The 57,671-nt window shown below is 45.0% G+C and carries 38 protein-coding genes, 1 tRNA gene and 10 pseudogenes (1 of these 49 running past the window's edge); 34 read left to right on the top strand and 15 right to left on the bottom strand.

The window, feature by feature from the left end; all coding sequences use genetic code 11:
- The 3 genes in view from AC0IYG_RS30920 to AC0IYG_RS30910 are tightly spaced (at most 59 nt apart) and all read right to left on the bottom strand, a layout consistent with a single transcriptional unit that may run on beyond the window.
- On the bottom strand, window positions 1-302 hold the beginning of the coding sequence (locus tag AC0IYG_RS30920) for a T9SS type B sorting domain-containing protein (protein ID WP_471714852.1). Its footprint begins 781 nt before the window's first position; 302 of the gene's 1,083 nt are visible here — the first part of the coding sequence; the start codon lies at window positions 300-302; the stop codon falls past the left edge of the window.
- The gene (locus tag AC0IYG_RS30915) at window positions 250-1,116 is read right to left on the bottom strand and encodes a hypothetical protein (protein WP_471714851.1); all 867 of its coding nucleotides are present in this window, start codon (window positions 1,114-1,116) and stop codon (window positions 250-252) included. Before AC0IYG_RS30915 ends, AC0IYG_RS30920 begins: the two co-directional genes overlap by 53 nt.
- A gap of 59 nt (window positions 1,117-1,175) precedes the next feature.
- Window positions 1,176-1,427: a hypothetical protein gene (locus AC0IYG_RS30910; RefSeq protein WP_471714850.1), complete on the bottom strand. Its 252-nt coding sequence runs from the start codon at window positions 1,425-1,427 to the stop codon at window positions 1,176-1,178.
- Window positions 1,428-1,489: 62 nt separating this feature from the next.
- On the opposite strand from AC0IYG_RS30910, the gene rlmD reads away from it, so the two are divergent.
- Complete coding sequence (gene rlmD / locus AC0IYG_RS30905; RefSeq protein WP_471714849.1) at window positions 1,490-2,890, top strand: 23S rRNA (uracil(1939)-C(5))-methyltransferase RlmD; 1,401 nt, start codon at window positions 1,490-1,492, stop codon at window positions 2,888-2,890.
- On the opposite strand, the pseudogene dnaB reads toward rlmD, so the two are convergent.
- Window positions 2,887-4,503: pseudogene (dnaB, locus tag AC0IYG_RS30900) on the bottom strand (replicative DNA helicase). The gene rlmD and the pseudogene dnaB overlap by 4 nt on opposite strands.
- A 246-nt stretch (window positions 4,504-4,749) precedes the next feature.
- Between dnaB and AC0IYG_RS30895 the strand changes: the two are divergent.
- Genes AC0IYG_RS30895 through AC0IYG_RS30885 form a run of 3 tightly spaced genes read left to right on the top strand, consistent with a single transcriptional unit; the run spans window position 4,750 to window position 8,746 of the window.
- The gene (locus tag AC0IYG_RS30895) at window positions 4,750-5,697 is read left to right on the top strand and encodes a PhoH family protein (protein WP_471714848.1); all 948 of its coding nucleotides are present in this window, start codon (window positions 4,750-4,752) and stop codon (window positions 5,695-5,697) included.
- A complete protein-coding gene (locus AC0IYG_RS30890) occupies window positions 5,678-6,964 on the top strand; it encodes a M43 family zinc metalloprotease (RefSeq protein WP_471714847.1) in 1,287 nt (428 codons plus the stop codon). Before AC0IYG_RS30895 ends, AC0IYG_RS30890 begins: the two co-directional genes overlap by 20 nt.
- A gap of 3 nt (window positions 6,965-6,967) precedes the next feature.
- Window positions 6,968-8,746, top strand: coding sequence for a ComEC/Rec2 family competence protein (locus tag AC0IYG_RS30885; protein WP_471714846.1), 1,779 nt, complete (start codon window positions 6,968-6,970; stop codon window positions 8,744-8,746).
- Here AC0IYG_RS30885 and AC0IYG_RS30880 read toward each other — a convergent pair.
- Genes AC0IYG_RS30880 through AC0IYG_RS30870 form a run of 3 tightly spaced genes read right to left on the bottom strand, consistent with a single transcriptional unit; the run spans window position 8,695 to window position 9,828 of the window.
- On the bottom strand, window positions 8,695-8,979 hold the full coding sequence (locus tag AC0IYG_RS30880; protein WP_471714886.1) for a hypothetical protein: 285 nt from the start codon (window positions 8,977-8,979) through the stop codon (window positions 8,695-8,697). The two genes, AC0IYG_RS30885 and AC0IYG_RS30880, sit on opposite strands and share 52 nt — an antisense overlap.
- 23 nt (window positions 8,980-9,002) lie before the next feature.
- The gene (locus AC0IYG_RS30875; RefSeq protein ID WP_471714845.1) at window positions 9,003-9,620 is read right to left on the bottom strand and encodes a hypothetical protein; all 618 of its coding nucleotides are present in this window, start codon (window positions 9,618-9,620) and stop codon (window positions 9,003-9,005) included.
- The gene (locus AC0IYG_RS30870) at window positions 9,607-9,828 is read right to left on the bottom strand and encodes a hypothetical protein (RefSeq protein ID WP_471714844.1); all 222 of its coding nucleotides are present in this window, start codon (window positions 9,826-9,828) and stop codon (window positions 9,607-9,609) included. The genes AC0IYG_RS30875 and AC0IYG_RS30870 overlap by 14 nt, the downstream gene beginning before the upstream one ends.
- Window positions 9,829-9,898: 70 nt before the next feature.
- On the opposite strand from AC0IYG_RS30870, the pseudogene AC0IYG_RS30865 reads away from it, so the two are divergent.
- Window positions 9,899-10,379 (top strand): annotated as a pseudogene (locus AC0IYG_RS30865) (deoxycytidylate deaminase).
- A 60-nt stretch (window positions 10,380-10,439) separates the two neighbouring features.
- Here AC0IYG_RS30865 and AC0IYG_RS30860 read toward each other — a convergent pair.
- Entirely contained in the window at window positions 10,440-10,955 is a 516-nt protein-coding gene (locus AC0IYG_RS30860; protein WP_471714843.1) for an FKBP-type peptidyl-prolyl cis-trans isomerase, read from the bottom strand.
- Window positions 10,956-11,053: 98 nt separating this feature from the next.
- Between AC0IYG_RS30860 and AC0IYG_RS30855 the strand changes: the two genes are divergently transcribed.
- Genes AC0IYG_RS30855 through AC0IYG_RS30845 form a run of 3 tightly spaced genes read left to right on the top strand, consistent with a single transcriptional unit; the run spans window position 11,054 to window position 13,667 of the window.
- On the top strand, window positions 11,054-11,719 hold the full coding sequence (locus AC0IYG_RS30855; RefSeq protein ID WP_471714842.1) for an acyl carrier protein phosphodiesterase: 666 nt from the start codon (window positions 11,054-11,056) through the stop codon (window positions 11,717-11,719).
- The gene (gene holA / locus AC0IYG_RS30850) at window positions 11,676-12,695 is read left to right on the top strand and encodes a DNA polymerase III subunit delta (protein WP_471714841.1); all 1,020 of its coding nucleotides are present in this window, start codon (window positions 11,676-11,678) and stop codon (window positions 12,693-12,695) included. The genes AC0IYG_RS30855 and holA overlap by 44 nt, the downstream gene beginning before the upstream one ends.
- 60 nt (window positions 12,696-12,755) lie before the next feature.
- Window positions 12,756-13,667, top strand: coding sequence for a DNA-3-methyladenine glycosylase family protein (locus AC0IYG_RS30845; protein WP_471714840.1), 912 nt, complete (start codon window positions 12,756-12,758; stop codon window positions 13,665-13,667).
- Here the strand turns inward: AC0IYG_RS30845 and AC0IYG_RS30840 are convergent.
- The 4 genes and pseudogenes from AC0IYG_RS30840 to AC0IYG_RS30825 form a co-directional block, all read right to left on the bottom strand.
- Window positions 13,632-13,778, bottom strand: coding sequence for a hypothetical protein (locus AC0IYG_RS30840; protein WP_471714885.1), 147 nt, complete (start codon window positions 13,776-13,778; stop codon window positions 13,632-13,634). The two genes, AC0IYG_RS30845 and AC0IYG_RS30840, sit on opposite strands and share 36 nt — an antisense overlap.
- A 154-nt stretch (window positions 13,779-13,932) precedes the next feature.
- Window positions 13,933-14,634, bottom strand: coding sequence for a 2OG-Fe(II) oxygenase (locus AC0IYG_RS30835; protein WP_471714839.1), 702 nt, complete (start codon window positions 14,632-14,634; stop codon window positions 13,933-13,935).
- 87 nt (window positions 14,635-14,721) lie between these two features.
- Window positions 14,722-16,498: pseudogene (locus AC0IYG_RS30830) on the bottom strand (ABC transporter ATP-binding protein).
- A gap of 128 nt (window positions 16,499-16,626) precedes the next feature.
- A tRNA-Met gene (locus AC0IYG_RS30825) sits at window positions 16,627-16,703 on the bottom strand.
- Window positions 16,704-16,904: 201 nt separating this feature from the next.
- On the opposite strand from AC0IYG_RS30825, the gene AC0IYG_RS30820 reads away from it, so the two are divergent.
- The 6 genes and pseudogenes from AC0IYG_RS30820 to menD all read left to right on the top strand — a co-directional run bounded on the left by AC0IYG_RS30820 (window position 16,905) and on the right by menD (window position 24,153).
- Window positions 16,905-17,297 carry an START-like domain-containing protein gene (locus tag AC0IYG_RS30820; protein ID WP_471714838.1) on the top strand — a complete coding sequence of 131 codons (393 nt, stop codon included), beginning with the start codon at window positions 16,905-16,907 and terminating at the stop codon, window positions 17,295-17,297.
- Entirely contained in the window at window positions 17,297-18,796 is a 1,500-nt protein-coding gene (locus tag AC0IYG_RS30815) for an LptF/LptG family permease (RefSeq protein ID WP_471714837.1), read from the top strand. The genes AC0IYG_RS30820 and AC0IYG_RS30815 overlap by 1 nt, the downstream gene beginning before the upstream one ends.
- 103 nt (window positions 18,797-18,899) lie before the next feature.
- Complete coding sequence (rpsO, locus tag AC0IYG_RS30810) at window positions 18,900-19,175, top strand: 30S ribosomal protein S15 (RefSeq protein ID WP_234604919.1); 276 nt, start codon at window positions 18,900-18,902, stop codon at window positions 19,173-19,175.
- A 110-nt stretch (window positions 19,176-19,285) separates the two neighbouring features.
- Window positions 19,286-21,425, top strand: a pseudogene (gene pnp, locus AC0IYG_RS30805) (polyribonucleotide nucleotidyltransferase).
- A 64-nt stretch (window positions 21,426-21,489) separates the two neighbouring features.
- A pseudogene (locus AC0IYG_RS30800) lies at window positions 21,490-22,354 on the top strand (sigma-70 family RNA polymerase sigma factor).
- Window positions 22,355-22,440: 86 nt separating this feature from the next.
- Window positions 22,441-24,153, top strand: coding sequence for a 2-succinyl-5-enolpyruvyl-6-hydroxy-3-cyclohexene-1-carboxylic-acid synthase (menD, locus tag AC0IYG_RS30795; protein WP_471714836.1), 1,713 nt, complete (start codon window positions 22,441-22,443; stop codon window positions 24,151-24,153).
- A 4-nt stretch (window positions 24,154-24,157) separates the two neighbouring features.
- On the opposite strand, the gene AC0IYG_RS30790 is transcribed toward menD, so the two are convergent.
- A complete protein-coding gene (locus AC0IYG_RS30790; protein WP_471714835.1) occupies window positions 24,158-25,150 on the bottom strand; it encodes a tetratricopeptide repeat protein in 993 nt (330 codons plus the stop codon).
- A gap of 64 nt (window positions 25,151-25,214) precedes the next feature.
- On the opposite strand from AC0IYG_RS30790, the gene AC0IYG_RS30785 reads away from it, so the two are divergent.
- The 7 genes from AC0IYG_RS30785 to trmB all read left to right on the top strand — a co-directional run bounded on the left by AC0IYG_RS30785 (window position 25,215) and on the right by trmB (window position 34,506).
- Window positions 25,215-25,466 carry a hypothetical protein gene (locus AC0IYG_RS30785; RefSeq protein ID WP_471714834.1) on the top strand — a complete coding sequence of 84 codons (252 nt, stop codon included), beginning with the start codon at window positions 25,215-25,217 and terminating at the stop codon, window positions 25,464-25,466.
- Between the two features lie 158 nt (window positions 25,467-25,624).
- Complete coding sequence (locus tag AC0IYG_RS30780) at window positions 25,625-28,636, top strand: tetratricopeptide repeat protein (RefSeq protein ID WP_471714833.1); 3,012 nt, start codon at window positions 25,625-25,627, stop codon at window positions 28,634-28,636.
- Between the two features lie 41 nt (window positions 28,637-28,677).
- Window positions 28,678-30,348, top strand: coding sequence for a TonB-dependent receptor (locus tag AC0IYG_RS30775; protein ID WP_471714832.1), 1,671 nt, complete (start codon window positions 28,678-28,680; stop codon window positions 30,346-30,348).
- A gap of 28 nt (window positions 30,349-30,376) precedes the next feature.
- Entirely contained in the window at window positions 30,377-31,489 is a 1,113-nt protein-coding gene (locus AC0IYG_RS30770) for an HU domain-containing protein (RefSeq protein ID WP_471714831.1), read from the top strand.
- A 105-nt stretch (window positions 31,490-31,594) separates the two neighbouring features.
- Window positions 31,595-32,521: a hypothetical protein gene (locus tag AC0IYG_RS30765; protein ID WP_471714830.1), complete on the top strand. Its 927-nt coding sequence runs from the start codon at window positions 31,595-31,597 to the stop codon at window positions 32,519-32,521.
- Window positions 32,522-32,528: 7 nt separating this feature from the next.
- Window positions 32,529-33,830, top strand: coding sequence for a bifunctional folylpolyglutamate synthase/dihydrofolate synthase (locus AC0IYG_RS30760; RefSeq protein WP_471714829.1), 1,302 nt, complete (start codon window positions 32,529-32,531; stop codon window positions 33,828-33,830).
- Window positions 33,831-33,846: 16 nt separating this feature from the next.
- On the top strand, window positions 33,847-34,506 hold the full coding sequence (trmB, locus tag AC0IYG_RS30755) for a tRNA (guanosine(46)-N7)-methyltransferase TrmB (RefSeq protein WP_471714828.1): 660 nt from the start codon (window positions 33,847-33,849) through the stop codon (window positions 34,504-34,506).
- A 55-nt stretch (window positions 34,507-34,561) separates the two neighbouring features.
- On the opposite strand, the gene gap is transcribed toward trmB, so the two are convergent.
- On the bottom strand, window positions 34,562-35,578 hold the full coding sequence (gap, locus tag AC0IYG_RS30750) for a type I glyceraldehyde-3-phosphate dehydrogenase (protein ID WP_471714827.1): 1,017 nt from the start codon (window positions 35,576-35,578) through the stop codon (window positions 34,562-34,564).
- Between the two features lie 413 nt (window positions 35,579-35,991).
- Here gap and AC0IYG_RS30745 point away from each other — a divergent pair.
- Together AC0IYG_RS30745 and AC0IYG_RS30740 are read left to right on the top strand one after the other, a co-directional pair.
- Window positions 35,992-36,808, top strand: a pseudogene (locus AC0IYG_RS30745) (2,3,4,5-tetrahydropyridine-2,6-dicarboxylate N-succinyltransferase).
- Between the two features lie 227 nt (window positions 36,809-37,035).
- Entirely contained in the window at window positions 37,036-37,467 is a 432-nt protein-coding gene (locus AC0IYG_RS30740) for a helix-turn-helix transcriptional regulator (protein ID WP_471714826.1), read from the top strand.
- A 25-nt stretch (window positions 37,468-37,492) separates the two neighbouring features.
- Here the strand turns inward: AC0IYG_RS30740 and AC0IYG_RS30735 are convergent, their stop codons facing one another.
- Window positions 37,493-39,364: a gliding motility-associated C-terminal domain-containing protein gene (locus AC0IYG_RS30735; RefSeq protein ID WP_471714825.1), complete on the bottom strand. Its 1,872-nt coding sequence runs from the start codon at window positions 39,362-39,364 to the stop codon at window positions 37,493-37,495.
- A 385-nt stretch (window positions 39,365-39,749) separates the two neighbouring features.
- Between AC0IYG_RS30735 and AC0IYG_RS30730 the strand changes: the two genes are divergently transcribed.
- The 11 genes and pseudogenes from AC0IYG_RS30730 to AC0IYG_RS30680 form a co-directional block, all read left to right on the top strand.
- On the top strand, window positions 39,750-43,010 hold the full coding sequence (locus tag AC0IYG_RS30730; RefSeq protein WP_471714824.1) for a SusC/RagA family TonB-linked outer membrane protein: 3,261 nt from the start codon (window positions 39,750-39,752) through the stop codon (window positions 43,008-43,010).
- A gap of 11 nt (window positions 43,011-43,021) precedes the next feature.
- Window positions 43,022-43,444, top strand: a complete 423-nt coding sequence (locus AC0IYG_RS30725) for a RagB/SusD family nutrient uptake outer membrane protein (protein ID WP_471714823.1) — start codon at window positions 43,022-43,024, stop codon at window positions 43,442-43,444.
- Entirely contained in the window at window positions 43,441-44,307 is an 867-nt protein-coding gene (locus AC0IYG_RS30720) for a RagB/SusD family nutrient uptake outer membrane protein (RefSeq protein ID WP_471714822.1), read from the top strand. The genes AC0IYG_RS30725 and AC0IYG_RS30720 overlap by 4 nt, the downstream gene beginning before the upstream one ends.
- Before the next feature lie 19 nt (window positions 44,308-44,326).
- The gene (locus tag AC0IYG_RS30715) at window positions 44,327-44,530 is read left to right on the top strand and encodes a RagB/SusD family nutrient uptake outer membrane protein (RefSeq protein WP_471714821.1); all 204 of its coding nucleotides are present in this window, start codon (window positions 44,327-44,329) and stop codon (window positions 44,528-44,530) included.
- 225 nt (window positions 44,531-44,755) lie between these two features.
- Window positions 44,756-47,056, top strand: a complete 2,301-nt coding sequence (locus AC0IYG_RS30710) for a DUF1549 domain-containing protein (protein WP_471714884.1) — start codon at window positions 44,756-44,758, stop codon at window positions 47,054-47,056.
- A 185-nt stretch (window positions 47,057-47,241) separates the two neighbouring features.
- Window positions 47,242-48,671 (top strand): annotated as a pseudogene (locus tag AC0IYG_RS30705) (DUF1501 domain-containing protein).
- A 347-nt stretch (window positions 48,672-49,018) separates the two neighbouring features.
- A pseudogene (locus AC0IYG_RS30700) lies at window positions 49,019-52,114 on the top strand (SusC/RagA family TonB-linked outer membrane protein); the annotation flags it as partial.
- Between the two features lie 171 nt (window positions 52,115-52,285).
- Window positions 52,286-53,797, top strand: a pseudogene (locus AC0IYG_RS30695) (RagB/SusD family nutrient uptake outer membrane protein).
- A gap of 338 nt (window positions 53,798-54,135) precedes the next feature.
- Window positions 54,136-56,845, top strand: a pseudogene (locus tag AC0IYG_RS30690) (c-type cytochrome).
- Window positions 56,846-57,020: 175 nt separating this feature from the next.
- Complete coding sequence (locus tag AC0IYG_RS30685; protein ID WP_471714820.1) at window positions 57,021-57,413, top strand: hypothetical protein; 393 nt, start codon at window positions 57,021-57,023, stop codon at window positions 57,411-57,413.
- Window positions 57,391-57,671 (top strand): TIM barrel protein (locus tag AC0IYG_RS30680; protein ID WP_471714819.1); only part of this gene is annotated, 281 nt, incomplete at its 3' end. The genes AC0IYG_RS30685 and AC0IYG_RS30680, both read left to right, overlap by 23 nt.

Below are 57,671 nucleotides of genomic sequence, written 5' to 3'. Positions count from 1 at the left end.
AAGTCCATCGCCAGATCGACCATATTGAAGTCCTGACCGCGGCCGGAAAGTGCGATGCTGTCTTTGTCAATGTCTTTACCAAAAACGGTGAACAGCACGGGAACGCCTGCCGTGACGTGGACATATTGGCCGGGCAGTGAAGTTGAAACTTCTGGAGCATTGTTGCCGCTGCTTTCGCGACGGATAAAAATATTCAATGTGTCCATTAACGGGACCGGGCAGCTCTCATCTTCCGCGATCAGCTCAATTTTAATAGGACGGTTGTCGTAAGTGACGAAACATTCGTCCAGGCAGAATTTCAAATTTCAATGTGTCATTGGCAATGCTTGTTTTAAATTCCGCAGGCAGAATTGAAAAGTAATCTTTTGAATTGTTCACCGCGCGGCCATTGATGCGGATGATCTGGTTAACGGTCGGGTCGGTTACCATAACTTCAAAGCAGTTCGGATCGCCTTCTTTTACGGTGATAATGTCGTTTTCGGTGTAATAAGTCGTTTTGCCTTTTGGTTTAAATAAAAGCTTGGGCGGATCCATTTTTGGGCAATCGACTACTTTGAGCTGAAAATCGCGCGTGAGGCTCCCAATTTTAACACCGTTTCTATATTCATCGACCTGCACGGCAAACACATATAAACCCACATTGCCCGGCGTAACGGACAGCATTCCGGTTTTAGCATCGACGGTCAGCGGCTTGGGGCCGGGAATGATGTTCTCGACTGTAATGCCATCGATCCAGGTGAGGCGCGGATAATTGGACGAACCTCTGGCTTCAACACTCGGATTTGTCTTGTCGGAAAAACCCTGCATGGGCGTGATCAGCTTGTAAGTAAGGCTGTCACCGTCGGCATCTTTTCCGCCAAAATCGAAGAAAAACGGAGAATTTACGCAGGCATAATCACCTTTAATGGCCGGGAAAACAGGGGAGGAGTTTTTGTAATTCGCATTGTTCTTGAACAGCGTAGGAAATTCAAGGTAAAACAAGCTTCCTGCATCGCCAGGCGCCTTAATGTTCGTGATCGTGCCATTCCGGCAGCAGCGGTCCCACACCATATAATAACCCTGCGGATCGTTGAAATCAGTCGGTTCGAGCCTTAATGTCGTGCTGTAAGTGATCATATAAGTTTGCAGCGTCGATATTCCGCAGAGCGGATTAGCATAGTTGACCGATTTTCGTTCTATTTTTGGGGCCTCAAGAAATAACCCACAGGCTGATTATCACGTTTACGAAAGACGTAGATCGTAACAAATTGGTCTTCCGCACCCGGGTTGCCATTGAGGGCATCGAAATACATGGTCAGACCAATGTTATAGTTATAATAGTTGTTTGGATTTTCGGTGATGAAGAGCTGGCCGCCGACGATGTGTGTTGCGTAGGTTTTGGATAGGGCAAACAGCATCAGTATGAACAAGATGTACCGTTTTTTCATGGCTTGACTTGGGTGTAGAAATTATCCGATAGGATTTAGAGTTTGAAATTTAAAAAAGGAATATGACTAAGAATATCAAGTATGAATACGTTGAAATTACCGATTTTGCGGCAGAAGGCAAATGTATATTTAAATCAGAAGACGGCGTAGTTTTTGTAGAAGGAAATGTGGCTCCTGGTGACATAGTCGATTTGCAGGTTGTCAAAACGAAGAAAAAATTAAAAGAAGCCATTGTTACCAAAATCCATAAAAAGTCTTCCCTCAGAACAGACCCATATTGCCTGCATAACGTTGTATGCGGCGGATGTAAATGGCAGCATATTGCTTACGAGCATCAGTTGAAGTTCAAGAGACAGCAGGTTGTTGACCATTTTCAGCGCATTGGCCACATCAAGAATGTGGGCATTAATGAGATCATTGCGGCACCCAAAACGGAATATTACCGCAATAAGCTTGAATTTACGTTTTCAAACTGGCGCTGGCTTACGAAAGAGCAAATGGATTCTGGCCAGACTTATACGAAGCACGCTCTTGGCTTTCACGTTCCAAAACGTTTTGACAAAATATTCACCGTAGACCATTGCCATTTGCAGCCGGACCCGTCGAACACGATCCGTAATTCGCTGCATCATTTCGGCGAGCTGCATGGCATTCCTTATTACGATGTGCGCTTCAATGTAGGCACATTGCGTAACCTTGTTGTCAGGACGGCCAATTCCGGTGATGTGATGGTGATCGTGCAGTTTGGAGAGCAGAATGATGAGGCCATTGAAAAGGTCATGTCCTATTTGCATAAAACGCACAGTGAAATTACTTCGCTGAACTACATTGTGAATCTGAAAGGCAATGATTCTTATCAGGATCAGGAAGTGATACATTATGCTGGTGAGACATTCATCCGCGAAACAATGGAGGATTTGACTTTCCTCGTGGGGCCAAAGTCGTTTTACCAGACCAATTCTGAGCAGGCTTTTCAGCTGTTCAGCGTAGCGCGTGAATTTGCGGGTCTTACCGGCAACGAATCGGTTTATGACCTTTACACTGGCACGGGAACGATTGCCAATTTTGTCGCGCGCAGAGCTAAAAAGGTCGTTGGCGTAGAATATGTGGAAGCTGCGGTGCAGGATGCGCGAAGAAATTCAGAGCTGAATGGCATCACAAACACTTCATTTTTTGCAGGCGATATGCGCGGGATTATGAATGAAAACTTCCTGCAAATGCACGGCAGACCGGATGTCATCATTACAGATCCGCCGCGTGCCGGAATGGATCAGCCAGTTGTTGAAACGATTCTTAAAGCTGCTCCCGACCGAATTGTGTATGTAAGCTGTAACACGGCCACGCAGGCGCGCGACATTGCATTGATGTCCCAGGATTACGAAGTGACCAAAGTCCAGCCGGTCGATATGTTTCCCAACACGCATCATGTTGAGAATGTGGCCTTACTGGTCAGAAAGTCTTAGAATGGAGGCTCGCTATCCGGGCCTTTATAATCAAAATTACTCAGATCATTAGCCCTGCTCCGAAGCGTTCCACCCGCCGGAGCAGGTTTGCTTTGGCTCTCGAATGAGGCAATCGGATTGGTGGTCTGGATCGGACGGTCAACTGAGAATGGTGCCGCCGTAAATTGTGAATCAATGTCGGTGAACTTGGTGTATTTACCGATAAAGCGAAGTTGCACCGTGTCCAAAGATCCAGCCCTGTTTTTAGCAACAATCACTTCACCGATTCCGGCAACTGAATTACCTGATTCGTCTTCTGTAATGCCATAATATTCGGGACGATAAAGGAAAAGAACCATATCCGCATCCTGCTCGATCGATCCGGATTCCCTTAAATCTGAAAGCTGAGGCCGCTTTTCACCGCCACACGTTTCCACGGCACGGCTAAGCTGCGACAGTGCGATCACCGGGACGTCCAGCTCTTTTGCAAGGTTTTTCAGCGAACGTGAGATCATCGCAATTTCTTGCTCCCGGTTACCAGCGCCTTTTCCGCCCGTATCGCCTGTCATTAACTGAAGATCAGTCGATCACGATCATTTGAATGTCGTGCTGCGCTTTCAAACGGCGGCATTTGGCGCGAAGTTCGAGAATGGATAGGGCAGGGGTGTCGTCAATGTAAATCGGCGCATTGGTCAGGCGGTGGATCCGGTGATGCAATTGTTCCCACTCATGCGGCGCCAAACTTCCCTTTCTGATTTTTTCACTGTCAATTTCCGCTTCGGCCGAAATCAGACGATTAACCAGCTGAACGGAGGACATTTCGAGAGAGAAAATCGCAACCGGCATGTTGAAGTCCACGGCAGCATTGCGGAGTGAGGAAACGACGAACGCCGTTTTTCCCATACCCGGACGGGCTGCGAGGATCATTAATTCCGTTTTCTGCCAGCCTGATGTCAATCTGCTCCAAAGCGCTGAAACCCGATGGAACACCGGTTAAGCCGTCTTTATTATTCTTTTTCTGATCAAGTTCTGCCAATGCCTGACGCATCAGCGCACCCATGTCAGCGTAATTCTTCTTAATGTTGGATTCCGAAATCTGGAACAGGTTCTGTTCGGTCTTGTCAAGCAGCCTGAAAACGTCGGTTGTGTCTTCGTAAGCCTCACGCTGGATTTTCAGACGCCACCTTGATCAGCTCGCGCTTGATGAATGCCTGGGAAATGATACGCGCATGGAATTCAATGTTGGCGGCAGAGTTAACCTTTGAAGTCAGCTCCATAATGTATTGCGCTCCTCCGATCAATTCCAGCTCGCCCGTGCTCCGCAGTTTTGAAGTCACGGTAAGCATGTCTATTGGCTCCGAATCAGCAAAAAGCGTGATGATCGCGGTGTAAATGCGGACGTGGGCTTCCTTATAAAAACTGTCGGGTCTGAGGATATCGGCAACTGCCGTGAGGGCATCTTTTTCAATCATTAAAGCACCCAAAACAGCCTCTTCCAGATCAATGGCCTGAGGTGGTAACTTGCTGAAAGTCTGTTCGATACCAGGTGTTCTGGTGCCTACGGTCTTCCTCGCGGAATTGCCTTGTTTTGATCCTGATTTGTAGAAATTGCCTGATGCCTTGTCGTTTTCCATATTAACACAAAGTTACGCAAAGCGGGCCGCGCAGGAAAGAAAGCGGGGGCAAGTTCTGGCAATTATTTTTTTTCCAAAAAGGGTTATTTTCGTCCTGGTCTGATAATGAAACAGTTGCTCGGAATAACATTGATTTTGGCTGAAAAGTCTGGCACTATAATTGTATTTCTCGCGCTTTGTTTTACAATTGTTGGTTATTATTACTAAATTTTAGAACAAATAGACAAACACTAAACTTTAATTCATTTGCTGGAAAAAATCATCACGCTCGAGGACGTTTCAATGGTGGATTTTTTGGGTATTCATAATGTGAATATTAAGGAAGTTGCCGCCGCTTTCCCTGGAAGCAAAATTATTTCACGCGGAAACGAGATCCGCATTCAGGGCACCGCCCCGGAAATTATCCGTATCACAGACGTAATGGACTCGTTAATAGCTCATTACCAGAAATATGGAAAGGTTACCAATGATAATGTCAAGGGTTATTTAAATGGAGTTGTAAAATCTCCTGTTGCCAGTGCTGAGGATGATGCGGATGTGATCATTTATGGCAATAAGGGATTGGTCGTAAAAGCAAAAACGCCGAACCAGAAACTGCTGGTTGAACAAGCTGAAAAGTTTGACCTCGTGTTCGCAGTAGGACCGGCCGGAACTGGTAAAACGTACACCGCGGTGGCCATTGCCGTTCGCGCATTGAAAAATAAGGAAGTCAGAAAAATCATCATAACGCGTCCGGCCGTTGAGGCTGGGGAAAACCTGGGTTTTTTGCCCGGTGATTTGAAAGAGAAAATTGACCCGTATCTAAGGCCGATTTATGACGCGCTGGACGATATGATCGCACCTGAAAAGCTTAAATTATATCTGGAAAGCCGGGTGATCGAAATTGCACCGCTTGCGTACATGCGTGGCCGGACGTTGAATAATGCGTTTATTTTACTAGATGAAGCGCAAAATACGACGCCTATGCAAATGAAAATGTTCCTGACGCGGATGGGCCCCAGCTCGAAGGCGATCATTACGGGTGACAAGTCCCAGATTGATTTACCCAAAAACCTTAAATCAGGCTTAATCGACTCATTAGCCGTGTTAAAAGGCATAAAGGGCATTAGTTTCGTGGAGCTCGACGGCTCTGATGTTGTAAGACACCGTTTGGTTAAAGACATACTTGCAGCTTATGACAAATCTGAGCAGTAAGTCTCTGCTAACCGTTTTATTGATTTTTATTACAAAAACGTTCATGCTGGCGCAGGATAGCGATGCTTTATTGCAACGCTGCGCCAGCACAGAACTGGAAGCGCTCAAAATTGCAAAATATCCGGCTTTACAACGATTGCGAAGCAAATCCGAAGAGGCGATTCAAAACCAGATCAAGATAAACAAGGCATTAAGGAAGTCTGCGGATGAAATTATCACCATTCCTGTCGTTGTGCATGTGGTCCACAGCGAAGAAGGCAACTCAATCGGCGGTCAGGGAAATGCCAACATTACCGACGCGCAAATTCAAAGCCAGATCGACGTTTTAAATGAAGATTATGGCAATGCATCGGGTTACAAGGGCTTTTATACGGATTCCTTAGGCGTTGACACGGGGATTCGCTTTAAGCTTGTGACCGTTTTAAGAACTTACAATGAAAAAACGCAGTTCAGCCCGATCACTGAGTCGGACGATCTGGCTGCGATATCGCCGGCCTGGCTCACAAACCGTTATCTCAATATCTGGGTTTGCAGGCTTTCAGACCGATATTTAGGCACTTCACAATTTCCCGTTGTTACGGAAGTGAATGAGCTGACGGCCGGATTGGCGTCAGACGAAGAAGAAGCGGTTGACGCATTGACGGACGGCGTGGTCATTGATTTCAGATATTTTGGTCGGAATGCGCCAGCAATCACAAGTGCTGTTTACAACCTGGGCCGCACGACCACACATGAAGTGGGCCATTGGCTTGGCCTGATCCACATTTGGGGCGACCGCAACTGCGGAACCGATCATTGCGCCGACACACCGACTGCTTTTACCAAAAACGAAACCACCGACATTTCCTGCACACCCGTTTTCTCAGAATGCCGCGGCACGCTCACGCGCAATATGATCGAAAATTACATGGATTACTCTCCTGACGCTTGTATGAGCATTTTTACCAATGATCAGAAGGAGCGGATGCATGCGGTTTTGCAACTCAGTCCAAGACGGGCAAAACTTGTGGAATATTCGAAAATCTCAGGTGAAAACCTGCTTGTTGAGCTTTATCCCAACCCGGTAAGTGAGCGCCTCACTGCCAATGTATACACACCAAACTATCAGATTTTTACTGTGAATGTATTTGACCAAAAGGGCCACCGCATCATTGCCGATGCCGTTAACCTTAATTATCTTGATGTAGCCAATTTTCCAAGCGGCTTGTATTTTTATAAAGTTTCGTCTGGCGGACAAACGATTACAAAACGTTTCGTTATCCGCTAACACATGCTTCCACGCGCCCCATTCGTAGGGATTGTGCTGTTTTACATTGCCGGCATTTTAGCTGGCGATTTAATTCCGGCATTTCCACAACCTCAGATTTCATTTTTCATCATTGTAAGCACGCTGTTTCTTGTGTGCACACTGTGTTATGCCAAAGGTTTTAAAAAGGCCTTTGGACTCAGTTTCGCTGCATTTCTGCTTTGTCTGGGCGTTGTCACTAATGTCTCTTTTGAGGAGCGCAATGAGGCGAACATTGCTGCACTACAAAATCAGCATTACACGGCATATCAGGCAGAAATTAAAACTTTACCGGAAAAACGAGCCAAAACAGTTCGCTTTGAAGCGCATATCAGATTTGTAAAAATAGCTGAAAAGTGGGCTCCGGTTAATTTCAAAGCATTAATCAACATTGCTGGCGATGCGCACGACATTCCAAAACCAGGCGACGTAATCATTGCACACGGGACATTGGATATTCCCATGGAAGCGGAGAATCCGATGCAATTTGATTACCGGCAATTTTTAAGGAACAAGGGAATTGTTTGGACGGATTATCTTGGTAATCAATCGTTTGAAATATTGCCCGCAAGCCAGCCGTTTGCAGTCCAGCGTTGGAGCACAAGCGTTTCCGAATGGTCGGATCGCGTTTTCCGTGAAAATATCCCGAACGATGATGCTTACGGACTTGTAAAAGCAATGTTATTAGGCCGCCGCGATGACTTACAGGCTGATCTTGTAACGGATTACACCGCGTCCGGAGCCGTGCATATTCTTTCGGTGTCCGGGATGCATGTTGCTATTATCTTTCTGGTTATCAGTTACTTGTTGGGCTGGATAAAGCGCTGGCGTTATGGCAAAATTATTTACTTGGTTGCTGTCGTTGCACTGCTTTGTTTTTATGCATTGGTGACGGGCTTGCCAGCGTCCGTTCAGCGGGCCACATTAATGTGCATCGTTTTTGTGCTGGCGGAGGTTTTTGCCAAAAAGCAGCATGCGATGAACACGCTCGCCCTGTCTGCATTTATAATTTTGCTGTTCGATCCGGGTGCGTTGTATGATGTTGGATTTCAGCTTTCTTACCTGGCTATGAGCGGCATTTTCCTGCTTTATGTGCCGATTAATCGTTTGTTTGCGCCGGAAAACATGATTTTCAAATTTGTATGGCAGATCTCAGCACTGGCTTTTGCAGCGCAACTGGCCACTTTTCCTTTGAGCTTGTTTTACTTTCATCAGTTCCCAAGCTATTTCTTGCTGATTAATCCTTTTGTCATCGCGTTTACTAATGTGCTGTTGCCAGCTGCTTTGCTGCTTTTACTGGTGTCTTTGGCGAAAGTTTTTTGGTTGCAATGGCTTGTGAATCAAATCGTATGGCTCGCGGCTTATCTAACGAACGTTTCCGTTTCGGTCCCGAAGGCGTTGCCGGGATATTTGGTCGAAAGCTTGAATCTGGATAAAGTGGAGGTCACGATATTATATGCAGTGCTTTTACTGGTCTGGCTTGCCTACTATGCACAGTCCCATACATATTTCAAAACTGCATGCGCTTTGATTCTTGTTTTCGCTTGTTATGGCATTTCAAAAAGTTTGCAAACCAGACTTTCTGACCAAACCGTTGTCCATGCAGTTCCTAAGCATGCAGCGATCAGCTTTAAGCAGGATGACGTGTTATATGTCGTCAGTGATAAGGCTTTACGGAACGATTTGAATGCTTATAACTTTTACATAAAAAATTACGCAATGAGCCAGGAAGTGCAGAAGACGGTGTTTGTGACGGCCAAGTAAGTTATTGAACAGCGTAAACTGCCGAAATCTGTTTCGGCCACTTTGCGGTCCCAGGCCGCTTGTGCAGCAGCATTTAAGCCGTGACCCGTTTCACCGTCGTATTGCTCCTGATCATTGTTCATTTCACGGAATGCTTCCAGAAACTGATATTGAATTTCGCTGTCGTAATCTTCAATCGTGAGATCAGCATTTCGCAGCCGGGCTTTGAACTTCTCAACGACGAGCCTTGTAATGTCGAAATGGATTTGTTCATGCCTTAATGTGCTTGCTGTGCGCGATTCCGGTCTTCCCAGGACATGCTCTTGACCATAAATGTCTTTAAACCAATCTCGACAACCAGGTCATCATCTTTCGGATAAGAGCGGCCTTCATAGCCAAAGCTGGTAAAAACTGCGGCGGCATAACGGCTTCCGGGTTTTGCATTGCGGACCTTGAAATCATCCCAGATCAGCGGCCGCTTCGGTGAATAGAAAACCGTGTCGGGATCATTAGTAACGATCTCTTTGAACACAAGCTGCACATTTCGCGCAAGCGCCGGATTTTTCCCTGCGTTCAGCGTCATCCATTTTTGAAAATGAGCAAGCGACTGGTCCAGCAGCTGCTTAACCAATCTTTCATAATCGAAATCACGCTCGGGTCGCGTATAATTTGCGGCTGTCTGATAATTAGTTAGCTCCACAGGCTGCATGTTGCGATACCAGCGGAATTTTACAGCAAGCTTAATTTCTCCCGTGACTTTATTTGGTCCAACGCGCTTCTCCTGCAAAGACAAATCTTTGACACTAATATAAAGTGGCAGATAGGTCTGATCCTTTTTGGGCGCTGCAAAAGACCAGTAATTGAAGAGTTCTTTCTCAGCCTTAGCCGGCAGCACAACTGGCGCTTCTTTCCCAACAAAATAACTTTACCGACGTCGCGCCAGGAATCATGCGCTGATCTTCAACTTCCTGAATGTAAAATTTATATGTTTTGAGTATGGATGCAGGATCTTGCGCAAGCTTCAAAACGACACGATCCTGCTGGCAATAAGCAGCCACACTAGCCAAGACGAGCGTTAAGGTGAGCAAGATACTTCTGATCATACTTCGAAATCTATTGTTGTATCCAGTCTTCAATTCTATAAGTTTGTATAAAAATTATTGAGCAAACTGAATGACCCTATTAACAACGAATTTGCGGCCGAAATTTGATGACATCTACATGGATTTGGCAAAAAATCTCGCGCTGCGTTCACATTGTATCAAAGCACAGGTTGGAGCTGTATTAACGAAAGACACGCGCATTATTTCAATCGGTTATAACGGGCCGCCAGCCGGAACACACAATTGCGATGAAGAATTTCCGGAAGTCGGTTGTCCGAGAAGATGCCAAAGGAAGTTGTTCACTCGCATTGCACGCAGAACAAAATGCGATCCTTTTTGCTGTCAAAAACGGCTCAAACATTGAAGGATCGACACTTTTCGTCACATTAGCACCATGCATCGCATGCGCCAGGGCGATTTATACAATGAAAATAAAGAAAGTAATCTTTTTGCATTCCTATGCAGCATATAAAGGAATCGCAATTGAAGAGGGAGTGGAATTTTTGAAACGCTTCGGCGTAGAAGTGGAGCAGTATTCTAATATTGAATGATCGAATGATTGAATGATTGAATGTCATTATTCAATCATTCAGTCATTCATTCATTCAAAATTAATGATGGTGTACGCCACCAGCGCCGTGGACGTGTCCGTGGCTTATTTCTTCGGCTGTTGCAGGGCGGATTGAGATGATCTGTCCTTTGAAATGCATTTCTTTGCCAGCCAATGGATGGTTGAAGTTCATGACAACAATATCATCCTTGATTTCAACAACTTGTCCGTGCATTCTTTCGCCGTCCTCGTTGGTCATTGGAATGATGTTGCCAATTTGCAATAACTCATCCTGATTGACATCTTCCATCTGGAAAACAGCCTTCGGTAATTCTACCATTGCTTCTTCATCAAACTCGCCGTAGCCTTCCTCTGGTGCCACAGTAAATTCGAATATGTCGCCTGCAACGAGTCCCTCGATCTGGCTTTCAAAGCCCTCAGGAAGCCCGCTAATGCCTTGAATGAAGTACATCGGATCTTCTTCGGTAACAACTTCAACGACATCTGTTTCCCCGTCAGTGTCAGGAATACGCAGGCTGTATGTCAACGCTATCACGTTATTTTTTTCGACTTTCATTTGCTAGTTTGATTAAAATATTTGTTGTTGTAAAAATATTGTTCCTAGAAGGAGGAGCGAAAACAAACGTACGGCAAATTTGTCAAAATGTCATTTACATGAATTTTTTAGCGCACATTTTGCTGTCTGGGAGTAAGGAGGGGGTGATTATGGGAAATTATGTCGGCGATTTCGTAAAGGGTCGGCTGACAGATGAAAGGACGGCAAATTGGGACGCTGACTATGTTACCGGCTTAAAGCTGCACCGGTTTATTGACTTTTACACAGACCATCACGAAGTCGTTCGCGAAGCCACGCATAAGGCTGCATTGACGCAGGGAAAATTGTCTGGCATCGTCATGGACATTTACTTCGATTACTTTTTGGCCAAGCATTTTGACAGGTTCAGTGCGGAGCCGCTGTTCCTATACATTCGCAACACATATGCGCTGATTGAGCGGAACGAGCGATTTATTACAGCAGAAATGGCTCCTATGGTGCGCTCGATGATCAAGCAGGACTGGCTGACAAGTTACGCCACGCTCGAAGGCATCGATCTTACCTTTCACAGACTTGCGCGTCGGGCTAGTTTTCTGGCACCGTTGCACAATGCAATGCTGGAATTGAAGGAAAACGAAGCTTTTTATCATGAAAAATTTTTCGCCTTCTTCCCGGAACTTCAAAAGGGAGGCCGAGCAGTTCATATTAACACATTAACTTCATCGCAATTCAGGCATTCTAATGGCCCAGACCCCGGATATCGTTTTAAAAGAAATAAGAAATAAGAAATTTCGGCCCATCTATTTTCTGCACGGCGACGAGCCTTATTATATTGATTCCATCGCGGATGAGCTCGAAAAACGCGTCGTTGCGGAGAGTAAAAAGGGATTTAACCAGTTCGTGTTGTATGGAAAAGATACGGATGTTGCCGGTGTGATCAGTTATGCGCGCCGTTTTCCTTTTATGTCGGAGCGGCAATTGATTTTGGTCAAAGATGCCAATAAGCTCGGCGGCATAGAGCAAAAGGATCAGCAGGCGCGGTTGGAAGATTATGCGGTGAATCCGCTGAACAGCACGGTGCTCGTTTTTTGTTTTCATGCCAATGCCGATGAACGGAGGACTTTTATCAAGGCCATGAATACAAATGGTGTTGTCGTCCAATCTAAAAAGATGTACGACAACAAGTTACCAGAATGGGTGGCTTCATTTTGTCAGCACGAAGGCGTTAAGATCAGCCCAAAAGCCATTCAAATGCTCGTGGACAACATTGGAAATGATCTGAAACGATTGTCTAATGAGATCCGGAAGATTATGGTGAATTTGCGTGTGGATGAGGGGATTGATGCGGGTGCAGTGGAAAGGTTTGTGGGGATAAGCAAGGAATATAATGTGTTCGAATTTCAAAAAGCGCTGATGACGCGTGATGTTATGAAGGCGAATCAGATCGCAACTTATTTCACTGCCAATTCCAAGGATAACCCACTGGCTCCTATCCTGATCATTTTGTTTAATTTTTACTCAAAATTGCTCCTGGCGCATGCTAGCAAAGATAAGTCTGAAAAAGGGCTCGCCGCTGAGCTGGGCGTTAATCCTTACTTTGTAAAAGATTATTTGCTTGCAATACGTAATTATCCGCTTCCCAAAGTTGCCAACATTATCCATTATTTAAGGGAATGTGACGCACGGATGAAAGGTTTGGATGGCGTGAGCATTCCGGAAGGTGAATTGCTGAAAGAGCTCGTTTTTAAGATTGTCCATTAAGATACATGATGCAGCAAGAAACGGGTTTTAGCTTGTTTTGGGCTGTCCTACATTTGGTAAATGAATAGTGAGAATAAGGTCCTGATTCCAATTCCCGCCCTTTTTAGCTTTGACGAATGTTTGTGGTTTCTTAACCGTAACTATGATGATTGTCTGCACATTATCAAGGGTGATACGATATTCAAGGCGCTGGAAATAGGAGAGGAAATGCTGCTGGTGTCGATCATAGAACACGCGGGTTTTTTAGAACTGGACATTATTGAAGGCGAGCCAACGCAGGAAAACAAAGCATATCTGATCAATTATGTGCGCGAATGGGTTGATATGGACACCAACATTCAGCCGTTTTATGATTTGCTGAAAGCCGATGGGCGCCTTGCCTATATGACAGAGAGTTACAAAGGTTTGCGGGTGATTGGGATATCCAATTTGTTTGAAGCAATTTGCTGGTGCATCATTGGTCAGCAGATCAATTTGTCCTTTGCATATAAAGTAAAGCGCAGACTTGTAGAGCATTACGGAAAACGGATCGATCATGAAAACGACTCCTATTACGTTTTCCCCGAGCCCGAAGTGCTGGCCGCCGCCGACAGGGACCTTTTGAAAGACATGCAGTTTTCGAAACAGAAGTCAGATTATGTGATCGGCATTGCGGAGGCATTTGCCAGTGGGCGCATTGACAAGGATGCGTTGCGTGCGTTGCCGGATTTCAACGCCCGCATCAAAGCACTGACGGCGCATAAAGGAATTGGTGCGTGGACTGCAAATTATGCATTAATGAAATCGCTCAAAGAGCCGGGCGGCATTCCGCATGGTGACATTGGTTTGTTAAATGCGCTTGCGAATCATAACATTATCCAGGACAGAAGCGAAACGGCTAAAATCGAAGCGCTCTTCCACCAGTTTGCGGGTTGGGAAAGTTATCTTGTTTTCTATTTATGGAGAAGCCTTACAGTCAAGGTTTTGGAGTAACGATTGCTTTGATTTCCATTCCTGGTAAGCTGCTTTCATACAATGTCCGCATGGACGAAATCCTTTCAGCAATGCTTCTTCCTGTGAGCTGAAAAATAGACGGTTCTGCATTTTCATGCGCCTTCCCGAAGCGCATTGCAATGTTCCATAGATTTTCAGCTTGATATTTCCCCCAAAGGAAATCAAGTGTTGATCAACAAGCGTTTTGAGCTTTCTGCTTGTCTCAAACGAGGGCGGCCCGATTTCGGCATGTTTGATCATCATTTCAACTCAATGCGTCATGAAAGATGATGCCCAGTGTATATCGGTTTCCGGCAGTGACCTCAGCGACTCCGTGCTTCATATTCACACGATAATATCCTTTGGTTCCTTTTACAGGTCTGAAATTGGTTGTGAAAAGCAGGATGTCACCCTTCTTTGGTTTCAAAACAATGGCTTTGGACTGCGCGCGGGGCGTTTGCTGTGTCAGGACAAATTCGCCTCCTTTAAAATCAGTGCCCGGCTCGCTTAGGAAAATGACCATTTGAATGGGAAAAAAAACGTCTCCATACAAATCCTGATGCAGTGTATTATGTCCGCCTTCACCATATTTCAGGATCAAAACGGTGGGCTTGGTTTGCGACTTTTCGTGACAATGTGCCTGGAAGTCCTGAAAATTTAAGGGATAATGTTGGTCAATGTGCAGGACTTGCATCCACAGATTGGCAACTGGCGCGAGTTTGGCATAAATGCTTTCGCGTAAATGTTGAATAATGTCCGGCAACGGATATTGAAAATATTTGTATTCGCCCAACCCGAAGCGATAGCGTTCCATCAAAATGGTCTTGCGGTAATGCGCTGGCTCGTCGTAAGATGCAATCAATTGATCACATTCAGCTTGTGTAATGCCTTGGTCAATGAGCGCGTATCCTTTGCCGTGCAGGTTTTCGGTAATGTTATGCCAGTCTAATGTTTCAATGTCTTTCATCTGTCCGATTATTTGCCTTTTTTATAAAACAAAAATATACGGCAGCGGACAGATGAAAAACCCGAATCTTGCGGAGCTGTTAATGTGTTACGAAAGCACGGTTTCGTCTTTGCGCTCACCGATCTGCTGGCGCCACATGGCGTAATACAAGCCTTTTTCGTCAATGAGTGCGTTATGGCTGCCTGTTTCCACAATGTGGCCTTTTTCCAAAACATAGATGCGGTCGGCATGCATAATGGTCGATAACCGGTGCGCGATCATCACTGTAATGTGCTGGCGCTGGTCGGTAATGTTGCGGATCGTGTTGGAAATTTCTTCTTCTGTCAGCGAATCCAGCGCGGAGGTGGCTTCGTCGAAAATGATCAGATGCGGGATGCGCAACAGTGCACGTGCAATGGATAAACGCTGACGCTCACCACCGGAAAGTTTCAGTCCGCCTTCACCAATAACCGTGTCAATGCCGTTTTCAGCCCTTGAAAGCAGGTTATAGCAAGCGGCTTTCAACAGGACGTCATTGATCATTTCATCTGTGGCGGTCGGATTCACGAAGAGCAGGTTTTCCTTGATCGTTCCCGAGAAAAGCTGCGTATCCTGCGTCACAAAGCCGATTTTGTTCCTGATTTCATCAAAGTCAATTTCATTTCCATTGACATTGTTATAGAAAACATTTCCTGCGATCGGATGATAAAGCCCTACGAGCAGCTTAACGAGCGTCGTTTTCCCAGATCCCGACGGCCCGACAAATGCAATGGTTTCACCTCTTTTAACATCAAAAGAAATGTCCTCCAACGCAGGCCGTGTAGCGGACTGGTGCTGGAAACGCACGTGATCAAACCGCAGTTCTTCAATGTCTGAAATGACCTCGGGATTAGCCGGTTTATGTTCAACGGGCCTTGCCAGCAATGTTTGCAAATTGTTCAGCGACGCCTCGGCTTCGCGATAGGAGAGGATCACATTGCCCAATTCCTGCAAAGGCCCGAAAATGAAGAAAGAATAGAATTGCATCATCATCATTTGCCCCACCGTAATCCGGTCACGGAATACGAAGAAGAGCAACGCAAACATGATGCATTGCTGCAAAAAGTTCACAAATGTGCCTTGTATAAAGCTGATGGAACGAATGCTTTTGACCTTTCTGAGTTCGAGTTTCAGGATTTTGAATGTGGTTGTATTCAATCGTGTAATTTCCTGATTGGTAAGTCCAAGGCTTTTGACCAATTCAATGTTGCGCAAAGATTCTGTCGTAGAGCCAGCCAATGCGGTTGTTTCCTTAACAATGTTCTTTTGAATGGCCTTGATTTTCCGGCTTAAAACACTTGTTAATATTGCCAGCACAACAGAGCCAACAAGATATATCAGCGGCAGCATCGGGCTTAACTTATAAGCGACGATAACTACAAAAACAATTCCTACCAATGTGGCAAAGAGCACGTTAACAAAGCTTGTGATGAACTTTTCGCAATCTGCTCTAACCTTTTGTAAAACGGAAAGTGTTTCTCCGCTGCGCTGGTCTTCAAAGTCTTGGAAAGGCAGTCGCAATGCGTGCCGCAGGCCGTCCGTATACAGGCTGGCGCCAAACTTCTGGATGACAACATTGACCACATAATCCTGAAATGCTTTGGCAATGCGTGACACCATGGCAACGCCTATGATCATGAGCAGGCCAATGGTTATGCCGCGGAAAAACTCGTTGTTCAATGCATTATCGCGGAAATACTGGGCTTTGTTGGCATAAGGGTCGATCAGGTAATTTCCGAGAATGTCAGGGGTTCAGCAGTGAAAATACCTGGTTGATGGCGGCCAGTATGAGCGCAAGGAAAATGAGCGCTTTATACCGGCTAAGGTATTGTAATAATAATTTCATACAGTTGTGAGGCGAATCAATCGTTTGACTAATATGACAAACCGAAAGTTTGGGATTTTAATTCTCGAAAAGGCGGTGATGTACGCGGAAAGGCAATAAAAAAGACATCCGTCGGGATGTCTGAAATTTGGTAGCGGGGAGCAGAATCGAACTGCCGACCTTAGGGTTATGAATCCTACGCTCTAACCATCTGAGCTACCCCGCCGTGTTATTGTGGTGCAAAAGTATGTTAAAAAAAATTAACGTACAACCCGTTTATTCAATTTTAAAGCTAAATTTCCGTTAGAGTAAAAGAGCAAAAATTAACTTTGATGACATTTATTGTTGAATTATGCTATATTACAGCTTTTAAAATCAGCATATAAGGCGGTACTGTTGTGGTTAACCCTTTTTAATTTTCGTTCGTATGGAAAAATATAAATTTGTTACTGAATTCGAATTACGCTCCTCTCCAAAAGTACTCTTTCCATATATATCGACACCCTCGGGACTGGAACAATGGTTTGCTGAAAAGGTCACTGTATTGCCCGACCACCGTTTTGATTTCCAGTGGGACGGCGACAGCCACATTGCCAGACAGACCGGACTAAGGATTAATAAAGCAGTAAGATTTGATTTTGAAAATACGAGTGACGACAATCTCGATAATAACCACGTGGAACTAAAACTCGAAGTAAGCGAGTTAACCCAGACAACTTTCCTGCGTGTGACGGATTACTCCTCGAACCGCGATGAACGTGAGCTTTCGTCATTATGGGATGGGTTTATTGATAATTTAAAAGATATAGTAGGCAGTTGATGAAAAAGCTTGATAAGCTTGTATTAATGTCCTTTTGGGGACCTTTTGTAATAACAATGTCCGTCGTGGTCTTTGTGTTTTTGATGCGGATCATGATTTTTTATATTGATGATTTTGTTTCCAAAGACCTCGGAGTCACCGATTACGCGCAATTATTTTTCTTTTTTAGCCTCATAACAGTTCCTACGGCACTTCCGCTGGCCATGCTGCTTTCTTCATTGATGGCATTCGGGAATCTGGGTGAGTTCTTTGAGCTTACAGCCATTAAGAGCGCAGGAATATCGGTTGTGAGGGCTATGGCGCCACTTTTCATAGTTGCCGTTGCTGTGAGCGTCTTTTCCTTTTATTTCAATGACCGCGTTTCGCCCTGGGCGAATTTAAAGGGTTACAGCCTTTTATATGATATCAAGACGACAAAGGCGACATTGAAGATTAAGGAAGGCATTTTCTACAACGACTTGCCGGGTTTCAGCATTAAGGTGGATAGAAAGGAGGAAAATGGCAAGTTGAAGGGAATGGTGATTTACAAGCATAGCAACCGTTCCTATGAAGTTGGAAACACTGAAATTATTCTTGCAGACTCTGGCCGGATGTATTCGATCAATGATAATCGTTATCTGGTCATCGAACTTTACAATGGCACGCGTTACACAGATGAGGTGAGTTCGGGCGGTGCGCGGCCTGCGTATATATCCTCACCGATAGGCGGCAGCACGATGCCAAACTACTCAAATTTTAGCCGCAACTCATTTAAACATTTCCGGCTGACTGAAAGCCTGGCATCATTTGGGATGAAGCGGACGGACGAAGGCCAGTTTAAATATCACGAGTTCATGAAAAACATCAGCGATCTGACCTCTACAGCCGATTCGCTAAGAAATTCCTATAACGAGACCAGAAAGAACCTTGTCTCCGGAAGCCAGCAATATTACTCGTACAATTACCGGGAAGGAACGGATAAAACCCTCAAAAAAGGCCCGTGGATTGATTCGCTGCTTGCTAAGCCGCTTTCAGACAGCTTGAAAAAGGAAATTTTGCAGAATACGCATGGCGCAGCGAACAGCATGCTAAGCTACACCAAGTCTCAGAAGGATTATTTGCAGACAAAGTTGAAGGATGCAAATAAGTATGAATTGGAAAAACACCATAAATACACCAGCGCAATTTCTTGTCTGATCATGTTCCTGATAGGCGCGCCGCTGGGTGCGATCATCAAAAAGGGAGGATTCGGCGTGCCGGTTCTTGTGTCGATCATCTTCTTTATTCTGCTTTATGTTTTAACTAATCAAGGCGATAAGTGGGTGAAGGAAGGGTTGCTTGTTGTGCCCGTAGGAGCCTGGATGGCCAATGTAGTGCTGCTTTTGACCGGTTTATATTTTGTAGAACGGGCGCGGAGCGATTCTAGGCTTTTTGAAAAAGATGTTTACATTATGATGGTTAAAAGAATAAAACAGCAATGGACAAGTAGATTTGGAAAAAGCCAGCTTATTCAATCATAGTAAAATTATATTTTTTAATTCAGTCCAAAAATCTTAATTTTGCGACCTTATTTGCGGCAGGGTGCTGTAAAAAGTTATAAATAATTAATCTGTTGTTACAATTATGTATTTAACCGCGGAAAAGAAGGCTGAGATCTTCGAATCAAAGGGTTTTAAAAAAGAAGGCGGAGACACTGGATCTGCTGAATCACAAATTGCTTTATTTACGTATCGTATCAACTATTTGAACGAGCACTTAAAAACGCACAAAAAAGATAACGACACAAGACTTGGTCTGCTTAAAATGGTAGGTAAGCGCCGTAGGTTGTTGGATTATCTTTACAAAAAGGACATTAACCGCTATCGTGCGATTATTGCCGAATTGAACATACGTAAGTAATTTGAAAATCAGGGAACTTCATCAACATGAAAGTTCCCTGATTTTTTGCGGAATTAACAAACATTTGGAACGTCAGGATGGCGTTTCGCAGCTACAAAAAACACATTTTTATGCTCTTTAATATAGTTACCAAGACTATACCCTTGCCAGACGGAAGGGAAATCACCATTGAAACAGGAAAATTAGCTAAGCAAGCCGACGGTTCGGTTGTCGTTCGTTTGGGTAACACCATGTTACTTGCGACGGTTGTTGCTAATAAAGATATTAAGGAAGGTCTTGACTTTTTGCCGTTATCGGTTGATTATCAAGAGAAATTTGCATCTGCTGGTCGTATTCCGGGCAGTTTTCAACGTCGCGAAGGCAAGCTTTCCGATCCGGAAGTTTTGACAAGCCGCCTTGTTGACCGCGTTTTGCGCCCGTTATTTCCAGATGATTATCACGCAGAAGTTCAGGTTAATTTAATGTTGATGTCAGCAGATGCAACGGCTTTGCCTGACGCATTAGCCGCATTAGCAGCTTCTGCTGCGCTTGCAGCATCGGACATTCCTTTCAACGGACCGGTGTCAGAAGTACGCGTTGCGAAAATTGACGGTCAATATGTGATCAATCCAGGTGCAGTTGAATTGGAGCGTGCAACATTAGAATTAATGGTTGGCGCGACTTACGATGACATTGCAATGGTTGAAGGCGAAATGAGCGAGGTTTCTGAGGAAGAAGTTGTGGAAGCTTTGAAAGTGGCTCATGAAGTGATCAAAACCCAATGCCTTGCTTTGAAAGAATTTGAAGCAGCAGTTGGTAAAACGGAGAAGCGTGAATACGTAGGCGATGCATCTGACGAAGTGCTTGAAGCGCGTCTGAGAGAATTTGCATATGATAAGATATATAAGGTTACTCAATTAGGCTCGACTAACAAGCAAGTTAGAAAAGACGGTTTCAAAGCTGTTTGGGAAGAATTCGCAGCTTCTATTCCAGAAGATGAAGAAGGATTTGACAAAGGCCTGGCGAAACGTTATTTCAATGACCTTGTTTGGGAAGCATCACGCCGTTTGGTTCTTGACGAAAGAATCCGCCTGGACGGTCGCAAGCTTGATCAGGTTCGTCCGATCGCCTCAGAAGTTGACTTTTTGCCAAATGCACACGGTTCTGCTTTGTTTACAAGAGGAGAAACGCAATCATTGACAACAGTTACATTGGGTACAAAAAATGATGAGCAGATTGTTGACACGCCGATGAAATACGGTTACAGCAAGTTCATGCTGCATTATAACTTCCCAGGATTTTCAACAGGTGAAGTTAAGCCTAACCGCGGTCCAGGCCGTCGTGAGGTGGGACACGGTAACCTTGCATTGCGTGCATTGAAAAAAGTGTTGCCGGTTGCTGAGGACAATCCATACACAATCCGTATCGTTTCTGACATCCTTGAATCAAACGGTTCGTCTTCTATGGCGACGGTTTGCGCAGGTTCACTTGCATTGATGGATTCGGGCTTGAAAATCAAAGCGCCGGTTTCTGGAATTGCAATGGGTCTTATTTCTGATGAGAAAACAGGCAAGTATGCCGTTCTTTCAGACATTCTGGGTGACGAAGATCACCTTGGCGATATGGACTTCAAGGTAACAGGAACTGAAAAAGGGATCACAGCATGTCAGATGGACATGAAAGTGAATGGTCTTTCTTTTGAAGTTTTGACAGAAGCGCTTATGCAGGCGAAAGCAGGCAGATTGCACATTCTGGGTGAAATGAACAAGACAATGACTGAAAGTCGTGCGGATCTTAAACCGACACACGCCTCGTGCAGTTGTGATTAAAATAGACCGAGAGATGATTGGTGCGGTAATCGGACCAGGCGGCAAAGTTGTTCAGGATATTCAGAAAGAGTCTGGCGCAACGGTTTCTATTGAAGAAAAAGATGGAGCAGGATTCGTAAGTATATTCTCTGCTGACAAGACTTCGATGGATAAAGCGGTTGCCCGTATCAAAGGAATTATCCTGGTGCCTGAAATAGGCGAAGTTTATAGCGGCAAAGTAAAATCAATTATGCCTTTTGGTGCATTTGTTGAATTCTTGCCTGGAAAAGATGGTTTGCTTCATATTTCCGAGATCAAATGGGAACGTCTTGAAAAAATGGATGGCGTGCTTGAAGTAGGAGAAGAAGTTCAGGTTAAATTGGTTGAGATCGACAAAAAAACTGGAAAATACCGCTTATCCCGCAAGGTGTTACTGCCTAAGCCAGAGAACAAAAATGATTAAAATAGTGTTTTTGGTAACAGGGGCAGTATGAATGTCGTTATAATATAAAAATAATAAAAGATAGATGAGACAGCTAAAGATCAGTAAGCAAATTACCAACCGGGAAAGTCAGTCGTTAGACAAGTATTTACAGGAAATCGGTAAGGTAGATTTGTTGACGCCGGATGAGGAAGTGACATTAGCTCAAAAAATAAGGGATGGTGATCAGCTTGCGCTCGAGAGACTTACTAAAGCAAACCTTCGCTTTGTGGTTTCTGTTGCCAAGCAATATCAAAATCAAGGCTTGTCGCTGGGCGATTTGATCAATGAAGGAAACTTAGGTTTGATAAAAGCTGCTCAGCGTTTTGATGAAACAAGAGGTTTTAAATTCATTTCATACGCGGTTTGGTGGATACGTCAATCCATTTTGCAGGCACTTGCTGAGCAATCCAGGATCGTACGTTTACCCCTCAACCGTGTTGGATCTTTAAATAAAATTTCCAAGACTTTTTCAGAACTAGAGCAGCGTTTCGAGCGCGAGCCTTCACCTGAGGAATTGGCAGAAGTACTTGAAATTTCCTCTTCTGAGGTGGTTGACACAATGAAGATTTCCGGTCGTCACGTATCCATGGATGCGCCATTCGTTCAAGGTGAAGAAAACAGCCTTTTGGACGTGTTGGAGAATGATTTGGAAGACAAACCAGATTCCGGTTTGGTTAATGAATCATTGCGTAAGGAAGTTCAGCGTGCACTTTGCACATTGACTCAGCGCTGAAGCAGATGTTATCGCATTGTATTTCGGCTTAAATGGCGAGCATGCAATGACACTCGAAGAGATCGGTGAGAAGTTTAACCTTACCCGTGAACGTGTTCGTCAGATCAAAGAAAAAGCGATCAGAAGACTTCGTCACGTTTCGAGAAGCAAAGCGCTTAAAACATACCTGGGTTAATCCGCATTGATGTTGGATATGGACCAGCAATTTGAGATAATATAGTAATTAAATGGCCTCGCAAGAGGCTATTTTTATTTGTAGATATGGCCATTTTACAACCACTGGTGGATCTTGCCGCCATTTGTTATCAACAAGGCGTGCGCCACGTTGTCGCATCACCCGGCTCACGTAGCGCAGCGCTAACACTTGCATTTGCGCGTCATAAAGGCTTCACCATGCATGTGTGCATGGATGAGCGTTCGGCGGGATTTATCGGGCTTGGAATAGCCCAGCAAACGCGCGTGCCTATTGTTCTAATCTGCACTTCTGGGAGCGCAGTCTATAACTTCGCTCCGGCAGTCTCAGAAGCGTTTTTTCAGCAAGTTCCGTTGCTCGTTCTTTCAGCTGACAGGCCAAAAGAATGGCTGCATCAATACGATGGACAAACCATTTATCAATCAGAAATTTTCGGCAAACATATCAAGCGGTCATTTGAATTTTCATCTGATTATGCGCACAAGGATGTCCAGTGGGCGATTAACCGCATTGCCAATGAAGCCGTAACCCTTGCAGCAACCGCGCCGCAAGGGCCGGTTCACATTAATGTTCCTATCAGAGAGCCATTTTATCCGTCAACAGATGATGAAATGATTGCTTCGGCTAATCTGAAAGTGATATCCAGACAGAATTCGGAGCGCATCTTATCGCCGGAAACATGGACTAATCTGCTGGACGACTTTGAAGAATTTCCCAAGATCCTGATTGCCATAGGTCAGAACATGCCTGATCCGGAACTAAGCGAAACATTAAATAAAACATCGGAAGAGTGGGACATTCCAGTTCTGGCTGACCACATTGCCAATGTTACCGGAGGCCGGATTTTGCGTAATCATGACCTTTACTTAGGGAGGGCAGACACCCAAAACCTGGTTCCAGATCTTCTTATTACAACCGGATTATCATTCATTTCAAAAGAATTCAAACAATTCATCCGTAAAAATCCACCAAAAGCACACTGGCACATTGGGGAAGATTCATTTTTAGCCGACCCTACACAGTCTTTGACCCAAGTCATTCCCGTTTCTGCAAATTACTTTTTTAAAAATCTATTCGAAAAGATTGATTATCAGTTATTTGTTCAAAATGTAGATCCTGAGACTGATTCTGAGTTTCTGCAATTCTGGAAGGGGAAAGAGCAGGATATAGCGCTGGAAAAGGAAAAATTTCTAAATATTATATCTAAGTTAAATGATCTAACATCGTTAGATTCAGTGTTTAAGTTGTCCAAAATAGTTTATCAGTTACATGTAGCGAACAGCATGTCGGTTCGATATGTCAATGTCTTGGACCTGCCTGTCAACATTCACGGTATGTTTTGCAACCGCGGCACCAGCGGCATTGATGGCTGCGTCAGCACTGCTGTGGGAGCAGCATTGGTTAATAATGAAGAGACTTTGCTGATCGTTGGCGATGTTGCTTTTATGTATGATCGCAATGGATTACTCATTGAATCGCTTCCTCAAAATTTGAAGATCGTCGTCATCAACAATGCGGGCGGAAACATCTTCCGTATGATCGACGGACCATCAGGTTTGCCTGAATTAGAAACGTACTTTGAGACGCGGCATGCATTCTCTGCCAAGCGGACGTGCGAGGATTCTAACATTGCCTATTTTAGCTGCAATGCATTGGAAACGCTTGAAAATACCATCCTAGCCTTTTTTGAAAATAAGGGAATTAGTCTGCTTGAAATCTTCACAGATCCTTACGAAAACGAGCGCGTTTGGAAAGCTTTAAAAAAGCTTTGTAAAGAATAAAAAGTCAGGGGCAGTTCTTCGCTGCCTCTGCAATGGCGATGGAATCTTTCAGGATGATGCCCTGCTTCCAGATCTTGCAGGCTTCTGCCTTATTATTTTGCTCCCAATATGCGCGACCTGCCAATCCATAAAGCATTTCCACCGGCTCGGCTATGTCGATGGCTTTTGTGAAAAATTGAATTGCCTCGTCGGGCTTTCCCGACTGCTGAAAATAGATGCCCATGTTACGCAATGCATAACCGTTTTGCGGAAGCTTTTCAAGCGATTTTTCGATCAGCGCCTTTGCATCATTTGATTTGCCGGTTTGTAAAAGCACGTAACCTTTGTTGTTGAGCGAATATGGATCGCTCGGATTTTTGTTTAAAACCTGGTCAAAGTAGGAGAGTGCAGCATTCCAGTTCTTTTCAGTCGTTGCAATTAATCCCAGATTGTTGAGTGCCTCCGGCTGGCCAGGACTTACTGCCAGCGCATTCTCAAAATCTTCCTTCGCCGATTTGAGGTTTTTTTGTCCGTAGTATATGGCTCCCCGGTTTACATAAGCTTCAACATTCAGCTTGTCCAGCTGGATCGCTTTATCGTAGTCTGCCAGTGCGAGTGCACCATTCCCCTCAGCACTCAGCAGATTGCCGCGCACCAGGAAAAAGCGAGTGGAGTCTTTATATTCCTTTTCAATCTGCTGCAGGTCCAGCTTAGCCTCTCGTAGACGACCCAAATCAAGCCCTGATTCGGCCCGGACGAGATTTGCCTGTGTAAGTGTAGGATCGAGCTGAATGGCCTGTGTTAAAACGTCGTAAGCATCATTCGGCTTACCCAGTTTCAATAAAGTTATTCCTTTATTAAGATAGGCGTCTGAAAAATCTGCATTTTTGGCAATCGCTTCGTCGTACAACCGCAAAGCGTCGGCATAGTTCTTTTGACTTAGAGCCTGGTTGGCTTTCAGGAAAAAATCCGCAGCGTCTTTTTTATCCTGACTCGTACAACAAGGCAATATTAGCACTAATAAAATTAGTATTATATTTAGTTTATTACTGATTATCATAAGGTTGCAAAGTTTTTAATACATGAGATATATTAAGGATATACCCAATGCCAATTATAAGATTGGCCTTTATCAATGGAACAATAAATACATTGTCAAGATTGAATCTGGCATGTACGAGCAAACTTACAAAATCGACGACTACGAAATTGAAAGTGCGGCAGAAATAGAGAAGTGCATGGACAGCGAGTTTATATCAGCTGTAACGCGTCGTTTTGATGCAATGCACGACGACTTTTCTGCGTCCTTACGCAGGAATGAACTGATCTTCTAGCCAAGAAAAAATGCCTTTGCTATCAACGTATACGGTTTTAGGACACATTTCGTTAGATAGCAAACAATTTTAAGAGGTAAGTGCGCACCAAAATACTCTTTTAAAAGGATATGCTCAATCTCACAAATTCAAATCAAAAATTTACCAACTCAGTCTCTATGGTTTTTAAACACGGCGCCTCCACTTTGGGAATGCTTTTATATGTTGGCGCATCTTCGGTTATCGCTCAGAGTACGTTAAGTATAACGGAGCCCGAAGCCCATTTCCGAAATGGCCTCGAATATTACGAGAAATCTAATTTTGTAGCGGCAAGGCAGGAATTCAATGAGTTTCTAAGCAAAGATGATAAGTTGCTGAGCACCACCAATTATAATAAGGTGACGGCAGAATATTATGTTGCGGTTACGGGCCTTTATTTGAATTATCCCGAAGCAGAAATTCAGGTCGACCGGTTTGTTAAAAACCACTCGGAGCACCCGAAGGCTCAGCAGATTTATGGAGATCTCGGACGTTATTATTACGAAGCCGGAGAATACGAAAAAGCCATAACATATCTTGAAAAGGCGGTTTCTGTACAAGGAAATGGTGGCAATAAGCTGGAAAGCACCTATCAGCTGGCCATGTCCTATTACAATACAAAGCAGTTGGACGCAGCGCTTCCCTTGTTTAATCAGGTGAAGACAGAGGCTTCTTTCGCTAATGCAGGCGATGCTTCATTTTATGCTGGCGTTATCAATTACCAGAAAAACAACTTTGAGGAAGCTTACCAGGATTTCCAGCGGATCGAGGATCATCCTTACTACAAGAATGAGGCCCCTAACTGGATCATCTCATCTTCATATCAATTGAAGCGCTATGATGAGCTGCTTACTTATGGTGAAAAGATATTAAAGACCCAGCGCGGAAATACTAAGCTTGATGATGTCGCACTTTATGTTGCAGAAGTATATTACGAGAAAGGTGACTATGCGGCGGCCGTTAGTTCTTACGAGCGTTATAAGCGTATGAAGCCGGGCGTTGTGCCGCCTACGGTTGCATTGCATTACGGTCATGCTCAGTTCAGAAATGGTAACTACGAGGGTGCTATTACGACATTAAAGCCAGTTGGTCCAGGTAAGGATTCTGTTTCGCAGTACGCATCTTATATACTGGGAATCAGTTACTTAAAGACTTCTAATTTAAGTTTTGCTTTAACATCATTCGACAATGCCGCTAAATTAGACTTTAACCCCGTAATCAGGGAAGAAGCCGCTTATAATCACGCTAAGGTGCAATTAGAGTCGGGTAGCAACAATGATGCGGTAAAAGAGCTGAATGACTTCATGGCCAAGTATCCGCAAAGCCAGCATATCGAGGAAGCGACCGAATTAGTGGCAGAAGGATATGCTGGTGCCAGCAATTCAGCAGGAGCCATAAAGTACATTGAGGGCCTCTCAAAGCGGAATGCTAAAATAAATGGCACCTATCAGCGGCTTACTTTTAACCAAGGCGTGCTGGATTTCAATCAGGAGAAGTTTGATAACGCAATTATAATGTTTGACAAGTCGATCAAATTTCCGATAGACGAGCAATTGTACATTCAAGCGACTTATTATAAAGCGGAGTCGACTTATGGTTTGAAGAAAGTGGATGAAGCGGCAGCATTGTACAATCAGATCTCGAAAAATCCGAAGGCAGGCATTTACGCAAGAAAGAGCTTGTACGCACTTGGATACATTTATTATAACCAAAAGAAATACGGACAAGCATTAACTTACTTCAAGGAGTTTACCAACAACATTGAAGGAATGGAGCCGCAAATGATCGAAGACGCCTATTCAAGGCTTGCCGATTGTTACCTGGCTGCAAAAAATTACAATGAAGCCATCAAGACTTACGAGCAGGTTGCAGCAAAAGGGAAAGTAGATAAAGACTACGCGCTTTTCCAGAAGGCTCGCGCCTATGTATACATGAACCGCGAGCAGGAAGCGAGAAGACAATTTGAATTGCTGATCAGTGGCTATCCTTCTTCCAGATATCTGGACGACGCATATTTTCAGCTGGCGGACATCGAATTCCAAAACCAAAGCTATTCAGCAGCGGTTAAAGGATTTACCAGAATGATCAATGAGAAACCAAAAAGTTACCTGATCCCGGCTGCTTTACTCCGCAGGGCTCAGTCTTATTACAATTTGCAGGTTTACGAACAAGCGATCGTCGATTTCCGGAAGATCCTTACAGAATATCCAGACTCCCCATCGGCAAGCAGTGCATTGGAAGGAATCCAGGAGGCATACACAGCGGTGGGACGACCAGAAGAGTTTACGCAAGTGCTTGGTGTGGTTAGAAAGAACAATCCGGGTAATGAGAAACTCGAAGAAGTTGAGTTTGACAATGTGCGGAACCTGTATTACGCTGAGAAATACGATAACGCAATCAATTCGCTGAAAGGATTTATACAAAGCTATCCGGCGAGCAAGCACCAGTATGATGCATATTACTTCATTGCTTCCTCTTACGACAAGACGGGAAAGGTGAATGAGGCGCTTGAATATTTCGGTAAAGTGGTTCAACAGAACAGATCGACATTCGTGGCGGCTGCGGCGCAAAGATCAGCTGAACTGGAAATTGCAAGAGGCAACTTTAATAATGCTGTAACCAACTTCCGCGTGCTGCTTCGCAATTCGGAAAGTAAGAAAGAGCAGGCTCAGGCTTGGGTGGGTTTAATGGATACCTATTACACCCTGAAAAGTTACGATTCTACATTGTATTATGCCAAAGAGGTTATAAACGCTGGAAACCTGATCCCGGGAGCAGTTGGAAAAGCACAGCTTTATAACGGCAAGGTTCCTTATGACCGTGGCGACCTGACGAAAGCAAGCGAGGAATTCAAGAAAATAGCGGCAACCTCAAAAGACGAATACGGCGCAGAAGCAAGTTACTGGGCAGCTACGATCCTTTACAAAAACAAAAAGTATAAGGAAGCAGAAGCAGCGATCATTGAGATGGGCAAAAATTTCGAGGGTTATGATTACTGGCGTGTAAGATCATTTATTTTGCTGGCTGAAGTATATGTCGGGCTGAACGAAGTGGGGCAGGCTAAGGCTACATTAAGCTCTATAATCGATAACTCTGACGATAAGGAAGCGGTTGAGCTGGCAAAAGAAAAGTTGGCACAGATCCAGAAATAATTGATTCATCTCCTTCGGGAAAATAGAAAATATTAAAACTCATGACGAAGTCACAAGCAATACGTTCTTCCCTGTTTTTATTAACGCTCGGGTTTTCTTCCCAGTTTGCCATGGCACAACGCGGAGAAATCGAGAGCCAGACCTACGAAATTGTTAAGGAAAAAAGCATTGAATTTGCGCCTGCAAACCGGGTGTACGATAAAGTAGAGCCGATCAAAGGCGAAACGGGCAAAAAGAAAGTTGATTATCAGATCATTGATCCTAAAATAGATCTTTCATCGCCGAAGCTGACCCCGAGCGTGGGTGCTTCCTCTGACGAGAAAAAGAGGGAAGACGAGCCGGATGCCTTAAATAACTACGTAAAGCTTGGTGCGGGCAATTACGGACGGTTCCTGGGCGAAGCATTCGTTGGAGGCCGTCCTTCTCAGGACCTGGTCTTTACGACGCAGCTGAAACATCTTTCCGCGGCTAGTGGTCCGGTTGATGACAAGAACTCGGCTAATGCGGCGACAAATTTCAAGATAGGCGGAAAATACATCAGAAGCACCCACAAGTTCGATGCTTCATTCGATTACGATCGCAAGAACTACTATTTCTACGGTTATCAGCCGCAGCCTGAAACAGTTCAGGTGAACAGAGACAGCATTCGGCAAACCCTTAACCGGTTTGGCTTTGCATTGGGCTTTGAAAATACAGATGCCTCGGTTGCGGTTGACTACTCGGTTAAAACAAGCCTGCACACGCTTCGCGACCGTTACGAAGCTTCGGAGCTTGACTGGGGAACCCAATTGATGGCCGCAGTGCCGATCTCCGAATCGTTTAGTGCATTGCTTGAAGCAGACGCCTTTATTACGCAGCGGGTTGATCGTTTTACTTACAACAGGAACCTGTTCCGGGTGAAACCTACATTCAAATACACGTCAGAGCTTTTCACCGTTACTGCAGGGATCAATGTTGCCAACGAAACTGATAGCGAATTAGAGCTGAACAGGACAAAGGCATTCCCCGTTTTGAACATTGATGTGGCTCCTTTCGCTGGATTGCATGTTTTCGCTGGTGTAAATGGGGATATGGTGCGTAATACATTGAAATCAATGCTCGATGAAAATCAATGGTTGGGTGCCAATGTTCAAATACTTAACACTGATAAGGATTATGAGATCAGTGCAGGAGTGAAGGGAGAAGGCGTTGGCGGGTTTAACTATGAAGGCAAGGTCGCTTACTCTCAATATCGCAATTTTTACTATTTCAACAATTCACTGGCCGACACTTCCAAGTTCGCGATCGTCTACGATCCGGGCAAAACCAAAGTGCTGACTATTTCGGGACAGGCTGGTTACAGTTTCAATGATCTGTACAAGACGTCACTTAAAGTGAATTTCTACGATTACTCTGTTGCAGAGCTAGAAGAGCCATGGCACCGTCCGGATCTGACGTTAAACTGGTTTAATGCGCTTGCGATCAGCAAAAAACTCTTCGTAACAGCAGATTTTTATATGTTGAGAGGAATAAAAGCAAAAAATTTCCAGAGTGGAGAAGTCACAAAATTGCCGGTGATTGCTGACCTGAACTTTAAGATTGACTATCTGTTAACCAGGAACTTCTCTGCATTTGTGTCATTGAATAATGTGTTGGGCAAAGAGTATCAGCGTTATCAATACTATCCGCAGCAGGGTCTAAACTTTATTGGAGGATTATCATTTTCTTTTTAACTTCGCTCAGTTAACTGAAAAAACATTCATGATAGCAGTCGAGAACGTCATCCGAAAACTTGTTGGAGAGTATGAATTTGTAATCATTCCCGGATTCGGAGCATTACTTTCGCACCAGATTCCGGCTGCTTATGATGAAGTTTCACAGACCTTTTCCCCACCAGCCAAAAAGCTGGCATTCAACGAGTTTTTGAAACTGGATGACGGGCTGCTGGCTAATTATATCTCGCGTCATGAAAGCCTGTCTCATTTGGAGGCAGTTGATTATGTAAAAGGTTACACCGATAAATTGCGTGCAGGTTTACAAGAAAATGGCCAGGCTGAAATTGTCGGGATAGGCGAATTCAGGAAGAATGTTGAAGGCAAACTTGTTTTCGAGCCCAATACAGGCAAATATTTCAAAGATGAGTGGTATGGTTTCGAAAAGGTAAAAGCAAGAAGATTCGAAGTTGCAGTTGCACCAGTTTCAGAAGCAGACCAGTTTGTTTCAGACGACAATGTTGAAGTGCTTGAAACTGAGGACGCAGGCATTCGCTCATTCAATTGGGGCAAATTTGCAGTTGCAGCCACGATCGGTGCCATTTTGTGCGGGCTAAGTTTCTTTTTGGTTAATTCACGAAATGGAGATATTCAAAGCACATTAAACCCATTCACAGAGCTTTTTTCAAAATCAGCTGTCGAGGAAAAAGTCGATGTGACAACAGTTGTCGTTGATGAGCCGAAAGCAAAAGCTGAAAAGGTAAGCATAGCAACACCGGATTCAGGCGCAGTAACCGCGCCATCCATGCATGTTGCGAACACTGTTAAGCCAGATTCAGTGGCCATTATTGCTGCCAAAAAGGAAATTCCAGTAACTAAGGAAATCGCCGCTGTGAATATTGCACCTGTGATTGCTGCACCGGAATCTGGAAAGTTCTACGTTATAGCAGGCACATTCAAAGGCATCAGACAAGCGAAAGTGCTTTTGGCACAATTGCAGGAAAAAGGTTTTGAAAATGCGAGCATTCTGCCGCCTACGAAGTCAGGCAAAAAGGTGAAGGTTGCGGTAAATGGCTATGGCACAGAAACCGAGGCTTACCGCGCTTCTAACAAACTGAAAGCAGTTATCGGTGAAGCGGGTTGGGTTTACAAAAAGAAATAAGCTTTTTAAAAGGAAATATTGAGGGAAGCATATGCTTCCCTTTTTTGTAACACACGATTTTTTTTTAATTTTACGTTGTTCGAGAAGTAAAATGAGACACAAACAATGATTGTATTACAGCCAGAAGATCGTCAAAGAATTGCAGTTTCCTGGGCAATGTCCGTTGGGATAACCATCGCAATGCTGGGTTTGTTCTTCTTTATCCGGTTGAACAGTTCGTTGCCGAAAGTGGCGCCTTTGGAGCTTTTTGTAGAAGTGAACTACGGAACCGATAAAGTAGGAAAAGGCGATATCCAGACATTCAATAAGCCTAATGACAGCAAGGTTGCGGAAAACATGCGTGCCGATGCAGATGAGGTGAAAAAGGTGAAATCAGTAGCGACGCCAAAACCGACGCCTCCAACACCGCCCAAGATTGAGCCGGCTAAGCCAACCAAGACGGTTGCAGAAAAGCCAGTGATTACATCGAAGGCAGAAAGTCCTGTTGAAGCGCCTGAGAAAAACGAAAGCAAAAAGTCAACTGGAAGTGAAGCTTCATCGGCGCCAGCAGCCAAGCCAACTCCTGAAAAAGCGGTTAACAAGGATGCACTTTTTACAAAATCATCCGGAAGTAAATCGGGAAGTAACGGCACCAATGGCACAAAAAGCGGTGTTGGTGGAAATAACAATGGTGACGATGCGGATGGTGTTGGCGACAAAGGATCTAAAACAGGAAGCTTGTTTGCAAAAACCTATAAAGGCGAAGGCGGTGGCGGCGGAACCGCAGTTGGTTTGAGCTTATCCGGTTGGAGCTGGTCAAGAAGGCCTGTTGTTGACGATAATTCGGACGCTACGGGCGACATCACATTCAAGATAACCGTTGACAAGAATGGTCGGGTTAAAAGCATTATAACGCAGAATACGACGGTTACGGATTATGCAGTTGTGAATAAATACAAAAGTGCCGTTCGCGACCTGACATTTATTCCAAAATCATCGAATGTACCCGATGAATCAATAGGAACGATCACATTCAAAATACGGTCGCAATAGTTTTAGAATGAATTATCAGGAAACTTTGGATTATCTGTACAGCCGCCTGCCGGTTTTTCAGAATGTAGGGGCCCGTGCTTTCAAGCCGGGCCTTCATACTACACAGGAGCTTTGTAAATTTCTCGGCGATCCGCAGAATGCTTATCCGACAATCCACATCGGCGGGACTAATGGGAAGGGAAGCACATCGCACATGATTGCTGCGATCCTGCAAGAATCCGGCTATCGAGTCGGCCTTTATACATCACCTCATTTGAAAGATTTCAGAGAAAGAATTCGGGTAAATGGTGAATTTATCACCGAAAACTACATCATTCAGTTTGTTAGTGATATAAAATCTAACATCGAAAGATTGTCTCCTTCATTTTTTGAGGTGACTGTTGCTATGACCTTTTCCTTTTTTGAGAAAGCGAATGTTGATGTGGCCATTATTGAGGTTGGAATGGGTGGAAGGTTGGATTCGACCAACATTATAACCCCGGAACTGTCACTTATCACTAACATTAGCTTGGATCACACTCAATATCTCGGCGATACATTGGAAAAGATCGCGTCTGAAAAAGCGGGCATTATTAAGCCGGGTGTGCCCATTGTCATCAGTGAAAAACAGGAAGAATCGGTCAACAATGTCTTTATCGAAGCTGCAAATGCTCATAATGCACCGCTTACTTTTGGATCTGACGCACTTTCGGTGCAGAAAGTCGGGATGTATGATGGGTTAATGGAAGTGAATGTGCTTGATCATGAATCGGCTACACCACTGTTTCCGGCTTTGCGTTTAGACCTTACCGGCGTTTATCAGTTGAAGAATCTGAGCGGTGTAGTGGCTGCTATTGAGATTCTTAAAAGCAAAGGCTGGAACATTTCTGATGATTCGATTTACAAGGCATTATCCTCTGTTGTGAAACTCACGGGACTGAAAGGCAGATGGCAGAAACTAGGGGAGAATCCAGCAATTTATTGTGATACAGGGCATAACACGGCAGGGTTAACAAGCGCATTAGAGCAATTGGATAGTGTTGCAACCGGCACAAAACGCTTTGTCATTGGCTTTGTTGGTGATAAGGATATTTCTGCCATGATCCAGCTTTTCCCTACGGATGGTGTATTCTATTTTTGCCAGCCTTCTAATTTGCGGGCACTTGATGCTAGCGAACTGGCGAAGCTGGCCGGGCAGTTTAATTTAAATGGAAAAACATTCGGAAATGTAAATGACGCCCTGGACGCAGCGATCGCCGACTCAAAACAGGATGACACGATTTATGTGGGAGGAAGCACTTTCGTTGTAGCCGACCTCAAAGATTTATAATTGATTATTTTTTAGAATGACAAGGAGAAAATTAGAACATTACAAGTTTAGTGCAGACGCAACAAATGTAATTGAAGCTGGAAAACCATTATATACTGAAATTAAGGGCAACTGGAACAAATTATACTTCGAGAATGAGCATCCGATCGTAGTAGAACTGGCTTGCGGAAAGGGTGAATACACCATCGGAATGGGAAAGCAATTTCCGGACAAGAACTTCATCGGGATGGATATCAAAGGCGACCGCATTGCACGCGGCAGCCTGATCGCAACAGAAAATCAGCTGACTAATGTGGCTTTTTTGCGAGCAGGAATTCAATACGCGCATGAGTTTTTTCAGGAAAACGAACTCAGTGAGATCTGGCTTATTCATCCGGATCCGCAGGTGAGGGACCGCGATGAAAATAAAAGGCTTACCAATCCGACGTTTTTAAGTCAATATGCCGGATTTTTGAAACCAGGTGGAATGTTTTATCTTAAAACGGACAGCACATTCCTTTACGATTATACATTGGAAACGATCGGTGCATCAGCACAATTTGAACTGCTTGAACATACGGATGACCTTTACGACTCACATTTACTCGACGAACATTGCGGAATCAAAACGCATTACGAAACGATTTTCATAGCAAAAGGTTACACGATCAAATATATCAAAGCGGTCGTCCTGTAAAAGAAAAAGCCTTCTTATCGTTTGACAAGACGGCTTTTTCGTATTTATCGTAATGTTATTCTTTGCCGATAAGTCCAGCGAAGTAATAAACAGTTCTTACCAATTGTGAAACGTAAGACATTTCGTTGTCATACCAGCTAACCGTTCTCACGATTTGGGTATCACCAACTTTCTGAACTCTTGTTTGCGTAGCGTCAAACAATGAACCGTAGCTGATGCCGATGATGTCGCTGCTTACGATTTCGTCTTCTGTGTAGCCGTAGCTTTCGTTAGAAGCCTCTTTCATTGCCGCGTTGATCTCCTCAACCGACGTTTCTTTTCCAAGAATCACTGTCAATTCAGTCAATGAGCCAGTAAGCGTTGGTACACGTTGCGCAGAACCGTCAAGCTTGCCTTTCAATGCTGGAAGAACAAGTCCGATCGCTTTCGCTGCACCTGTGCTGTTCGGAACAATGTTCTGTGCAGCAGCACGCGCTCTTCTCAAATCACCTTTTGGATGTGGTGCATCCTGTGTATTCTGGTCATTTGTATAAGCGTGGATTGTGGTCATCAAGCCGTTTACGATACCAAATTTCTCTTCCAACACTTGTGCCATAGGAGCAAGGCAGTTCGTTGTACAAGAAGCACCGCTGATAATTGTTTCAGAACCGTCCAGAATGTTGTGGTTAACATTGAAAACGATTGTTTTAAGATCACCAGTAGCAGGAGCGGAGATCACAACCTTTTTCGCACCAGCTTTAATGTGCGCGCTTGCAGACTCCTGGCTTGTAAAAAATCCTGTACATTCAAGAACCACGTCTACATCGTGCTGTCCCCAGGGAATTTGTGAAGGGTCACGTTGTGCGTAGATGATAATATTTTCTCCGTTAACAACCACAGAGTTGTCAGTTGACTTCACATCAGCGTCGAAACGGCCTTGCGCAGTGTCATATTTAAGCAGGTGAGCCAATACTTTTGGGCTGGTAAGGTCATTGATGGCAACTATATCGATGCCTTCCATATTATAAATCTGACGATAAACCAGACGGCCAATACGGCCAAATCCATTGATTGCAACTTTTACTTTCGACATGTCTATTATTGATTGTTTATTACTGTGGCGAAATTAATAAAAATGTGCCCCGATTTAAAGAATTGCCCTAAAAAACTACCTTTAAACATATAGTCGCGTGAATACTATTTATATTAGCAAATTTACGGTGCTACTAAATTTTAGTAATTATTTGTTTTACTAATATGAATAGCAATCATTATAGCTTGTCTTCTTTTATGGTTCTATAATTCATAAAAGGTTACCTTTGTTAGGGCAGGAGCGAGGCAAATATATTGATGAATAACTAATCTGGAAGTATCGCCCGCGTCGAAAGAAATATGACAGTTGCTTGAATTTCCATCTTTATTGATCATTAAAGTAAGTTTTGCTATAACTCATAATGCATTGTTTATCAACCATTTAAATACTTTTAACTAATCCACAACTTGAACATGTTTAATGCAGAAAAGATTGAATCCTATTGGTCAAACCGGGAGCTTTTGAAAGATCCGGAAGCAGTTAGTTACATTAAAGAAATCATTGAAGAAGTTGACAAGGGACGCCTTCGTGTAGCAGAGCCACAAGCGGATGGATCATGGAAAGTAAATGAAGCGCTAAAAAAAGCGATCATCCTTTATTTCCCAATTCAACAAATGTCTGTTAGCGAAGTTGGCATTTTTGAATACCATGATAAAATGAAACTAAAAACCGGCTACGACAAATTAGGTGTACGTGTGGTTCCACCGGCAGTTGCGAGATACGGCGCTTATATATCTAAAGGTGTTGTGCTTATGCCGTCGTATGTGAACATTGGTGCGTACATAGATGAAGGCACAATGGTTGACACCTGGGCAACTGTGGGAAGCTGCGCACAGATTGGAAAGGATGTTCACCTGAGTGGTGGCGTCTGGCATAGGAGGGGTGCTTGAACCTGTTCAGGCCTCACCTGTTATTATAGAAGACGGTGCATTTATAGGATCCCGCTGCATTGTTGTGGAAGGCGCTCACATTGGAAAAAGAGCCGTTTTGGGCGCTGGGGTACTGATTACCGGCAGCTCGAAGATCATAGACGTTACGGGCAGCGAGCCTGTTGAGTACAAAGGTTTCGTTCCGGCAGACTCAGTCGTTATTCCAGGAACTCTTCCAAAGGAATTTGCAGCTGGCACCTATCATGTGCCCTGCGCGCTGATCATCGGCAAGCGCAAAGCCAGCACAGATTTGAAAACTTCTTTGAATGAGGCATTGCGTGAAAACAATGTGACTGTTTAAGAAAGTAAACTATATAATAGGACGGCGCTGTCTTTGGATAGCGCCTTATTTTATGCATTTAGCGATTAAATCTGTAGCGCAACACAATATTTTTGGCTTTATTTAACATTGTAAATAGATTATTTACAAATATGTATTAAATCTTGCTTTACATATTTAAATAGCTAATCACATTCTGTTAATTTACAATTCTATTATATTTGTATTAGAATTGTAAATTATTAACAATGGATTTGAACGATAAGATAAAACAGATACTCGCAGACAAAAATATTTCGCCATCACTGTTCGCAGACGAAGTGGGGATACAGCGTTCGAGCATGTCTCACATTTTGGCTGGAAGAAACAAACCCAGCCTGGACATCGTACAGAAGATTGTAAAGCGATTCCCTGATTTAGGAACGAGCTGGATTTTGGATGATGAAGAAGTGCCTGTCGCAAAGAAAGCTGTCCCAACTAATGATGACAAAGGCATACGATATCCTTCGGCGCGCGGCACTAAAAACAACCCCGCGCAATCAGTCACTATGCAAACCAGGGAGCCGAATGTTCAGCCTGATATTGAGCATAAGGCAACCCCTGCATCAACACGGGCGATTGATAAGGTGCTGATATTTTATACGGATGGCACATTTGAGGAATTCAAAAGGCCAGTCTAGATTTTACTGATTGCAGTGATCGAATCTATTTAAGCAGTAGAACAGTGCCGCTCACGGTTTGCTCGTTCGTTTTGATCACATAAGGATAGCTGCCCGATGGGACCGGCGTTTTATCCTTGTATGTCCCGTTCCAAGGCTCATTATATCCATTTGAAACGTAAATCACCTCGCCCCAGCGGTTGTAGATCCGCATTTCAACGATCTGGTCTTTTGCATTAAAGATTTCAAACCGATCATTCTTACCATCATTATTAGGTGTGAATGACGTCGGAATGTGCATTTTATCAATCACAAAAACTTCCGTCGTTGCTTCCGCAATGCAGCCATTTACAGACTGAACCGTGATCGTGTATTTGGTATCAACGGCCGGACCAACAATTGCTTCCCGCTCATTTGACACGGACTGGATTCCGTCAGTTGGCGTCCACGCATAAGTGTAGGTCGGCTCTACGGGTGTGATCGTTGGGCTTAATGTTACTTTTGAACCTTCCAGCACACCTTTCCTCGGAGGAAGCGAGGCAGAAATTGATTCTTTGGTCACCAGCAAAGTATCCGACCCGGAGCATCCTGTGGCTTCATCCGAAAGCAGCAGCATGTAGGTGCCTTGGTCCTGCACATCGATGGCAGTTTGTTTGGTTGGCAAAATCGCATTATCCTTACTCCACGCAAGCACGAGATTGCTGGCAACATTGCCGTCATTTGCTAAAAGCTTTGCCACTTCTCCATCACAAATGATCTCTTTATTCGCCGTAATTTTAGCGACAATCGGTGGGGCGTAATCCACGTCAACCATTAATGACGAAGTGTCACGTGAGCACTTCTTAGTATAACTCTTGATCACCGAATACACGCCCGTGTCGGCAACTGTAATGGACGCGTTGACTTCACCCGGAAGATTGAGCCCATTGCGCTGCCATTGATATGACCAGTCAGTGGACGATTCTGTTTCAAGCGTCACCGTGCGATCCGGACAGAAAAGAACCTGCGCCACGGGCTGAGCATTCATCATAATGACCGGCTGCTCCGGCTGATCATCATTGCAATCGATCACCAAAAGTTGAAAGTCTCTCCGGATGGCCCCGATTTTCTTCCCATTTCTGTATTCTTCAACTTGAATCGCAAACACATATAAACCCAAACTCCCGGCGGTCACCGTCAGTGTTCCGCTGTTATTAATCGCCAGGGGTTTTGGTCCTGGGATAACGTTAGTTAGGGAAATGCCGCTTGACCAGGAAATCAAAGGATAACCCGATTTAACCGAGCCATCATCATAAGGTTGATTTGGATTGGTGTTGCCGCGAATCGGCGTCACAAGAGAATAACGCAATTCGTCCCCATCTGCATCAGTTGCAGACATATTCATCGAAAATGAGCGGTTACTGCATATATATTGACCATTGGGCGCGGCAAAACGCGGCGAAGCATTCGGAATAGTGATCGGTGGAAATTCGAGATAGAAAACCATTCCTGCATCACCGGGTGAAGTAATGTTATTAATATCATCATTACGGCAGCAACGCTCCCAAACGGCGTAATAGCCGCCCGGATCACTATAATCAGCCGCGGATAATGTAATGTTCCCCTGATACGTGCCCATTGTAGTGTTCAGCGACCGGATGTTTGCACAAGCTTTATTTTGATATTGAATGGTCTCAGAAGAAATATACCGTAGCGTAACCCGATCAATACGCTGGTTATCCCGCTTGCGATAAATGTATAAATCGGCAGTCTGGTCGCGATTTCCGGTTGTGTTGGGCGTCGGGACGACAAGATTATTCTGATCCCAGTATTGAATCAACGTAATTTCAAATGAACCTGCATTTCCGGCCGGACGCATTAAAAGCTCGCCCCCAACGATGTGATTGGCATTTACGTTCGTTGATATAAATATTAACAATGTTAGATTTATCGAAATCCATCGTAAAACTCTCTTCATCTGCACATTTGTTAGCCCAGTGTCCGCACTAAATTTAATCATTGAATTCCTAAATGACCGCCATGTCACGGAAAAATTTATATGGCGGTAAAATCAAATTTCTTGCTGTTTTGATACAATTACAACAGCAACCGGACAGTGCAGGACAGTAACAAAAATAATTCCTGATAGTATTACAGATAATACAATTCCAATCAAAAATTGCATTTAAACAATTGCACTTCCTCCGTCAATTGTGACTCTTCAAGTTCTCACTTAACCGGTTCTAATCTACCACGCTGCGCAGAACATCCAATTTCATTACCTAAATCAATTTCCATTCACCTAATCTTCAACCCCTTAGCGTATGAATGAACTTCGACAGTCCGAATTCGGCAATCGTATGCGGTTACTCGGCAGAATTGCCCTAAGCCACATGCTCATCTTTGCGGTTTGCAGCAGCCTTCCGCAAGCCAGTGCCAAGGCATCAAACAATCTTAAAAATGCGGTTCCTGTGCCCAAAACACACATTACCGCCTCAAAAGCAGACCGCTCTATTAAAGGAAAGGTTTCGGACGACAAAGGCGCAGGCCTGCCAGGCGTCAGCGTTGTCCTCAAAGGTTCGAGTACAGGCACCGTCACGGATGCAGAAGGCGGTTATACATTACAAATTCCTGAATCCGGGAACGCCACGCTTGTATTTTCATTTGTCGGCTATATGCCAAAAGAGGTTGCCGTTGGTAACCAGTCCGCATTGGATGTGGAACTAGTGGTCGATACAAAGGCATTGGAAGAAGTTGTGGTCGTGGGTTATGGAACGCAGCGCAAGCGGGACATTACGTCCGCGGTTTCGGTCATCAGCATGGAAGAAATCGGGGAAGTTCCGAAATCCAATGTGACCAGAATGCTGCAAGGCCAGGCGCCGGGCGTGATTATCAAGCAAAAAAGCGGAACACCGGGCCAGCAGTTTGAGGTAAAAGTGCGCGGGATCAGCTCATTGGGCGCAGGCAGCGATCCGCTGTATGTGATCGACGGGTTTCCAGTTGGGATTTCTGTTGGACAAAACCTTAATCCTAATGACATTGAAACCATATCCATCCTTAAAGATGCGGCTGCAACAGCGATTTACGGTGCTAGGGGTTCCAATGGCGTGGTTTTGATCACAACCAAAGCGGCTAAGGAAGGGAAAACGAGCCTGAACATTTCCGTGGACTATGGCATTCAAAATGTGCCGGACAGCAGGAAAACCAAAGTGCTGAACGGACAGGATTTTGCGCAATTCGAAAGGGAAGTTTTTATCGGTCGCTATGTTTTGAAAAACGGCAAGCAACCGGAAGAAACGGACATTCCGATTGATTTCCGCAATCCGGCAGACACCAAGTATTCAACCAACTGGTTTGACCTGATCTTACACAACAATGCACCTTACAAAGACATTAACCTGACACTGTCCTCCGGAAAAGGTCCGATTAAGTCCGTGATTTCTGCGGGTTATTATAAAGAAGACGGCGCTTTGCAATACACGGGTTACGACCGCGCTTCCCTGCGCACAAATCTTGCGGGCGACGTGAACAAATTCATAACAATCGGCATGAACATTGCCGGAAGTTATTCACGGTCAAGCCTTTCCAGCACAGATGGTCGCAATGCACAGGTTGGTTTGACGCTGATCAGCGACCCGCGTTATCCGGCTTATGATGAAAAAGGTGAGCTGATTCCTTATTACAATGGTGTTGGCGACATTTTCGGGTTTCCCAATCCGCTTTATATGCTCAAAAACATCAAGCGCAACAGGAACATTGCCGACGTGCTGGCGAGCGGATACATTGAATTGCATCTTGCGAAAGGCTTGAAATTTCGGTCATCGGTCAATGCGAAGATCAATTATAACACTTACAAAGAGTTCGTCCCATCCACAATCGGACTTCCCGTTCAGACCGGCACGAACGGCGCGCCACCACGCATTGCAACAGAACGTGATGATTCAGAAGAACTGAAAAACTACGCGGCTGACCAGGTTCTGACTTACACGCCTTCCATTGGACAAGACCACGCATTGGAGGCCACAATTGGCTATTCGGCCCAGCAAGAAGTGGTTAAGGGACTTTATGGTTCAGGAAACACATTTCCGGACGATCTCGCGCCATTCCTCGGCAATGCAACGATCCGTTCCTCCAATTCAATGGAGCGCAAATGGACGATGCTTGCTTACATTGCCAGGTTAAACTATTCATTTAAAGACAAATATCTGTTTTCTGCCACCATGCGCCGGGAAGGAAGCTCGCGGTTCAGCGAAGGCCACCAGTTCGGCAATTTCCCTGCTGCATCGGTTGGATGGAGAATTTCGGAGGAATCCTTTATCCCAAAAGCCTCCTGGCTAACCGACCTGAAACTCAGAGCGAGCTGGGGAATGACGGGAAATAACACGTATCGCGTGAGTGCCAACAACAATTTTGGTGTGGCGCAAAATGCAGGCGATGACGGAAATTATGAAAGCTTATCATTCCTCGGCGTCAACAATTACATTTTTGGCAACACGCTCGCTTCCGGAAAATCGGTCACCCGCTTTGCCAACCCGGAGCTGACCTGGGAAAAATCGAATCAGCTGGACATTGGCTTTGACCTTTCGACATTCAACAACAGACTGGTTTTTACGGTTGAATATTACAAGAAGATCACCGATGATATGCTGCTCGGTTACAACATTCCAGCCGTTTCTGGGTTCACTTCAACCTTGAAAAACCTAGGTAAGGTGCAAAATCAGGGCATTGAAGTCGCTGCTAACTACCGCATTAAAGTGGGCCAGGTCAATTTGAGGACCAATGCGAACATTACATTTAACCGCAATAAAGTGCTTGCCATACGCGGTCAGAATGATTTCATTTTGCAGGGAAGTCAATATGGCGGCTATAACATTCAGCAAGTCGGACGCCCGATCGGGATGATATTCGGTTACCGGAAGCTCGGGATCTTCAACACACAAGCCGAGATCGACGCTGCACCAAAGCAGGATGGAGCGGTTCCCGGTGCAATGATTTTTGCTGATCTGCATGGCGCAGCTGACGGCGGACCGGACGGCATTGTTTCCTATGACACAAAGGATATGACCGAAATCGGAAATCCGAATCCGAAGTTCAACTGGGCATGGAATGTGGGTGCAGATTACAAGCGGTTCGATTTCAGCGTATTGCTGATGGGCGCTTATGATTATGACATTTACCGCAACATTGAAGCCTCAACGATGAACATGGACGGCGTTTTCAATGTGTTGGAAAAAGCAAAAGACAGATGGCGGTCACCCGAAAACCCAGGCTCCAATCCCAATGCAAAAAACTCCCAGGGTGGAACTGATTTCTTCAAATGGTCGCGCGAAAGCAGCGAGCGCTACGTGTATGACGGCACGCACATGTGGATCAAAAACGTAACGATCGGCTACACACTTCCTAGAATCGGCGGGATTCTGTCGGATGCAAGGATCTTCGTTAATGCGGCAAACCTGCTGCTGGTTACCAAATATCCGGGCAACAACCCCGATGCAGGCGTAAGAAGCGGAACCGAGCTCAATAATGACGACGAGTCTTATCCCGTTCCAAGAACATTCTCCGCTGGTCTAAAAGTCAACTTCTAAATCTGACAAAAATGAAAAATATAACCGCAATCGGTTTAGTCGTTCTTGCGCTGGTGCAATCCTCATGCAGCGAAGATTTCCTCAACCAAACCGACCCGACAAGGGTTAATGTTGACCTTTTTTATCAAAATGAAGCCCAAGCCAAACAAGCATTAAACGGCGTTTACGGGCAGCTGCAAACATTAACCAATGCTGCCTATCTCTTCGGCGAGTTTCAAACCGATAATACAACCATTGACTTGAATCCCTCTGACCGCGGTGGAGCCGGCGGCTGGGAAGCATTTGAGTTTTCGACGGTCAATTCAGGAAATGGTGAGATCGCCACGCTTTGGAATGGCTACTATGCCGCTTTATACAATGCAAACCTGACGCTGGAACGACTTGCAGTCGCTGAGATTCCGGAAACGCCGAAAAAGAGATCGAAGGCCAATTGAAGTTTCTGCGCGCGTATATGTATTTCAATTTGGTGCAGTATTTCGGTGATGTGGTGATTGTGACGAGCACTTTGGCCGTGCCTGAGCCGGCATTTGATCTGATAAGGTCACCGCAGGCAGAAGTCTGGGCGCAAATTGAAAAAGATCTGAACGAGGCGATGGCTTTACTGCCGGAGAAATATGTGGCTAATGGTGACAAAGGCCGGGCTACAAAAGGAGCGGCGCTGTCTCTTTTGGGCAAATCACATTTAACCAATAAAAAATACGCAGAAGCCATCACCACATTAAAACAGGTGACGACGCTGGGTTATGCACTGAATGCGAATTATGCAGACAATTTCGATCCATCACCAGCCAAGAAAAACGGTGTCGAATCCATTTTTGAGATCCAATATCAAGGCGACAATGACTTGGGCGAGCAAAGCAGCTTCCAGTATATTTTCGCACCAAGGGTTTCAAAAGGAGCCGTAACGGGTTTTGAAGCAGGCGGCAACGGAGGAAGAAATGCGCCGACAAATGACATTATCGCGGCTTATGAAAAAGGCGATCTCAGAAAAGACCTTTCCCTGAAAACAAGCTTCACTTTGGATAAAACCGTTTATCCGATTCCATATGTGTCCAAATACAATTATCCGCACACCATTGTGCAGCGAACGAACACCAACTGGCCCGTGCTCCGCTATGCAGACGTGCTGTTAATGCTAGCCGAAGCGATCAACGAGCAGAGCGGCCCGACAGCAGAAGCATTGGATTATGTCAACCAGGTAAGAAAACGTGCCGGCCTTACGCCTTTAAAAGCAATGGGCAAAGCCGACTTCCGGACAGCTGTTTTTGAAAGAGCGCAGATTAGAGCTCGCTTTTGAAAATCACAGGTGGTTTGATTTGAAAAGAACACAAACTCCGGCACAATGGGCAGCATTCATGAATGCGCACGGTGCAGCAGAAAAAGCCAAGCCGACGATCGACCGGGGCAATGTTCCTTTTAATTCCACCGATTATGTGTTTACAGAAAACGAATATTTCCTGCCGATTCCCGCGCCGCAGATTTTGATCAATGATAAGCTGACGCAGAATCCGGGTTACTAGTGAATTGTGTAAAATCCAGCATGAAATATTGGAAATTTTCTAAAAAGTCACGGTAATTAAATAAAATAAGCAAGACAGCACAGGATAGTCGGGCCGTCCATTCGTTCTAGTATTGTGTATGCTTACCGCCTGACGTAAGTTCCTGAACCACTAATCCGTTACATTGTGTTACTTGAAGCAACCGAAACTTTCTGGCTTTGGCAATTTTTAGGACGATTGCACCCCATGATGGTCCACTTTCCCATTGGACTCTTACTCGTCGCCCTGCTACTTGAACTGATCGATTGGAAGCGCAAGTCAACTGGCTTGCGCGATGCCGTAAATATCCTGACCTGGATCGGCGTTGCAAGTGCTGCCTGCTCCGTCGCATTTGGCTTGTTACTGTCCGATGCCGAGCAATCCGACGGCACAACATTCGAAATTCACCGCTGGGCGGGCTTTATAACATTGGGATTAGCGATTCTGGCAACGATATCGCTCCGGAATGCTAACCGGAACATTTACCGTGCATTGTTGTTTGTAACGGTTTTCGGCGTGTCATTCGCAGGACATTATGGCGCCATGATCACCCACGGCGACGATTACCTGACGAGCGTGCTGCCTTCCGGCGGAGAACCGCAGGAAGAATCCAACGAAGATCCGGCTGATTTTGTACTAACCAATAACGGCGCATTAAACCCGCAACAGGTGCAGGACCTGAATGTGGAAGTGCGGACGATCCTAGCGCATAACTGTTACAGCTGTCACGGCGAAGCCAAAATGAAAGGCGATCTGCGGCTCGATAGTAAGGAGGCAATCATGAAAGGCGGCGAGAATGGTGTTGTGGTTGTTCCTAACCATCCCGACAAAAGTGAGATCATTAGGCGCATTTCCTTGCCAAAGGGCGATAAGGAAGCAATGCCAACCAAAGGAAAGCGCTTGACTGATCGTGAAGTGAAAGTTTTGAAGTTCTGGATTGAAAAAGGTGCGCTATGGCCGGACGGTAAACAAAAAAGCATTTACCGCGTGGCGGCGCTTGAACCCAGGAAACCCGCATTGCCACCAACCAATGGAGACATTGTGCAGCCTGTCGACCGTCTGGTTAATGCTTACTTTCAAAAAAACAAGATCAGCTGGAAACCGGCGGTGAATGATCGGATCTACATTCGGCGGGTTTACCTTGATATTATCGGCTTATTGCCGCCACCAGAAAAGGTCGAAGCTTTTGTTGCGGATGAGCGACCCGACAAACGTGCATTGCTGGCAAAAGAGCTTTTGAACCGCAATGACGATTATGCCCAGCATTGGATGTCGTTCTGGAATGATGCGCTGCGCAATGACTATTCGGGCACCGGCTACATTACAGGCGGTCGTTTTGATATAACCAAATGGCTTTACACTTCTTTGGAGGTGAACAAACCTTATAACTGGTTTGTGAAAGAGCTCATCAATCCGACAAAGGGCTCAGAAGGTTTTATTAAGGGCATCAAATGGCGGGGAACGATCAATTCGAGTCAGCGGACCGAAATGCAGGCTGCGCAGAATGTCTCGCAAGTTTTCCTGGGCCTTAATCTGAAATGTGCTTCTTGCCACGACAGCTTTATCAGCGATTGGAAACTCGCAGACTCTTATGCATTCGCAAACATCTTTGCTGATACACTTCTGGAAATTAACCGGTGTGACAAACCAACGGGCAAAATCGCCGGAACAAAAATGCTGTTTCCTGAGCTTGGCGAAATCAGTGTGAATGCAAGCACAGAAAAAAGACTCCGTGAGCTAGCCGACTTTTTGGTTCAGCCGAAAGACGGACGACTTTACCGCACGGCCGTGAACCGCATCTGGGCACAGCTAATGGGTCGCGGCATTGTGGAGCCGGTTGATATGATGGACAACATGCCTTGGAGCGAAGACCTGCTCGACTGGCTTGCTTCCGATTTTGTTGCCAACGGTTATGACATGAAAAAACTGATCTTCACCATTGTCACTTCCCGGACTTATCAGCTTCCGTCTTCATCCGTAAAAGAAGCCAGCGACATTATGGCGAACAGTTACAAGTTCACCGGCATGGTGAGAAGAAGGCTCACGGCTGAGCAGTTTTCTGACGCCATCAGCACAGCATTCAATCCCATGTATGGCGACTCTGCGATCGTCTACAAGTTGTTGCCGCAAGACATTAAAACACGTCTGCCTTTTGCACGTGCAGCCTTCGTGAAAAATGATCCTTTCCAGACTTCACTTGGTCGCCCGAACAGAGAAACCGTCAGCACAAGCCGGACTTCGCAAGCCAACTTATTGCAGGCTTTGGAGCTTACAAACGGAAGCAAATTCACACAAACATTGATCGAAGGGTCCAAGACGTGGAAATCGAAATATCCAACTTCTGATTCTTTGGTGACTGCGCTTTACAGGAATGCATTAGGACGCACGCCGCTCGCAAAAGAGGTTGCTGCTGCCAAGCGCATACTGGGTCCGGTTCCCAACGAAGAGAGCATTCAGGATCTGGTTTGGGCAATCTCGCTAGTGCCGGAATTTCAATTGATATATTGAAAATATGAAAAGACGCAAAAGTGTCAGATTATAAAAAGTCGCATACAAAACATTCATTTGATAAATATCAGACATTACATTAATACTAAACATTTATTACAAATAATATTTTTTAAAAGTATGTAATGTAATAAATGAATTTATCACAAATGTCTGATAATAAACTTACTAAAAGAGCTGAAAACATGAACGCTTCATGGAATAGGAGAGAATTTTTGCAAAGGGCCAGCGCAGCAACGCTTGCAGCATTAGCCGCGGGAGCTCCAATGTCAAATATTTTGTCATCCTGCAAGGGAGCCGCCGGTCGGGATTCCTCGGCAGACACGGTCATCTTATTATGGATGGCAGGTGGAATGGCGCACACGGAAACATTTGATCCGAAGCTTTACACGCCCTTCGAAAAAGACATGGAAGGCAATCGCGTGCTGAGCACTTTCAAATCCATGCCGACTGTTTTGGACGGAATTCATTTCTCCGAAGGCTTGCAGTCTATTGGAAAAGTGATGGATAAAGGCACATTGATCCGCTCGTATGTGGCGGCCGACATGGGACACATTTTGCATTCGCGCCATCAGTATCACTGGCACACTTGCTACGAGCCGCCGCAGACGGTTGCGGCCCCGCATATGGGTTCATGGATCGCCAAAGAACTTGGTCCGAAGAACCCGGTTATCCCCGCATTTGTAGACATTGGCCAGCGGTTCACAGTGGGTGAAGCCGAAGAATTAAAAGCATTTCATACAGCCGGTTTCCTGGGCAATGAGTTCGGACCCTTCTTCATTCCGGACCCGAGCCAGGGACTGGAAAGTGGTGCGGCCGCCCGTGGGCATGGACGCCAAACGTTTCGAACGCAGAAACCAGCTTTACAATGAGCTGATCAATAACAGTCCGGTTGGTGAATTCGGCAGCGATTACCAGCGCGAATCCTTGAAACGCTCGATGGAACAGGCTTATGCATTACTGAATTCACCGGAATCGAAAGCATTTGACCTCAGCACGGAGCCTAAGGAGAGCTACAACATTTACAACACAGGCAAATTTGGCCTCGGTTGCCTGCTCGCACGCCGCCTGACCGAGCAAGGAGCAAGATTCATAAGCGTAACCACTGAATATGAGCCATTTAAGGGCTGGGACACGCATGAAAACGGGCATACGCGGTTGGAAGAAATGAAAAAGCAAATCGACGGCCCGATTGCACAATTGATCAAAGACCTCGACAAGCAAGGATTGCTAGACCGGACAATGGTTGTGCTGGCGAGCGAATTCAGCCGCGATATGATGGTGGAAGGACGGCCCGACGCGAAAGTGCTCGAACAAGTGCAGCAGCCGGACATTCTCTCTGACTTGAAATTTTACGGAATGCACCGCCATTTCACCGATGGATGCTCGATGCTGATGTTCGGCGGCGGAATTAAGAAAGGATTTGTTTATGGCAAAACAGCAGACGAGCGACCTTGCAAAACCATTGAGAATCCGGTGAAGATCGATGGCATCCACCAGACCATTTACCACGCTTTAGGCATTCCCGAAGACACGCAATATGAAGTAGAAAAGCGGCCGTTTTACACGACGCCCGATTGGCAAAGGAAAAGCAGTGATGGAGTTGTTGACCTAATTATTAAGCAAAATTGGAATTGCCCGGTGGAATCTGCCGGGCGATTTTTTTATGGGTTATATCCAATTAAGTCATGCTAATTAAATATTTATTAAAACCAGACAGAGCAGGATAGTCAGGTGTGACAATCCTTCTAGTATTGCAGAATATTACTTTAAGAATTAAATTTTGTCCTATACAAATACAGAACTTAAATTCTTTCTATTCCCAATTCTTTTCCTACAACTCTTCGCAATTGTGACACCTAATCCAAACCCTTATGAAAACATGAGTTCGAAAACAACAACGCTAAACCTTTCAAATGAAACCAAGTCCCTGCTAATTACTAAATCGCAAAAACCAGTCTTATGAATCAATCTCGACAATCATCCTATTGTGCCTGGCTGAGATCCATGGTCAAGCTATCATTGAGTCACGTGCTCATCGGATCGGCTTGCGGAATTTCTGCCGTTGCGGCTCCCAATTTCACACCAAATTACGCTTTCGAAAGTCCGATTTCAGTTGACCGAGCCATCAAAGGAAAGGTAACTGATGAAGCCGGCGAAAAAGTCCCAGGTGTAAGCATTGTTTTAAAAGGCACCACGACCGGTACCGTTACCGACGCTGAAGGCGCATACACAATTAACGTCCCGGATGCAGGCGGCACATTGATATTTTCATCCGTTGGTTTTCTTTCCCAGGAAGTTCCGATCGGAAACGGCGAAACAGTGGATATCAAACTGGCAACCGACTCAAAAGCCCTGACGGAAGTTGTGGTTGTAGGTTATGGCAGCCAGCTGAAAAGGGAAATTACAGGTGCTGTGCAAACCGTAAGCGCGGCCGACATTAAGGATGTGCCCGTTTCGCAGATCACGCAAAAATTGCAAGGACGACTTGCCGGTGTGCAGATCAACCAAACCACAGGAAAGCCGGGACAGGGAATGTCCGTGCGTGTGCGTGGCCAGGTTTCCGTATCAGCGGGCAGCGATCCACTTTATGTAATCGACGGTTTTCCGATCACGGGTAACATTGCTGCGTTGAACCCAGATGAAATCGAGGATATTTCTGTATTGAAAGATGCTGCCTCAACTTCCCTTTACGGTTCACGTGCAGCAAACGGCGTTGTGCTTATCACCACAAAACGTGGCAAACCCGGTGAAACCAATGTTGGATTTACTGCTTATTATGGGATTCAGAATGTTCCGGAAAGAGGCCGTGTGAAAATGTTGAACGCGCAGGAATTTGCCCAATTCAAGAAAGAACTTTATGAGGATGAGAACAAACCTGTGCCGGTCCAGTTCCAAAATCCTTCCGAATATGCGGATAAGAACAATGATTGGTATGATGCCGTTTTGCGTTCAGCACCGATCCAAAGCTATAACCTGACCATTTCTTCCAATAAAGATAAGTTGAAAACATCCCTTGTTGCGGGTATTTTTAACCAAAAAGGCGTTGTGGTCAACAATGACTACAAGCGTTATTCATTGCGGATGAACTCGGAGTATGACCTGTCTGACAAGATCCAGATCGGCTTCAACATTGCTCCGCAATACATTTATGACAACACGCCAAGAACCGATGGTGACCGCGGAACGGGTATTCTCTTCAATGCATTGCACACCTGGCCGGTAATGCCGATCCGTGATGCCAATGGCGAGCTGACCAAATCCAACAAGTTTCCGGAAGGCACGGGTAACATTTTCGAATATCCAAACTGGGTGCGCGCAGCAAACGAACTGGTTAACGAAAACAAGAACACGAAACTGCTTGGTAACACTTATCTCGTTTTCAGCCCGATCAAAGGACTTAAATTGAGAACGACGCTGAACATTGAGTACGAAAACAACAAGTTTTTCTTCTTCAACCCGTCAACGGCGACAAGCAACATCAACGTAGCCATTCCTACGACAGCAGTTTCTATTCGTCAAAGTCTTGAAAACGTGGGCTGGCTGAATGAGAATACGGCCGTTTACAACCGCAGCTTCGGTGATCATAATTTTGAGTTACTGGCCGGTTTTACACAACAACGCTTCCGTCAGGATTTTACAAGCATCCAGGCTGATACTTACACAGATGACCGACTTCCAACGGTTCAGGGAGCGATCAACATCAACCGCGGCGGAACACAGACTGGTGCAAACGAATGGGCATTGACTTCTTATCTGTCCCGTCTTTCTTACAACTACAAAGGCAAATATCTGTTCACTGCTGCTGTGCGTGCGGATGGTTCGTCCCGCTTTGGTTCAGACAATCTTTGGGGAACATTCCCATCGGCATCTGCTGGCTGGGTTGTCTCGGATGAAGAATTCCTTAAAAATGTAAGACAAGTTTCTTTTGCGAAAATCCGTGGTAGTTTCGGTGTAATTGGTAACAACAACATTGGTAACTACACCCAATATGCGCTTGTTAACAACACAACGAATGCTGTTTTCGGCAGCACTGTTGCAACGGGTGCTGTTGTAACGTCTCTTGCAAACAGAAATCTGGGCTGGGAAACGACCAAGCAATTTGACGTGGGTTTAGACCTTGGATTGTTCAACGATCGCATCCAGTTTATCTATGATTACTACACCAAGCGGACAACCAATTTGCTTTATGCAGTTCAGGTTCCTCAGGACTCTGGCTTCCCATTCTACAATGACAACATTGGTGAAATTAAGTCATGGGGTCATGAAATCTCTTTGACAACAAGGAACCTGGAAGGAAAACATGAAAATGGACAACCAATGCAAACATTTCTTTTAACAGAAATAAAGTAACTGGCTTGCACCGGGCATTGACCGTGTGTACGGAAGACTTCCACATTACGCAGGTTGGCCAGCCTTTCGGACAGTTTTGTTTTTTTTCCGCATGGTGAAGGAAGGATTTTACAGAAATGCGGAAGATTTGGCTAATTCACCGGTTATCCCGGGCCGTTCTGCTATCGGAACAATTCAGCTGGAAGAGGTCGAATGGTCACGGTGTCATCACTTACGGCGGTGGCGCGGATGAGCCGGACGATCATTGGTAACCCATACCCTTAAGTTCACTTACGGAATCGTGAATGATTTGAAATACGGAAACTGGGATTTCTCTATCGCTGGATCAGGCTCATTCGGCAACGACCTTTGGGTTCGTCACCTTTACAGCACAGCTAACCTCGACGGTGTGTTCAACATGGTTGCAGGCGTAAAAGACCGTTTCCGATCTGAAAAACACAACAGTTAATGGAATAGGCGTGCAACAACACAGTGATCAGTGAAGGAAACGGAATGTACGGAACGGCGACCAGATAATGGCGGTAACTTTACAGAGGAATCGAGCGTGACTGGAACAGCTCACATTTTGTAGCTGATGCATCTTATTTCACGATCAAAAACATTACGATCGGTTATAACATTGGCAAAGTGAACAAATTCTTCAAGTCGGCCCGTGTGTATGGCTCAATCCAGCAGGTTTATGTCTTTACCAAATATTGAGCGGAAAGCGCGCAAAGGTGATGGAACAAATGGCAGTTGATTGCTGACGACCAGCGTTGAGGATTTCTCTTAACTATCCTGTTCCACGTACATGGACTTTGGGTGTAAACCTGAATTTCTAAGCCAGCCCTTCATTTATTCAATATTTCAATAATCAGAATATGAGAAACAAGATATATAGCGACCTGGCTGCTGACATTCGCGCTGGCTGGTTGCCGCGAAGAATTCCTGACAGTGGTTCCGGGGACGAGCATTGAGCTCAGCCACGTTTTTTGTCACAGAATCGGATTTTCAACAGGCTGTGAATGCGGCTTATGTTCCTTTCCGCCACAATGTATAACGAACGTGCTTGGGTGCTTGAAGAGATGCATACCGGATAACACTTATTATGCAAGAAACACCCTATACGGTGCGGTGGATCCAACTGAAAACGTTGCGGACTTCGCAGTGCCAACCGCAGGCGGCGTTACGGCAAATGATAACGTTTTGGCTCGAAATATCGCCTTAATTTATCGAATCATTGCAAGAGCAAACCAGATCCTAGCTCTGATCGATGGCGTTGAATTCGCGGAAGCTTCTAAAAACAATTTGAAAGGACAAGCATTGTTCCTCGAGAGCATTTGCTTACTTCGATTTAGTGCGTTTGTTTGGAAAAGTGCCGCTTCACCTTATTCCTGTAACGGGACGTGAAGATGCTGCTTTCGCCACTTGCCAGCACCGAAGAACTTTATGCGCAGATTGAAAAAGATGCGAAAGAAGACCGGGCGCATTGCTTCCTAATAAGGCTAAGCAAGAAGCGGGACGTGCAACTTCGGGCGCTGCGAAAACGGTTCTTGCGCGAAAGCCTTTACATTACGCAGAAAAAATGGAGTCTGGCAGAACCGGTTTTGAACGACGTTATCACCAATGACGGTTATTCATTGATGCCGGATTATGCCAACGCTTTCTCAACAACGTCTGCCAACAAAAACGATGCAGAGTCTGTATTTGAGATTCAGTATATTGGAAGGATCCGCGGGATATAACGGTAACCAGATTTACCGCTTCATTCCGTCTCCAATTACCGCGGCTGAAATTGCACCGCTTACCGGCACCAGCCAACCCGACAGGCAACTTCTCCAGGAAAGTAACAACATTCCAACACCTGATTTGATTGCTGCTTACGAAACAGGCGATAAGCGCAAAGATGCTTCGATTGGTTACGTAACATTGAGCGGCAGTCTTGCTGAAAATAAGGTTTATCCTTATATCAAAAAGTACGCAAAAACGCATTCATTGCACAACAACACAGGTCAGAACTGGCCGGTTTATCGTTATGCCGAAGTGTTGCTTTTCATGGCAGAAACGCTTAATGAGCTTGGAAAAACGGGAGAAGCTGCAACTTATCTGAACCAGGTTCGCACCCGTGCCGGACTGGCTGCAACAAAGGCAACTTCACAGGCAACCATGCGCGAAGCGATTTTTAAAGAAAGACACGTAGAGCTTGCATTTGAAAACAAACGCTGGTTTGATCTGACAAGGACCGGCCGCGTGAAGGAGATCATCGGCGCTTATGGAGCAAAAGTTAAAGCGAATCCACAAGCCTACTACTTTCCAAAAGGAGCGGTTCCTCCACCAAATGCATTCACCGTTCTGGACGACTATTACGGTCTCCCAGCCGTAGAAGCAGCATTAACGCCGCATTTTTGAGACAATTTTGAATGATTGAATGACCGAATGAGTGAATGAATGAAAAGTTGAAGTAATGTTCAATAATTCAATCATTCACTCATTTTACTTTTAAATAGAACGGACGGCGCAGCGGCGCCCATTCAATCATTCAGCGCAGCGGCGCCCGTTCATTCAATCATTCATTCATTGAAACCCGACTTTCCCGACACAACAGGATAGTCAAAAAGGCGTTTCCTCTTAATATTGTATCTATCAGATTATTTGAAGTTTTAGTTTGCTTTATTTAAGATTGCGACATTCCAAATTCACCCTGAACGAATGCTTTTTTCATATTTACTTTAACTCTTAGCTGTAAAATGTACACTAAAAAACAATGGACAAGACTTCCCATGACACTCGCCGTGCTGCTTGCAGTAGGCGTTTTCTGCGGAGTTATGCTCAGTAACCGAACTGCAAAACACCGTCCGCCTGGTAATAAGGTTGACAAATTGAAATTACCGGACGGCTTCAAAGCAGAACATTTGTATAGTCCTTCGGAATCAAAAAATGGCTCATGGGTTTCCATGGCATTTGATGACAAAGGACGGATGATCACATCCGATCAGTATGGATTCCTCTACCGGCTTGAACTGCCTCCAATTGGATCAACAGCCGCTCCGAAAGTTGAAAAACTTCTTGTAGGTGATCAAGCAGACACTTCCAAAGTAAATCTTGGCGCTGCGCAAGGCTTGCTGTATGCTTTCAACAGCCTTTATGTGGTGGTCAATAACCGTTCGACGGATAAAATCCCGAATGGAAGCGGTGTTTATCGTTTGCAGGACACCAACAATGATGATCAGTTTGATAAGGTGACTTTGCTAAAAGCAACAAAAGGCGAAGGCGAGCATGGACCGCACAGCATTATCCTGTCTCCGGATAAGAAATCCCTTTTTGTAGTAGCAGGTAACCACACCGATCTTCCACAGATGGATTCATACAGACTGACTCCAAACTGGAAAGACGATAACCTTTTCCATTAATCAAAGATCCGCGTGGTCACGCCAATGACCGCATGGCCCCGGGAGGATGGATTGTCGAAACAGATCCGGAAGGAAAGAAATGGGAGCTTAGAACTGCCGGTTTCAGAAACCCGTATGACATTGCATTCAACGAAGCAGGTGATCTTTTCACATATGATTCAGATATGGAATGGGATTTCGGTCAGCCCTGGTATCGTCCAACGAGAGTTTGCCATGCAACAAGCGGTGGTGAATTTGGTTGGAGAACGGGATCTGGTAAATGGCACCCATCATTTCCCGACAACTTGCCCGCATTGCAGAACATTGGCCAGGGTTCACCTACAAACCTGATCTATCTGAAAGATGCGCGCTTCCCTGAGAAATATAAAAACACTTTGCTTGCGTTTGACTGGAATTTCGGGATTATGCACGCGTTGCACCTGAAACCAAGCGGCTCAACTTACACGGCTGAACACGAGGAATTTATTTCAGGTTCTCCGCTGCCGCTAACCGACGGACAAATTGGCCCGGACGGTGCGCTTTACTTTCTGACTGGTGGTCGCCGTCTTGAATCTGATCTTTATCGCGTATATCACAAAGATTATCAGAACATTGCAGCTGGCTCGAATGTGGTGAAGCCCGTGATTACACCGGAGCACAAGCTGCGTACGGAAATGGAAGCTTTCCATGCGAAAAAAGATCCGAAAGCTGTTGATGCCGCATGGGCCAAACCTGAAACGCCCGGATCGGTTTGTTCGCTACGCAGCTCGCATAGCCATTGACACGACGTCAACCGGTTTTTGATCAATCGAAATCCAAAGTTTTGGCAGAGAAAGACCCACAAACTTTGATCTATGGAGCCTTTGGCACTGGCACGTCAGGCAGATGCTTCTGTAAAAGACGAACTGTACAAAGCGCTTACAAAAATCGATTATCCCGCGAAGACTGACAGATGCTAAGAAAGCCGATCTTGTGAGAACTTTCGAAGTTGCATTGTTCCGGTTTGGACAGCCTGATGCCGCTACAAAAAACAGCGGTTGTGAGTTATTTGAATCCCAACTATCCTTCTAAATCACCAGAAATTAACCGCCTTTACAGCAAAATATTGGTGTTCCTTGAAGTGCCTAAGACAGCGGAAAGAACATTGGCTTTGCTTAAATCGGAGAAATTTGAGGATAAAGACAACATTCCTGCAACTGCTTCTTCTGATCTCATCCTGAGAAATCCGCAATATGGTCTGGACATCGCCGGCTTGCTTGCCCAGCTTCCTCCGGCACAGCAAACATTCTACGCAATGGTATTGAGCGGAGACAAAACAGACTGGACGCCAGCATTACGTGATGAATATTTCAAATGGTTCAACACAGCATTCAGTTACAAAGGGGGCAGAAGCTATATTGGATTTATTGATAAAGCGCGTCAACGTGCATTGGCTAATGCTCCGAAAGACAAATTTGAATATTACAATGATCTTTCCGGCGCTAAGTTATTGACTGCTAGCGGAAACGACGTTGCCAATGTGTATGCGCCGAAAGGACCCGGACGTCAGTGGAAAGTTGATGACGCGGTGGCGCTGGTTCAGGATAGCTTGAAACACCGTGACTTCGATCGTGGTAAGCTCATCTTCTCAGCTGTTATTTGTGATAAATGCCATACAATTCAGGGCGAAGGTGCGGATGTTGGTCCGGAATTGACGCAACTGGGCACACGTTTTAGCACGAAAGATATGTTGGAAGCGATTATTGTTCCCAATAAAGCAGTATCAGACCAATATGCTTCAACAATTTACACATTGAAGGATGGACAGTCGGTGCTGGGTCGTCAGATGAACGAAGATGCTAATTTCTACTACATCGCTCAAAATCCTTTTGATTCTAAAACGATCCGGAAAATTGGCAAGAAGACGGTGGCATCTACAAAAATTTCACCTGAATCGATCATGCTTCCAGGCCTGATCAACGGATTAAATCCAAATGAACTGAGAGATCTTGTTGCTTACTTAATGTCTGGCGGTAACAAAAATAACCCGATTTATACCGAGGCCACGACGCCAAAAGGCGGGAAATAGATCCTTCCTTAGTTGAGTAGATTATTATTTATTAAGCTTAATAGAGTGGTGTGGGTTGGTTACCTGCACCACTCATTTTTTGACAAAAAGTATCAATTTAGCTTTAAAATGAAACGTATACAAAGACGTTCTGCTTTGAGAAATATGGCAGCCAGCGCCGGATTACTAACTACCGGTGTCGTTGGCGGAAGCATTTGCCGCATCCGAAAATGCGCTTGGCCCAAAGCTCAACGGCAAGATTAATCACTCCGTTTGTAAATGGTGTTATGGAAAAATTCCTTTGGACACGTTCGCGCAGGATTGTAAAAAAATTGGCATAACATCCATTGAACTTCTGGGACAGGAGGAATGGCCGGTGATCAAAAAATACGGTCTTACCTGTGCATTACCCTGGGGCGAAGGCATCACCCGCGATATCGGAAAAGGACTTAATGATCCTGCCAATCATGACGAACTGGTGAAAGGTTTTGAAGATGTAATTCCAAAAGTGCAAGCCGCTGGTTATGACAAGATCATTTGTTTTTCGGGAGGCACGGAACAGCGGCATGTCCGACACCGACGGACTTAGGAACTGTGCAGTTGGATTGAAGCGATTGATGCCACTTGCGGAGAAACACAATGTTACGCTCGTGATGGAATTGCTTAATAGCAAGGTCAACCACAGAGATTATATGTGTGACCGGACGGAGTGGGGGGCTGCCCTTTGTGATATGGTTGGGTCTGAAAAGTTCAAGCTGCTTTACGACATTTACCACATGCAAATTCAGGAAGGCGACGTAATTGCGACCATCAAGAAATATCATAAATACATTGCGCATTACCACAC

The sequence above is a fragment of the Dyadobacter sp. AC419 genome, assembly GCF_979253085.1.
The sequence above is the reverse complement of the archived record's forward strand: the minus strand, read 5'-3'. Positions and strand labels throughout refer to the sequence as shown.

What these genes read in the sequence shown, in the direction of transcription:
- AC0IYG_RS30770 (WP_471714831.1), top strand. Translation starts at nt 30,377, where the DNA reads ATGATAGCAGTCGAGAACGTCATCCGAAAACTTGTTGGAGAGTATGAA.
- AC0IYG_RS30765 (WP_471714830.1), top strand. Translation starts at nt 31,595, where the DNA reads ATGATTGTATTACAGCCAGAAGATCGTCAAAGAATTGCAGTTTCCTGG.
- trmB (WP_471714828.1), top strand. Translation starts at nt 33,847, where the DNA reads ATGACAAGGAGAAAATTAGAACATTACAAGTTTAGTGCAGACGCAACA.
- menD (WP_471714836.1), top strand. Translation starts at nt 22,441, where the DNA reads ATGGCCATTTTACAACCACTGGTGGATCTTGCCGCCATTTGTTATCAA.
- AC0IYG_RS30840 (WP_471714885.1), bottom strand. Translation starts at nt 13,778, where the DNA reads ATGCAGAACCGTCTATTTTTCAGCTCACAGGAAGAAGCATTGCTGAAA.
- AC0IYG_RS30780 (WP_471714833.1), top strand. Translation starts at nt 25,625, where the DNA reads ATGGTTTTTAAACACGGCGCCTCCACTTTGGGAATGCTTTTATATGTT.
- AC0IYG_RS30710 (WP_471714884.1), top strand. Translation starts at nt 44,756, where the DNA reads ATGATGGTCCACTTTCCCATTGGACTCTTACTCGTCGCCCTGCTACTT.
- AC0IYG_RS30885 (WP_471714846.1), top strand. Translation starts at nt 6,968, where the DNA reads ATGCTTCCACGCGCCCCATTCGTAGGGATTGTGCTGTTTTACATTGCC.
- AC0IYG_RS30740 (WP_471714826.1), top strand. Translation starts at nt 37,036, where the DNA reads ATGGATTTGAACGATAAGATAAAACAGATACTCGCAGACAAAAATATT.
- AC0IYG_RS30730 (WP_471714824.1), top strand. Translation starts at nt 39,750, where the DNA reads ATGAATGAACTTCGACAGTCCGAATTCGGCAATCGTATGCGGTTACTC.
- AC0IYG_RS30820 (WP_471714838.1), top strand. Translation starts at nt 16,905, where the DNA reads ATGGAAAAATATAAATTTGTTACTGAATTCGAATTACGCTCCTCTCCA.
- AC0IYG_RS30760 (WP_471714829.1), top strand. Translation starts at nt 32,529, where the DNA reads ATGAATTATCAGGAAACTTTGGATTATCTGTACAGCCGCCTGCCGGTT.
- AC0IYG_RS30870 (WP_471714844.1), bottom strand. Translation starts at nt 9,828, where the DNA reads ATGATCAGAAGTATCTTGCTCACCTTAACGCTCGTCTTGGCTAGTGTG.
- AC0IYG_RS30815 (WP_471714837.1), top strand. Translation starts at nt 17,297, where the DNA reads ATGAAAAAGCTTGATAAGCTTGTATTAATGTCCTTTTGGGGACCTTTT.
- AC0IYG_RS30835 (WP_471714839.1), bottom strand. Translation starts at nt 14,634, where the DNA reads ATGAAAGACATTGAAACATTAGACTGGCATAACATTACCGAAAACCTG.
- AC0IYG_RS30775 (WP_471714832.1), top strand. Translation starts at nt 28,678, where the DNA reads ATGACGAAGTCACAAGCAATACGTTCTTCCCTGTTTTTATTAACGCTC.
- AC0IYG_RS30910 (WP_471714850.1), bottom strand. Translation starts at nt 1,427, where the DNA reads ATGAAAAAACGGTACATCTTGTTCATACTGATGCTGTTTGCCCTATCC.
- AC0IYG_RS30860 (WP_471714843.1), bottom strand. Translation starts at nt 10,955, where the DNA reads ATGAAAGTCGAAAAAAATAACGTGATAGCGTTGACATACAGCCTGCGT.
- gap (WP_471714827.1), bottom strand. Translation starts at nt 35,578, where the DNA reads ATGTCGAAAGTAAAAGTTGCAATCAATGGATTTGGCCGTATTGGCCGT.
- AC0IYG_RS30855 (WP_471714842.1), top strand. Translation starts at nt 11,054, where the DNA reads ATGAATTTTTTAGCGCACATTTTGCTGTCTGGGAGTAAGGAGGGGGTG.
- AC0IYG_RS30725 (WP_471714823.1), top strand. Translation starts at nt 43,022, where the DNA reads ATGAAAAATATAACCGCAATCGGTTTAGTCGTTCTTGCGCTGGTGCAA.
- AC0IYG_RS30785 (WP_471714834.1), top strand. Translation starts at nt 25,215, where the DNA reads ATGAGATATATTAAGGATATACCCAATGCCAATTATAAGATTGGCCTT.
- AC0IYG_RS30890 (WP_471714847.1), top strand. Translation starts at nt 5,678, where the DNA reads ATGACAAATCTGAGCAGTAAGTCTCTGCTAACCGTTTTATTGATTTTT.
- rlmD (WP_471714849.1), top strand. Translation starts at nt 1,490, where the DNA reads ATGACTAAGAATATCAAGTATGAATACGTTGAAATTACCGATTTTGCG.
- holA (WP_471714841.1), top strand. Translation starts at nt 11,676, where the DNA reads ATGGCCCAGACCCCGGATATCGTTTTAAAAGAAATAAGAAATAAGAAA.
- AC0IYG_RS30915 (WP_471714851.1), bottom strand. Translation starts at nt 1,116, where the DNA reads ATGATCACTTACAGCACGACATTAAGGCTCGAACCGACTGATTTCAAC.
- AC0IYG_RS30845 (WP_471714840.1), top strand. Translation starts at nt 12,756, where the DNA reads ATGAATAGTGAGAATAAGGTCCTGATTCCAATTCCCGCCCTTTTTAGC.
- rpsO (WP_234604919.1), top strand. Translation starts at nt 18,900, where the DNA reads ATGTATTTAACCGCGGAAAAGAAGGCTGAGATCTTCGAATCAAAGGGT.